Source organism: uncultured Kocuria sp. (assembly GCF_947500125.1).
GTDB lineage: Bacteria > Actinomycetota > Actinomycetes > Actinomycetales > Micrococcaceae > Kocuria.
This window is the reverse complement of sequence record NZ_CANMRA010000008.1, coordinates 56190-112332: the sequence shown is the minus strand read 5'-3', so window position 1 is coordinate 112332 and position 56143 is coordinate 56190. Positions and strand designations below refer to the sequence as shown.

General features: G+C 74.1%; 56 protein-coding genes (2 of these 56 only partly in view). 34 read left to right on the top strand and 22 right to left on the bottom strand.

The window, feature by feature from the left end; all coding sequences use genetic code 11:
• Nucleotides 1-69, top strand: the 3' portion of a protein-coding gene (locus Q0817_RS07720; RefSeq protein ID WP_298585575.1) for a dihydrolipoamide acetyltransferase family protein. The gene continues 1422 nt to the left of window position 1, outside the view; the window shows 69 of its 1491 coding nt (coding positions 1423-1491); its start codon lies off the left edge, out of view; the stop codon is at nt 67-69.
• Between the two features lie 188 nt (nt 70-257).
• Here the strand turns inward: Q0817_RS07720 and Q0817_RS07715 are convergent, their stop codons facing one another.
• The 3 genes from Q0817_RS07715 to Q0817_RS07705 form a co-directional block, all read right to left on the bottom strand.
• Nucleotides 258-1511, bottom strand: a complete 1254-nt coding sequence (locus Q0817_RS07715) for an alpha-hydroxy acid oxidase (protein WP_298585574.1) — start codon at nt 1509-1511, stop codon at nt 258-260.
• A gap of 84 nt (nt 1512-1595) precedes the next feature.
• Nucleotides 1596-1757: a hypothetical protein gene (locus tag Q0817_RS07710; RefSeq protein WP_298585573.1), complete on the bottom strand. Its 162-nt coding sequence runs from the start codon at nt 1755-1757 to the stop codon at nt 1596-1598.
• Between the two features lie 195 nt (nt 1758-1952).
• Nucleotides 1953-3146 (bottom strand): glycosyltransferase, encoded by a 1194-nt coding sequence (locus Q0817_RS07705; RefSeq protein WP_298585606.1) that lies wholly within the window; start codon nt 3144-3146, stop codon nt 1953-1955.
• Between the two features lie 177 nt (nt 3147-3323).
• On the opposite strand from Q0817_RS07705, the gene Q0817_RS07700 reads away from it, so the two are divergent.
• Both Q0817_RS07700 and Q0817_RS07695 read left to right on the top strand, forming a co-directional pair.
• Entirely contained in the window at nt 3324-4190 is an 867-nt protein-coding gene (locus Q0817_RS07700) for a UbiA family prenyltransferase (protein ID WP_298585572.1), read from the top strand.
• The gene (locus Q0817_RS07695; RefSeq protein WP_298585571.1) at nt 4187-5698 is read left to right on the top strand and encodes an NAD(P)/FAD-dependent oxidoreductase; all 1512 of its coding nucleotides are present in this window, start codon (nt 4187-4189) and stop codon (nt 5696-5698) included. The genes Q0817_RS07700 and Q0817_RS07695 overlap by 4 nt, the downstream gene beginning before the upstream one ends.
• Here the strand turns inward: Q0817_RS07695 and Q0817_RS07690 are convergent.
• From Q0817_RS07690 to Q0817_RS07665, 5 genes are read right to left on the bottom strand one after another with little or no spacing between them, the layout of a single operon-like run.
• A complete protein-coding gene (locus Q0817_RS07690; RefSeq protein ID WP_298585570.1) occupies nt 5688-6869 on the bottom strand; it encodes a prenyltransferase in 1182 nt (393 codons plus the stop codon). The genes Q0817_RS07695 and Q0817_RS07690 overlap by 11 nt on opposite strands.
• Entirely contained in the window at nt 6866-7222 is a 357-nt protein-coding gene (locus Q0817_RS07685; RefSeq protein ID WP_298585569.1) for a lycopene cyclase domain-containing protein, read from the bottom strand. The genes Q0817_RS07690 and Q0817_RS07685 overlap by 4 nt, the downstream gene beginning before the upstream one ends.
• Nucleotides 7219-9705, bottom strand: a complete 2487-nt coding sequence (gene crtI / locus Q0817_RS07680) for a phytoene desaturase family protein (RefSeq protein ID WP_366139863.1) — start codon at nt 9703-9705, stop codon at nt 7219-7221. Before crtI ends, Q0817_RS07685 begins: the two co-directional genes overlap by 4 nt.
• The gene (locus tag Q0817_RS07670) at nt 9702-10820 is read right to left on the bottom strand and encodes a polyprenyl synthetase family protein (RefSeq protein WP_298585568.1); all 1119 of its coding nucleotides are present in this window, start codon (nt 10818-10820) and stop codon (nt 9702-9704) included. Before Q0817_RS07670 ends, crtI begins: the two co-directional genes overlap by 4 nt.
• A 47-nt stretch (nt 10821-10867) precedes the next feature.
• Nucleotides 10868-11476: a MarR family winged helix-turn-helix transcriptional regulator gene (locus Q0817_RS07665; RefSeq protein WP_298585567.1), complete on the bottom strand. Its 609-nt coding sequence runs from the start codon at nt 11474-11476 to the stop codon at nt 10868-10870.
• Nucleotides 11477-11515: 39 nt separating this feature from the next.
• On the opposite strand from Q0817_RS07665, the gene Q0817_RS07660 reads away from it, so the two are divergent.
• The 3 genes from Q0817_RS07660 to Q0817_RS07650 are packed head-to-tail and all read left to right on the top strand — an operon-like array spanning nt 11516 to nt 13596.
• Nucleotides 11516-12316, top strand: coding sequence for a glycosyltransferase family A protein (locus Q0817_RS07660; RefSeq protein ID WP_298585566.1), 801 nt, complete (start codon nt 11516-11518; stop codon nt 12314-12316).
• Complete coding sequence (locus Q0817_RS07655) at nt 12313-13044, top strand: hypothetical protein (protein ID WP_298585565.1); 732 nt, start codon at nt 12313-12315, stop codon at nt 13042-13044. The genes Q0817_RS07660 and Q0817_RS07655 overlap by 4 nt, the downstream gene beginning before the upstream one ends.
• A gap of 3 nt (nt 13045-13047) precedes the next feature.
• A complete protein-coding gene (locus tag Q0817_RS07650) occupies nt 13048-13596 on the top strand; it encodes a TspO/MBR family protein (RefSeq protein ID WP_298585564.1) in 549 nt (182 codons plus the stop codon).
• A 33-nt stretch (nt 13597-13629) separates the two neighbouring features.
• Here Q0817_RS07650 and Q0817_RS07645 read toward each other — a convergent pair whose 3' ends face one another.
• The 3 genes from Q0817_RS07645 to Q0817_RS07635 all read right to left on the bottom strand — a co-directional run bounded on the left by Q0817_RS07645 (nt 13630) and on the right by Q0817_RS07635 (nt 18300).
• Complete coding sequence (locus Q0817_RS07645) at nt 13630-15780, bottom strand: S8 family serine peptidase (RefSeq protein ID WP_298585563.1); 2151 nt, start codon at nt 15778-15780, stop codon at nt 13630-13632.
• Nucleotides 15781-16016: 236 nt separating this feature from the next.
• Complete coding sequence (locus Q0817_RS07640) at nt 16017-17678, bottom strand: S8 family serine peptidase (protein ID WP_298585562.1); 1662 nt, start codon at nt 17676-17678, stop codon at nt 16017-16019.
• 199 nt (nt 17679-17877) lie between these two features.
• Nucleotides 17878-18300, bottom strand: a complete 423-nt coding sequence (locus Q0817_RS07635; RefSeq protein ID WP_366139862.1) for a hypothetical protein — start codon at nt 18298-18300, stop codon at nt 17878-17880.
• 125 nt (nt 18301-18425) lie between these two features.
• Between Q0817_RS07635 and Q0817_RS07630 the strand changes: the two genes are divergently transcribed.
• From Q0817_RS07630 to Q0817_RS07620, 3 genes are all read left to right on the top strand, one after another.
• The gene (locus tag Q0817_RS07630) at nt 18426-19037 is read left to right on the top strand and encodes a malonic semialdehyde reductase (RefSeq protein WP_298585561.1); all 612 of its coding nucleotides are present in this window, start codon (nt 18426-18428) and stop codon (nt 19035-19037) included.
• 90 nt (nt 19038-19127) lie between these two features.
• Nucleotides 19128-20300 (top strand): type III polyketide synthase, encoded by a 1173-nt coding sequence (locus tag Q0817_RS07625; protein WP_298585560.1) that lies wholly within the window; start codon nt 19128-19130, stop codon nt 20298-20300.
• 9 nt (nt 20301-20309) lie between these two features.
• The gene (locus Q0817_RS07620; RefSeq protein ID WP_298585559.1) at nt 20310-21536 is read left to right on the top strand and encodes an NAD(P)/FAD-dependent oxidoreductase; all 1227 of its coding nucleotides are present in this window, start codon (nt 20310-20312) and stop codon (nt 21534-21536) included.
• Nucleotides 21537-21619: 83 nt separating this feature from the next.
• Here the strand turns inward: Q0817_RS07620 and Q0817_RS07615 are convergent, their stop codons facing one another.
• From Q0817_RS07615 to Q0817_RS07595, 5 genes are all read right to left on the bottom strand, one after another.
• Nucleotides 21620-22696, bottom strand: coding sequence for a hypothetical protein (locus tag Q0817_RS07615; protein ID WP_298585558.1), 1077 nt, complete (start codon nt 22694-22696; stop codon nt 21620-21622).
• A 605-nt stretch (nt 22697-23301) separates the two neighbouring features.
• Nucleotides 23302-24069: an alpha/beta fold hydrolase gene (locus tag Q0817_RS07610; protein WP_298585557.1), complete on the bottom strand. Its 768-nt coding sequence runs from the start codon at nt 24067-24069 to the stop codon at nt 23302-23304.
• A complete protein-coding gene (locus tag Q0817_RS07605) occupies nt 24066-25430 on the bottom strand; it encodes a PLP-dependent aminotransferase family protein (RefSeq protein WP_298585556.1) in 1365 nt (454 codons plus the stop codon). Before Q0817_RS07605 ends, Q0817_RS07610 begins: the two co-directional genes overlap by 4 nt.
• Nucleotides 25427-26545: an agmatinase gene (gene speB / locus Q0817_RS07600; RefSeq protein WP_298585555.1), complete on the bottom strand. Its 1119-nt coding sequence runs from the start codon at nt 26543-26545 to the stop codon at nt 25427-25429. Before speB ends, Q0817_RS07605 begins: the two co-directional genes overlap by 4 nt.
• Nucleotides 26546-26615: 70 nt before the next feature.
• Entirely contained in the window at nt 26616-27182 is a 567-nt protein-coding gene (locus Q0817_RS07595) for a helix-turn-helix domain-containing protein (RefSeq protein WP_298585554.1), read from the bottom strand.
• Nucleotides 27183-27360: 178 nt separating this feature from the next.
• On the opposite strand from Q0817_RS07595, the gene Q0817_RS07590 reads away from it, so the two are divergent.
• From Q0817_RS07590 to Q0817_RS07505, 18 genes are all read left to right on the top strand, one after another.
• On the top strand, nt 27361-28830 hold the full coding sequence (locus Q0817_RS07590; RefSeq protein WP_298585553.1) for a sodium:solute symporter: 1470 nt from the start codon (nt 27361-27363) through the stop codon (nt 28828-28830).
• Nucleotides 28831-28901: 71 nt separating this feature from the next.
• Nucleotides 28902-29291 carry a nuclear transport factor 2 family protein gene (locus Q0817_RS07585; RefSeq protein WP_298585552.1) on the top strand — a complete coding sequence of 130 codons (390 nt, stop codon included), beginning with the start codon at nt 28902-28904 and terminating at the stop codon, nt 29289-29291.
• Nucleotides 29288-30814 carry a cytosine permease gene (locus Q0817_RS07580; RefSeq protein ID WP_298585551.1) on the top strand — a complete coding sequence of 509 codons (1527 nt, stop codon included), beginning with the start codon at nt 29288-29290 and terminating at the stop codon, nt 30812-30814. The genes Q0817_RS07585 and Q0817_RS07580 overlap by 4 nt, the downstream gene beginning before the upstream one ends.
• Nucleotides 30801-31457, top strand: a complete 657-nt coding sequence (locus Q0817_RS07575) for a cyclase family protein (RefSeq protein ID WP_298585550.1) — start codon at nt 30801-30803, stop codon at nt 31455-31457. Before Q0817_RS07580 ends, Q0817_RS07575 begins: the two co-directional genes overlap by 14 nt.
• Nucleotides 31458-31543: 86 nt before the next feature.
• The gene (locus Q0817_RS07570) at nt 31544-32947 is read left to right on the top strand and encodes an NAD-dependent succinate-semialdehyde dehydrogenase (RefSeq protein ID WP_298585549.1); all 1404 of its coding nucleotides are present in this window, start codon (nt 31544-31546) and stop codon (nt 32945-32947) included.
• Nucleotides 32948-33041: 94 nt separating this feature from the next.
• Nucleotides 33042-34625: a thiamine pyrophosphate-binding protein gene (locus Q0817_RS07565; RefSeq protein ID WP_298585548.1), complete on the top strand. Its 1584-nt coding sequence runs from the start codon at nt 33042-33044 to the stop codon at nt 34623-34625.
• 184 nt (nt 34626-34809) lie between these two features.
• A complete protein-coding gene (locus Q0817_RS07560; RefSeq protein WP_298585547.1) occupies nt 34810-35802 on the top strand; it encodes a 1-phosphofructokinase family hexose kinase in 993 nt (330 codons plus the stop codon).
• 153 nt (nt 35803-35955) lie between these two features.
• Nucleotides 35956-36258, top strand: coding sequence for an urease subunit gamma (locus Q0817_RS07555; RefSeq protein ID WP_298585546.1), 303 nt, complete (start codon nt 35956-35958; stop codon nt 36256-36258).
• Nucleotides 36259-36291: 33 nt separating this feature from the next.
• Entirely contained in the window at nt 36292-38394 is a 2103-nt protein-coding gene (gene ureC, locus Q0817_RS07550; protein ID WP_298585545.1) for an urease subunit alpha, read from the top strand.
• Between the two features lie 61 nt (nt 38395-38455).
• Nucleotides 38456-38944, top strand: a complete 489-nt coding sequence (gene ureE / locus Q0817_RS07545; RefSeq protein WP_298585544.1) for an urease accessory protein UreE — start codon at nt 38456-38458, stop codon at nt 38942-38944.
• Entirely contained in the window at nt 38925-39647 is a 723-nt protein-coding gene (locus Q0817_RS07540; RefSeq protein WP_298585543.1) for an urease accessory protein UreF, read from the top strand. The genes ureE and Q0817_RS07540 overlap by 20 nt, the downstream gene beginning before the upstream one ends.
• Nucleotides 39648-39718: 71 nt before the next feature.
• Nucleotides 39719-40372: an urease accessory protein UreG gene (gene ureG / locus Q0817_RS07535; protein ID WP_298585542.1), complete on the top strand. Its 654-nt coding sequence runs from the start codon at nt 39719-39721 to the stop codon at nt 40370-40372.
• Nucleotides 40369-41268 carry an urease accessory protein UreD gene (locus Q0817_RS07530; RefSeq protein ID WP_298585541.1) on the top strand — a complete coding sequence of 300 codons (900 nt, stop codon included), beginning with the start codon at nt 40369-40371 and terminating at the stop codon, nt 41266-41268. Before ureG ends, Q0817_RS07530 begins: the two co-directional genes overlap by 4 nt.
• 136 nt (nt 41269-41404) lie before the next feature.
• Nucleotides 41405-41626, top strand: a complete 222-nt coding sequence (locus Q0817_RS07525) for a hypothetical protein (RefSeq protein ID WP_298585540.1) — start codon at nt 41405-41407, stop codon at nt 41624-41626.
• Between the two features lie 234 nt (nt 41627-41860).
• On the top strand, nt 41861-43282 hold the full coding sequence (locus tag Q0817_RS07520; RefSeq protein WP_298585539.1) for a histidine kinase: 1422 nt from the start codon (nt 41861-41863) through the stop codon (nt 43280-43282).
• Nucleotides 43282-43986 (top strand): response regulator transcription factor, encoded by a 705-nt coding sequence (locus Q0817_RS07515; RefSeq protein WP_298585538.1) that lies wholly within the window; start codon nt 43282-43284, stop codon nt 43984-43986. Before Q0817_RS07520 ends, Q0817_RS07515 begins: the two co-directional genes overlap by 1 nt.
• Nucleotides 43983-44897: a hypothetical protein gene (locus Q0817_RS07510; protein ID WP_298585537.1), complete on the top strand. Its 915-nt coding sequence runs from the start codon at nt 43983-43985 to the stop codon at nt 44895-44897. The genes Q0817_RS07515 and Q0817_RS07510 overlap by 4 nt, the downstream gene beginning before the upstream one ends.
• Before the next feature lie 69 nt (nt 44898-44966).
• Nucleotides 44967-46307, top strand: a complete 1341-nt coding sequence (locus Q0817_RS07505) for an MFS transporter (protein WP_298585536.1) — start codon at nt 44967-44969, stop codon at nt 46305-46307.
• Here Q0817_RS07505 and Q0817_RS07500 read toward each other — a convergent pair.
• The 3 genes from Q0817_RS07500 to Q0817_RS07490 are packed head-to-tail and all read right to left on the bottom strand — an operon-like array spanning nt 46267 to nt 48245.
• Entirely contained in the window at nt 46267-46875 is a 609-nt protein-coding gene (locus Q0817_RS07500; protein ID WP_298585535.1) for a heme-binding protein, read from the bottom strand. The genes Q0817_RS07505 and Q0817_RS07500 overlap by 41 nt on opposite strands.
• Before the next feature lie 47 nt (nt 46876-46922).
• Nucleotides 46923-47954: an NAD-dependent epimerase/dehydratase family protein gene (locus tag Q0817_RS07495; protein WP_298585534.1), complete on the bottom strand. Its 1032-nt coding sequence runs from the start codon at nt 47952-47954 to the stop codon at nt 46923-46925.
• Between the two features lie 27 nt (nt 47955-47981).
• Nucleotides 47982-48245 (bottom strand): DUF3072 domain-containing protein, encoded by a 264-nt coding sequence (locus Q0817_RS07490; protein WP_298585533.1) that lies wholly within the window; start codon nt 48243-48245, stop codon nt 47982-47984.
• A gap of 238 nt (nt 48246-48483) precedes the next feature.
• On the opposite strand from Q0817_RS07490, the gene Q0817_RS07485 reads away from it, so the two are divergent.
• Nucleotides 48484-49020, top strand: a complete 537-nt coding sequence (locus Q0817_RS07485) for a hypothetical protein (protein WP_298585532.1) — start codon at nt 48484-48486, stop codon at nt 49018-49020.
• 4 nt (nt 49021-49024) lie between these two features.
• On the top strand, nt 49025-49855 hold the full coding sequence (locus tag Q0817_RS07480) for a RibD family protein (RefSeq protein ID WP_298585531.1): 831 nt from the start codon (nt 49025-49027) through the stop codon (nt 49853-49855).
• 157 nt (nt 49856-50012) lie between these two features.
• On the opposite strand, the gene bcp is transcribed toward Q0817_RS07480, so the two are convergent.
• The 3 genes from bcp to Q0817_RS07465 form a co-directional block, all read right to left on the bottom strand.
• Complete coding sequence (bcp, locus tag Q0817_RS07475; protein ID WP_298585530.1) at nt 50013-50480, bottom strand: thioredoxin-dependent thiol peroxidase; 468 nt, start codon at nt 50478-50480, stop codon at nt 50013-50015.
• Between the two features lie 72 nt (nt 50481-50552).
• Nucleotides 50553-50738, bottom strand: a complete 186-nt coding sequence (locus Q0817_RS07470; RefSeq protein WP_298585529.1) for a hypothetical protein — start codon at nt 50736-50738, stop codon at nt 50553-50555.
• A gap of 150 nt (nt 50739-50888) precedes the next feature.
• Nucleotides 50889-51671 carry an SDR family oxidoreductase gene (locus tag Q0817_RS07465; protein ID WP_298585528.1) on the bottom strand — a complete coding sequence of 261 codons (783 nt, stop codon included), beginning with the start codon at nt 51669-51671 and terminating at the stop codon, nt 50889-50891.
• 202 nt (nt 51672-51873) lie between these two features.
• On the opposite strand from Q0817_RS07465, the gene uraD reads away from it, so the two are divergent.
• From uraD to aceE, 5 genes are all read left to right on the top strand, one after another.
• Nucleotides 51874-52371, top strand: a complete 498-nt coding sequence (uraD, locus tag Q0817_RS07460; RefSeq protein ID WP_298585527.1) for a 2-oxo-4-hydroxy-4-carboxy-5-ureidoimidazoline decarboxylase — start codon at nt 51874-51876, stop codon at nt 52369-52371.
• On the top strand, nt 52368-52694 hold the full coding sequence (gene uraH, locus Q0817_RS07455; RefSeq protein ID WP_298585526.1) for a hydroxyisourate hydrolase: 327 nt from the start codon (nt 52368-52370) through the stop codon (nt 52692-52694). The genes uraD and uraH overlap by 4 nt, the downstream gene beginning before the upstream one ends.
• 73 nt (nt 52695-52767) lie before the next feature.
• On the top strand, nt 52768-53679 hold the full coding sequence (gene pucL, locus Q0817_RS07450; RefSeq protein ID WP_133411003.1) for a factor-independent urate hydroxylase: 912 nt from the start codon (nt 52768-52770) through the stop codon (nt 53677-53679).
• A 236-nt stretch (nt 53680-53915) separates the two neighbouring features.
• Entirely contained in the window at nt 53916-55475 is a 1560-nt protein-coding gene (locus tag Q0817_RS07445) for a nucleobase:cation symporter-2 family protein (protein ID WP_298585525.1), read from the top strand.
• A gap of 156 nt (nt 55476-55631) precedes the next feature.
• On the top strand, nt 55632-56143 hold the 5' end (the start) of the coding sequence (gene aceE, locus Q0817_RS07440) for a pyruvate dehydrogenase (acetyl-transferring), homodimeric type (RefSeq protein WP_298585603.1). The gene runs 2209 nt beyond the window's last position; only the first 512 of its 2721 coding nucleotides appear in the window; it begins with the start codon at nt 55632-55634; its stop codon lies beyond the right edge, outside the window.

The following is a 56143-nucleotide window of genomic DNA, read 5'->3' as shown; positions in this document are numbered from 1 at the left end:
GCCGGCGGCTTCCTGCGCATGGTGGCCGACGCCGTGGAGAACCCGGTGTCGGTGCTCGCGGACCTGTAGCGGCCCGCGGTTCCGCCACTGCCGAGGGGTCGCGTCCGGCGCCCCTCCCATCGCGAGGAGTCGCGTTCGGCCGGTATCGCGGCCACATATCGGCCGAACGCGACCCCTCGGCAGGGGCGGAGGCAGAACGCGACTCCTCGGCCAGCGGCGGAGGCAGAACGCGACCCCTCGGTGCCGAGGCCGGTGGCTCAGCGCCGGTCGGCCGGGGCGTCCCGACGGGAGAGGTCGGGGTGGTGGCGGGTGCCGAGCAGGTGCGGGCCCAGGTCGGCGACCGTCGCGGCCCCCATCAGCTGCATGCTGATCCGCACTTCCTCGGCCAGCAGCTCGATCGCCCGCTCCACGCCCTGCTGCCCGCCCGCCATCAGCCCGTAGAGGTAGGCCCGGCCGATGAGCACGAAGTCCGCGCCGGCGCACAGGGCGGTGATGACGTCGGCCCCGCTCATGACCCCGGAGTCCAGGATCAGCTCGACGCCCTCGCCCACCTCGTCCCGCACCTCGGGCAGCGCGTGCAGCGAGGCGGGGGCGCGGTCCAGCTGGCGGCCGCCGTGGTTGGAGACCACCAGCCCGTCGGCCCCGGCGGCCATGGACTGCCGGGCGTCGTCGCGGGTCAGCACGCCCTTCACGAAGAGCTTCCCCGGCCACACGGAGCGGATCCACTCGAGGTCCTCGTAGGACAGGGTCGGGTCGAACATCGAGTTCGTGATGGTGGGCAGGTCGGCGCTCGTGCTCGAGAGGGACGCGAACTTCAGGGAGTCCGTGGTCAGGAAGTCGAACCACCACTCGGGCCGGCGGGAGGCGTCGGCCACCGTCCGCAGCGACAGCTTCGGCGGGATGACCATGCCGTTGCGCACGTCCCGCAGCCGCTGGCCCGCCACCGGGGTGTCCACGGTGACGAGCAGGGTGCCGTAGCCGTGGGCCGCGGCGCGCTCCAGGAGGTTCCGGGACCGGGCCCGGTCCTTCCACAGGTACAGCTGGAACCAGCGGGTGGCGTCCGGACCCGCCGCGGCCACCTCCTCCAGGGACCGCGTGCCCATGGTGGACAGGGTGAAGGGGATGCCGGCCCGTGCCGCCGCACGGACTCCCCCGATCTCCCCCTCCGAGTGCATGAAGCGGGTGAAGCCGGTCGGGGCGATGCCGAACGGCAGCGCGGACCGGGTCCCGGCGATCGGCGCGGACAGGTCCGGGGCGGCGATGCCGTGCAGGATCCGGGGCAGCAGCTCGACCGCGTCGAACGCCTCCCGCGAGCGCCGGCGGGTCAGCTCGCGCTGGGCGGCGCCGTCCGTGTAGTCGAACGCCGGGCGCGGGGTGCGGCGGCGGGCGATCCGGCGCAGGTCCCAGAGGTCCGCGGCCTTGGCCAGCCGGGCCGCGCGACGGTCGAGGACGGGGGTCTCGAACTGCAGGAGCGGGCGCAGCTCGGACCACTGGGGCAGACGCCGCTCCATGGCGGACCTCCTGACGGTCGGGGTGCTCCCGACCACACTACGACGGAGGGGCTCCGGCCGAGCGCCCGGCAGGCGGTGCGCCGTTCAGTCGGTCTCGGGCCCCGCGCAGTACGGGCAGTTCTGCTCGACGTCGGCCCATCCGTGCTGTCCGCCCCGGGGACTCGGGGCCGGCGTCGCGGCGTCCGCGACCTCGTCCGGGAGCGAGGCGGTCCGGGTGGAGCGGGGCGGGAGCAGGTCGACGGTCATGGTGCGGTCCTCCTGGAAGGGTGCTGCCGGGCGGGGCGTCGTCCGGTCCTTCCAGTATCGAGGGCACCACCCGTGCGGAACAGCGATGATTTCCGACGCCGATCCGTCAGTGGAACCGATGGGTCCGCCGCGGGCGCCGGGCCGGTGCGCGGCGCGGGCGCCTGGCCGGCAGGGCGCCGCGGACCCGCACCGGGCTCAGAGCGCGCCGAGGACGTCGAGGGCGGCCCGCAGCCCCTGCTCCTCCCGCACCGCGCGCCCCACGTGCTGGGCCCGCTCCCGGCGGGCGAGGGCGTCGCCCACCGCGGGGACCAGGGTCTCCGCCGTCAGCGACCGGTGCGGGATCGGAGCCGCGGCGACGCCGAGCCGGTGCAGCTGCCGCCCCCAGAAGGGCTGGTCGACGAGGAAGGGCACCACCACGGACGGAACACCCGCGCGGGCCACGGTGTGCACGGTCCCCGCCCCGCCGTGGTGGACCGCCAGGGCGGCGTCCGGGAGCACGGCGTCCAGCGGTGCGGCCGGGACGACGAGCACGTCGTCGCCGCGGCTGCCCTCCGGCAGGGCCAGCCCGCCCCAGCCCGTGACCAGGAGGGTCCGCAGTCCGTGGGCACGCGCGCTGTCCACGACCGCCCTCCCCCGCACGGACGGGTCGCCGGCCGCCATGGAGCCGAAGGTCGCCACCAGGCACGGCCCGCCCCGGACGAACTCGGCCACCTCGGGGTCCGGGGCGGGGACGCCCGCGCCGGCGTGCCAGGAACCGGTCAGGTGCACCGTGGCCGGCCAGTCGGCGGGTCTGGGCAGCAGCTGCGGGCTGATCCCCATCAGGGTGGCGCGGGACGCCGATGCGGGTGCGGGCGCCCGGCCGCCGGGCAGCTGCCGGCACGCGCGCTCGACGTCCCGGCGGAACAGCCGTGCGCCGCTGCGGGGGACCGCGTAGGTCGTCCGGTTGAACCGGCCGAGGTCCCTGGAGACCGTGGGCCCGCCCGGGGCGGAGAACTCCCGCGTGGGCGTCGCCACGGGCACGAACTCGGCCAGCACGCGCGGGACGCCGAGGGCGTCCGCCACGGCCGGCGCCGTGAGGACCAGCGGGTGGTGCAGGACCAGGTCGGGGTCGAACGCGAGGGTCTCCCGCACCGCCGCGGAGAACATCCTCCCCATCCCCGGGCCGACCTCGGAGCGGAAGTGGCGCACCGCCGCCCACGGCGCGAGCCCGGAGATCCGCACCAGCCGGTGGAAGTCCACGTCCAGGCTCACGGTGTCGAGCCCGGAGAGGTCCACCCCGGAGTTCTCCGGGACCCCCAGCCGGACGCGATGCCCCTGTGCCGTGGCGTACCGGGCCAGGGCCGCGAACGGCTCCACGTCGCCGCGGGTTCCGGAGGTCAGCAGCATCATGCGCACCCCCACAGTCTGCCCCGCGGCCGGGCGGAGCACGAGCGGGCCCTCGGCCGCGCCTGCCCGGGCGCGGCCGGATCCGCCGGGTCCGTTCCGCCCCACCTGGGCGGGAATCCCCGTAGTGTGGGGTGCACCGGGGGCTCCCCGGTCACCTGTCGTCCGAGGAGAGCCAACGCCGTGACCCAGGCAGGACCCGCCCCCGCGGTGCAGCGGATCGTCCACATCGCCCGGCCGGTGCTCTGGGTCAACACCCTGGGTCCCGGGGTGGTGGGCATGTGGCTCGCCGGGTCGCTCTGGCAGTGGGAGGCGCTGCCGCTCCTGCTGTGGCTCACCCTCCCGTTCAACCTGCTGATCTACGGCGTCAACGACGTCTTCGACCAGGACACCGACGCCCTCAACCCGCGCAAGGGCTCGCTCGAGGGGGCGCTGATCGAGTCCTCCGAGGTGCGCACGATCTGGACCGCGGTGCTCGTCACCAACGTGCCGTTCCTCGTCTGGTTCGCCGTCGTCCTGCCCCCGGCCGCGCTGGCCTGGATCGCGCTGTACGTCCTGGTCTTCGTGTTCTACTCGGCCCCGCCCCTGCGCTTCAAGGCCCGGCCCTATCTCGACTCCCTGAGCAACGCCGCCTACGCGCTCCCCCTGGTCTTCCTCGCCCACGCGCTCGGAACCACCCCCGTGTGGCCCGCCGCGCTGGGCCTGATGGCCTGGAGCGTCGCCAAGCACGCGTTCGACGCCGTCCAGGACATCGAGGAGGACCGCGCGGTGGCCATCACGACGACGGCCGTCCGGCTGGGCCCGCGCGGGGCGGGCCTGTGGAGCGGTGGCTGGTGGGCCGTGTCCACGCTGTGCTTCGCGCTGGTCAGCATCCCGGTGGCCGCGGTCAACGCCCTCATCGCCGGGTGGCTCGTGGTCTCCCTCCTGCGGGACCCGAGGCCGGAGACCGGGCACCGGCTGTACCGGCACTCCATCGCCTTCCCCTACGTCGCCGGCGCCGTGGCCGGCGTGCAGCTGACGGTGGCGCTGTACCTGGGGCTGTACCCGTGAGCCGCGTCGTCGTCGTCGGCGGTGGGATCGGCGGGCTGACGTCGGCCGCCCTGCTCGGTCACGCCGGTCACGAGGTCACCCTGCTCGAGGCCGCCGACCGGCTCGGCGGCAAGAGCCGCCGCATCGAGGCCGCGGGCCAGCGCATGGACACCGGGCCGTCCCTGTTCACGTTCCCGGGCGTGTGGGAGGAGCTCCTCCGCCGCCTGGACCGCCTGCGGGCGGCCGCCACCGCGCCGCCGCAGGCGCCCGCCCCGGGGGCGCCCGCCCCGGGGGCCGAGGAGACCGCCGCGCTCGAGCTGGAACGCCTCACCGAGGTCGGCACGTACCACTACCGCGGCACCCGGTGCGAGCTGCCCGTTCCGCCGGGGCACCCCTGGCACGCGGCGTGGGCCCGCTTCGAGGCCGAGCACGGGGGGCTCGGCCCGGACATCACCCGGCTGCTGACCACGGACGTGCTGGACCGGGCGGCCCATCCCGCGCTGGCCCGGCTGGGGAGGCTGTACGGGCGGAGGCTCACGACCCGCAGCTACCTCGACAGCCTCACCTGGATGCCCGAGGGCCTGCGCGAGGTCATCGCCATCCACACCCTCAACGCCGGCGTCGGCCCGGCCCGCACCCCGGCCCTGTACGCGAGCATGCCGGCCGTCATGGCACGCGACGGGGTCTGGATCCCCCGGGGCGGTGTCTACGAGCTCGTCGAGGCCCTGCAGCGACTGGCGGTGGGCTCCGGGGTGGAGATCCGCACCGGCGAACCGGTGACCTCCGTGGCACGCCGCCTCGTCCGCACGGACCGGGGCGCGTATCCGGCCGACGCCGTGGTGAGCGGGCTCGACGCCCACCAGCTGGACGGACTGCTCGCCGGACGCGCTCCCCGGGTCCCCCGCCGGCTCAGCTGCTCGGCGATCGGGATCTACGCCGTGCTCGACCCCGAGCTGCCCGAGGGGACGCCCCGGCACGGCGTCATCCTGCCCGACCGTCCGGCCGATCTCTACGCCGACCTGGAGGCCGGGTCCGAGCCCGAGCAGACCATGGCCTTCGCGAACTACTATCCGGCGCACGGGGTCTACCCCAACAGCGCGGCCACGCTCGCCCTGCTGCTGACCGCGCCGGCCAACGGGAAGTCGTACACCCTCGAGGACCCGTTCGTCGTGCGGGAGCTCGAGCGCGCGGCGCGGGTGCTCGGTCTGCCCGGACCGCTCACCGACCGCTTCCGGAGCACGGAGATCCTGGATCCCGCGTACTTCGCCGAGCACGGGTCGGAGGGCGGCGCGCTGTACGGCGCGGTGCGCCCGACCTGGCGCAGCGGCCCGCTGCACACCCCGGCCCGCACGAGCCCCCTGCGGCCGTGGCTGTGGCGGGTGGGGGCCTCCGTCCACCCGGGCGGCGGACTGCCGGCGGTGCTCGGCGGGGCCATGGTCTCGACCGACAAGCTGCTGCGGCGCCTCGACCGGGGCGGGGCCTCCGGGCGCTGCCCCCGGCCGGGGCGGCGGGAGCCGGTCAGCGGGTGAGCTCCCACGCCCGGATCAGCAGCAGCGTCACGAGGAACCCGGTGACGTAGTTGAGCGACAGGAACCGTCGCCAGCCCCGGTTGGCCCGTTCGCAGCCGGCGTCCGTGATGTTCAGGAACGGCACCAGGTTGGCGAGGTAGGGCAGCACCAGGAGGGACGCCACCGGACCGGGCCAGGGGGTGAGCAGCAGGAGCACCCCGGCCGCGAGGTAGAACGCCGCGGCGGCCCGCACCGTGGGGCGGGCGCCCAGGACCGTGGCGATCGAGCGCAGACCGCCCTCCCGGTCCGCCTGGACGTCCTGGACGGCCCCGAACGCCTGCGAGGCCATCGACCACAGGAAGAACCCGGCGCACAGGGCCACGAGGCCCGGTGACCAGTCCGCCCCGGCGAGCACGAGGCCGTGGACGGCCGGGGACACGAAGTGGGTGGCGGAGGTCGCCGAGTCCAGGAACGGGACCTCCTTGAAGCGCAGCCCCTTGAGGCTGTAGGCCACCACCGCGAAGAGGCTGACCAGCAACACCCACGCCGCGGCGGCGCCGCCCGCCAGGAACAGGTACGCCAGGAAGGGCAGGGCCACCAGCACCGAGCCCACGAGGATCATCCGGTGCTCGGACGGGTCCACGAGCGCGCCCTCGACACCGCCCTTGCGGGGGTTGAGGAGGTCGGACTCGTGGTCGAAGACGTCGTTGATCCCGTACATCAGGAGGTTGTACGGGAAGAGGAAGAACAGCGTCCCCACCACGAGGGGCAGGTCCACCCGCCCGGTCGTCACGACGTAGGCCGCCGCGAAGGGGTAGGCGGTGTTGACCCACGACACCGGCCGGGAGGTGGCCACGAGGGTGCGCACGGTGGCGGTGAGCCGACCGCGCTCGGCCAGCCCCCACCACAGCGAGGGCAGCAGCAGCAGCGCGGCGAGCGGGTACGCGAAGTCCTCGACCGGCACGAGACCGATCCGCAGCTCCGTGATGTGCCCGGCCCCGTAGTCGAAGAACCCGGCAGCGATCATGAGGTTGTCGAACACCACCGTCAGCACCGCGAGCACCACGAAGGAGATCCCGAGCACGGCCAGGGCCCGGCGCCGGGGAGGGGCCGGGGAGGGCCTGCGGACCAGCAGGGTGGCCGGGGTCAGGGCGAGCGCGAGGAAGACGGGGATGACGAGGGCGTAGGTCACGGGGCCTCCGCCTCTCCGCGGGCCGCGTCGGCCGCGGCGGACCGGCGCGCCAGCACCTTCTCCGTGAGCCGGACCAGGTTCATGGTCAGGTAGCAGAGGAACACGAGGAACACGACCTCCTCGACGGGGATCTGCGGGGCGACCATCCAGCCGGTCGCCCACGCGCTCCGGCTGTGCAGGAAGATCCCGAGGCTGATCCCGGCCACGTCCCAGGCGAGGAAGAACACCAGGCCCACGAGCAGCACGAGGGCCGCCCGGCGGGCGTCCTGGGCGAAGAAAAGCCTCTCCCGCACGTCGAGGAGCACCATCCCCGCCAGGCTGAGCAGCAGGAACCCGAGGTACACGAAGCTCATCCGCGCGGCACCAGGGGTTCTGCCAGCGGTCCGGTGGAGGTGTCCCCGCGCAGGTCCTTGAGCAGGATCTCCGCGCTGATCAGACACATCGGAAGGCCGATGCCGGGGACGGTCGAGGCCCCGCAGTAGTGCAGGCCCGCGACCTTCCGGCTGCGGTTGGCGCCCCGGAAGAACGCGGACTGCTTGAGCACGTGGGCGGGGCCCAGCACGTTGCCCCGCCAGGAGTTGAAGTCCCGCCGGAAGTCCTCGGGGCCCACGGTGTGGCGCACCACGATGCGCTCCCGCAGGTCCGGCACGCCGGCCCACTCCGCGATCTGGTCGATCACCCGGTCCGCGGCGGCCTCGACCTGCGCGGCGCCGGTGCCGTCCGGTCCGCCCGCGCCCAGGGCGGGGTCGGCGGGGACCGGGATCAGCACGAAGAGGTTCTCGTGCCCGGCCGGGGCCACGCCGGGGTCGGTCGCCGAGGGCTTGCAGACGTAGACGGACGCGGGGTCCGGAACGCTCGTGGGCTCCTCGAAGATCGCCCGGAAGTTCGTGTCCCAGTCCTCGCTGAAGAAGAGGCTGTGGTGCGGGAGCTCGGGCAGCGCCCCGCGGACCCCGAGCATCACGAGCACCGCGCCGGGTCCGGTCTGGCGCCTGTCCCAGTACCGCTGCGGGTAGGTCTGCAGCTCGCGCGGGAGCAGCGCGGTCTCGGTGTGGTGCAGGTCCGCGGCCGAGACGACGACGTCCGCCGCGAGCTCGTGCTCCGTGCCCTCCGCGTCCCGCCACACGACGCCGGTGGCCCGGACCGGGCCGTCCGCGGCCGAGGCGGTGCTGATCCGCACCACGTCCGCCCCCGTGCGGACCTGCGCCCCGTGGGCGTGGGCGAGCCGCTCGACCGCCTCGATGACCCGGCGGAACCCGCCCTGCGGGTACTGCACGGAGTCGGTGAGGTCCATGTGGCTCATGAGGTGGTACAGCGACGGCGTCATCCGGGGCGCACTGGCCAGGAAGACGGCCGGGTAGCCGAGCACCTGACGCAGCCGCGTGTCCTGCACGGTCCCGGCGGCGAAGTCGTGCAGGGACCCGGTGAGGTGGCGGGCGAGCTCCGGCAGGCCCCGCACCACCGGCCGGGTGAGCAGCGGCGTGAACGAGGCGTAGGAGGTGTACAGGAAGTGGTCGACAGCGAGGTCGTAGGTCCGCTTCGCCGAGGCCAGGTACGCACGGACCCGCCCGCCCGCCCCGGGCTCCACCGACTCGAACAGCGCCACCGTGTCCTCGAGGTCCGAGCGGATGTCGATCGGCTGCTCGTAGCGCTCGCCCCAGACCCGGTACGCGGGGTCCAGGCGGACGAGCTCGAGCTGCTCGGCGGCGCTGGAGCCCATGAGCCGGAAGAAGTGGTCGAAGACCTCCGGCATGAGGTACCAGGAGGGCCCGGTGTCGAAGCGGAAGCCGTCCCGCTCGAGCAGCCCGGCGCGCCCGCCCGTCGTCGTCCCGCGCTCCAGGACGGTCACATCCCAGCCGTCCTTCGCGAGCAGGCCCGCGGCGGCGAGGCCGGCGATCCCCGCCCCCACCACCACGGCGCGGCGTCCCCGGGGCGCGGGGGCGCGACGGCGGGTGCGCGCTTTGACCACGGCGGCCGCGGCGAGCCTGGCCTTGCGGGGGTTCGGCACGCGGATGCGGGAGCTCAGCAGCTCCCGGGCAGGGGTGGCGCGGATCCGCACGGACAGCTCCCGGAACAGGTCGTGGGCGGCGAGGACGGCGGCGCGGGAGGACCCGGGGAGGTCGTCGACGACCGCGCGGGCGGCCGCCAGGTCGGCGTCGATGTCGTCGAGGAGGCGGGTCTTCTCGGTCTCGGAGAACTCCCCGGGCTCCACGCCGGGGAAGTAGACGCGGCCGAGCTCCCCGTAGTCCTCGGCCAGGTCGCGCAGGAAGTTGACCTTCTGGAACGCCGCCCCCAGCCGGCGGGCCCCCGCCACGAGCTGCGCCCGGCGCTGCTCGGGCACGGGACGGCCGGCCAGGAACACCTGCAGACACATCAGCCCCACGACCTCGGCCGAGCCGTACACGTACTCGTCGAGGGAGTCGGCGCTGTGCCGGTCCTCGCTGAGGTCGGCGCGCATCGACGCGAAGAACGGGCGCACGAGGTCGGGGCCGATCCCCGCGTGGCGGGCCGTGCGGGCGAAGGCGTGCACCACGAGGTTGCTGCTGAAGCCGCGCTCGATCGCGGCGTACGTCTCCTCCTCGAGGGCGTCCAGCAGCTCCCTCGACCCCCGGGGCGGGACGCCGGCGCCGGCGCTGGCGCCGTCGACGATCTCGTCGGCGATCCGCACCAGGGCGTAGACGGCGTAGACGTGCGGGCGGATCTCCGGGCCCAGCAGCCGGCAGGCGAGCCCGAAGGACGTGGAGTAGCGGCGGATGACGGTCGCGGCGGCCTGCCGGGCGGTGTCGTCGTAGCGGGCGGCGGCCTCGGCCGGTGACCCGGTGTGCTGGGCGGCGGTCACCGGATGCGCTCCGTGGCCCCGGCCACGATGCGGCGCAGGTCCTGCTCGAGGGACGCGGGCAGCCCGGCGGCGTCGAGCAGGGCCCGGGCCTCGTCCGCGCACTCGGCGACCATGTCCTCGACCTCCCGCCGGGCCCCGCACTCCTCGAGCAGGTCGCGGGCCCGCAGGGCCTGCTCGCCGCTGATCTCGTGGCGGCCCAGGATCGCCTCGAGCTCCTCGCCGGCGGGCGTGCACAGCGCCGCGGCGACGAGCATGGTCCGCTTGCCCTCGCGCAGGTCGCTGACCGCGGACTTGCCGGTGGCCTCCGGGTCCCCGAAGACGCCGAGCAGGTCGTCCACGAGCTGGTAGGCGGTGCCCACGGTCCGCCCCAGGCGCCCGAGCACCTCCACGTCCTCGTCGGGGGCCCCGCCGAGCACTCCCCCGGCCTGCAGGGGGGTCTCGAAGGAGTAGACCGCGGTCTTCAGGCACGTGGCCGCGAGGACCTGCTCGCGGCCCGGACGGGCCCCGGGCAGCGTGTGGTCGACGTCGAGCAGCTCGCCCGCCGCCGAGGAGAACAGGGCGGCGTCGAGCAGGTCGAGCAGGCGGGGCAGCCGCTGGGGGGAGAGCCCCGAGCGGGCCACGAGCCGGTACGCGCCGGCCAGGGCGAGGTCCCCGGCGATGACGCCCACGCTCGCGCCGTACTGGCGCGCCTGGTCCGGTCCCGAGCCCGACGCGAACGCGCGGTGGGCCGCTGCGGCGTTGATGGTGGGCTGGTGCCGGCGCTGCTCGTCCTGGTCGATGACGTCGTCGTGGACGATGAGGGCGGTGTGCAGCAGCTCGAACGCCGCGCCGACGGCCTCGACCACGGGCTCCGGTTCGGGCGCCGGATAGGCGCCGGCCACGAGACGGACCAGGTGGGGTCGGATCCGCTTGCCCCCGGAGCTGAGCCGGGCGACCTCGCCCCACAGCCGGGCGAACCCGGGGTCCACGGCCTCCGCCCGGCCGGTGGCCTCGGCGAGGAACTCCTCCAGGACGGGAACCGGGTCAGGTTCCCGGCCACCCCCGTTCCCGGTCCGTGTCCCGGTGCCCGGTCGGGCGCTCGAGAAGGCCGATTCGCGCGAGAAGACCGTCACCATTCCCCCATTCCACCACAGTCCTTCGAAAATCGAATCAATCATCCGTGTCACGCCGTGCGCGGAGCCGCCCCGGGCTCGGCCGGCGTGGCCGCACCCTCCTCGGCCGCCCCGTCCGCGGCCCGGTCCTCCCCCGCCCGGCGGCCGGCGCGGCGCACCGCGTCGGTGAGCTGGGGCAGGCGCCGCCGCAGGACCTCGATCTCCTCGTCGGTGCAGTCGTCGAGCACCGTCAGGACCTCCTCGCCCATGGCCGAGAACATCCGGCGGCCGGAGCGGTAGGCGTGCTCGGTGGCCTGCAGGCTGATCTCCCGCCGGTCGCGGGGATCCACCGCCCGCACCAGGTGGCCCGCGGCGACCAGGCGCTTGATGACCGTCGTGGTCGCGGAGCCGCTCAGCACGAGCCGGCGGGCGATGTCCCCGGCACGGATCGGGCGGCCGGCACGGTTGGCCTGCATGACCTCGTTGAGGGCGTGGACGTCCTTGTGCGCCAGACCGAAGCGGCGGCGGACCTGGTCCGCGTAGCGCTCGGCCTCGGTGCTGAACTGTTGCAGCAGGAAGAGCACGTCGAACCCCCGCCGCCCCTGGTGCGGGCTGCCGCCCGGCGTCCGGCCCGGCGCCGTGGCGCCGGACGTGCTGATCGTGCCCTCGTCGGACTGCATGTGCCGATTCTAGGGCGCGGACACGGGAGAATGGGGCGCATGACCGACAGCAGAGACCAGACCGGACCGGACCGCCCGCCGCAGGCACCCGGCGGCCCGGCGGTGTCCGTGGTCGTTCCGGCCCGGAACGACGCCGCGCACCTCGCGCGGTGCCTGCGGCTGCTCGCGGCGCAGACCCGGCCGCCGGACGAGATCGTGGTGGTGGACAACGCCTCGAGCGACGGCACCGCCGAGGTCGCCCGCGCCGCCGGCGCCCGCGTGGTGTTCGAGCCCGTGCGGGGCATCCCGCCCGCCGCCGCCGCCGGCTACGACGCCGCCCGGGGCGACGTGGTGGTGCGCTGCGACGCGGACAGCCTCCCCGGCCCGGAGTGGATCGCCGGGATGCTCGCCGCGCTCGCGTCCCGCCCGGACGTGGTCGCCGTGGCCGGCCCGGGCCGCTTCCACGGTCTTCCGCCCGGCGTGGACCGGCTGCTGTCCGCGCTCTACATCGGCCTGTACGTGCTCACCACGGCCGCCGCGCTGGCCCACCCTCCCTTGTTCGGCACCAACATGGCGATGCGCCGGTCCTGGTGGCTCGAGGTCCGGGACGGCGTCCACCGGCACGACCCGGAGCTGCACGACGACTTCGACCTGAGCTTCCGGCTGGATCCGGCGCACCGGATCCTGTTCCGGCCCGGCCTGTCCGTGGGCATGTCCCCCCGGGCGCTGCGGGGCGGGCGCCCCGCTGTCCGGCGGCTGGGGCGCGCCTTCCGGACGATCCGGCTCAACTGGGCCGACGAGCGCCCGTGGGAGCGGTGGCGGGCGCGCCTGGAGCACCGGCTGCGCAGGAGCGGGGCATGAGCCGGCTCGCCCTCGCGGTGCGGTGGCTGGGACCCCTCTCCGTGCTGCTCACCGCCCTGTTCTTCGACGCCGTGGGCGCCTCCGTCATGATGCTCGTCTGCCTGGGCATCACCGTCACGTGGCGGGCCCGGCTGCCCGCGGCCCTGGAGATCGTCACGGACCTGACGCTGCTGCTGGCGGCCTGGAGCTCCGTGTTCCTGCTCTACGAGAAGTACGCGTACTGGGACCTGGTCATCCACTTCGCGGCCACCGCCGTGCTGGCCGAGCTGGTGCTCCGCGCCCTCGAGCGCTGGTCCCGGCTCTCGCCCCCGGGGCCGGTGTCCCACGTGGTCGTGGTGAGCTCCCTGGGCGCCGCGCTGGCCCTCGTGTGGGAGTACCTCGAGTTCGTCGGCTACTACCTCGTGGACCCCCAGGTGAACGTGGGCTACCTGGACACCATGGGGGATCTCGCCGCCGGCCACGCCGGGGCCGTGGTCGCCGGGATCCTCGGCACCTGGGCGCGGCAGGGACCGGTCCCGCCCGGCGGCCCCCGGGCGGCCGGGGACGCCGCCGCAGTCCCGCGCACCGCCGGCGGTGCGAACACCGCCGGGAACCCGCGCACCACGGCGGACCAGGACACCGTCGAGGACCCGCGCGCCATGGACAACCCACGTGCCATCGAGGACCCCCGCACCTTCGAGAACCCCCGCTCCACGGACGACCCGGACACCACCGAGACGAAGGACTGACCCATGTTCTGGACGAACCTGCTCAAGACCACCGTGCAGACCGGGGCCGCCGCCGCGGCCGGCACCGCGGCCTCCGCCGGGGTGGACAGCCCCTGGTACCGGCACCTGCGCAAGCCGGAGCTGCAGCCTCCGGCCGCCGTGTTCCCGGTGGTGTGGACCGCGCTCTACGCGGACCTCGCGATCACCTCTGCCGCCGTGCTCACCGAGCTGCAGCGGCAGAGCGCCCCGGGGCTGCACCACCGGGGCGCGCGGGTGCGGACGATCCGGCGGCCGGGGCGCACCCCTTCCGAGGCGGCACGGCACGAGCGGGGCTACCGCCGGGCGCTCGCGCTGAACCTCGCCCTCAACGCGGGGTGGAGCTGGGTCTTCTTCACGAAGCACGACACCGCCCTGGCCACGGCGACGGCCGCGGCGCTGACCGCCAGCACCGCCGATCTCGCGCGCCGGGCGGCGCAGACGCGCCCGCTCCACGGCGCCGCGCTGCTCCCCTACGTCGGCTGGTGCGGCTTCGCCACCGTCCTGAGCGCCCGCATCCACCAGCTGAACGCCTGAGCCGGGCCGTCCCACGGCGCGGGCCGGCCCCGGTCAGCGGTAGGCGACCGTGATGCCACCGTGGCGGTAGCCGATCGATCCGCCCTGGAAGCGCTGGACGACCGAGTCCCCGGAGCGGTACTCCGGGGTCACGGGGTAGCCCAGGCGGCCCTGCACGCCCCGGAGACCGGCGTAGGCCCGTCCGATCGCCCCGTGCACGGGCTGCGCGCCGGTGGCCGGTGACCACAGGATCCTCCCCCGTTCGAAGTCCTGGTGCGCCCCGCCGCCGACCAGGCCGCCGCGCTCGCCGCCCAGCGGGTACCCCAGCAGGCCCGTCTCCCCGCCCAGGGCCGCCCAGCGCGCGCCGATGGCCCCGCGCACGGCGGCCGCGCCGGTCCCGGCGCTCCAGACGACCGTGCCCTGCTGGAAGAGCTGGTGGACGCCGCCGGCGCCGTTGCTCCGCTCCCCGGTCCGCGGGTAGCCGAGGAAGCCGTTGACGCCACCGGCCCGGTTCCAGGCGCTCCGCACGCCGCCGTGCACCCACCGGGCACCCGAGTCCGCGCTCCAGTAGATGGCTCCGCGCTCGAACTCCTGGTAGCAGCCGTCCTGGGCGAGGCCGCACCGTTCGTGCGAGCGCGGCGCCCCGGTGGACGAGCCGATCCGGGCGTGCAGCTGGCCGATGGCGCCCTGCACGGTGTAGCCCTCCTGGAGCGTGGCCCGGGCGACGGCGGCCCTGGGGTTCACGAGGCCGGCGCCGCAGCCGCCCGAGCAGTGCCCGGGCAGGGGCCGGGCCGTGGCGACCAGGACGTCCTTGACCTGGGCCGGTGAGAGGGACGGATCGGTCTCGCGGACCAGGGCCACGACCCCGGCGACCGTGGGACTGGCCATCGAGGTGCCGTACTTGTAGGAGTAGGAGCCGCTGCCGGGCCGGGCGCTCCCGGTGTTGGCGGTGGACAGGATCTGCCGTGCCGGGTCCCCGCCCGGGGCGGCCAGCGTGACCTTGCCCCAGTTCGAGTACGCGGCGCGGGTGCCGTGGACGGTGGTGGAGGCCACGGTGATCACGCCCCGGCAGTTGGCCGGGGACTCCGTCCCTGCGTCGCGGTCGTTGTTGCCGGCCGCCACGACCACGCTCGTCCCGCGGGCGAGGGCCCGGTCGATCCCGTCCTGCAGGACGGCCGGGCACGTGCTGGACCGGAAGCCGAGGCTGAGGTTCACCACGGTCGCGGGGTGGGGGTTCGCCGGGACGGCGTCGACGTCGTCGCCGGCGGCCCAGGCGATCGCCACGGCGATGTCGGACACGTACCCGTCCCCGCAGGCCCCGAGCGCGCGCACCGGCAGGAGCTTCGCGTCGTAGGCGACACCGGCCACGCCGGTCGCGTTGTCGCCCCGCGCCGCCGCGGTGCCGGCCGTGTGCGTGCCGTGCCAGGAGGAGCTCCTGGCCGCGGATCCGGACCAGCACTCGTCCAGGCCTGCGTAGTCCCCCTCGTCCTGGGGGTCCGGGTCCCACCCGTCGCCGTCGCGGGAGTGGCCCGGCTGCACGCCGCCGGCGTGCAGGGAGACGAAGTCGTGGCCCGGCAGGACGTTGGCGTCCAGGTCGGGGTGGGACGTGATGCCGGTGTCCACGACCGCGATGGTCTGTCCGGCACCGGTGGCCCGGTCCCACGCGCTGGGCAGGTCGAGGCCCGCCGCCGTGGGCTGGAGGTTCCACTGCGACGTCGCGTAGTAGGGGTCGTCGGGCGTCGCCGCGATGCTCGCGAGGTGGTCCGGCTCGGCGTATTCGACCGCCGGGTCCTCCTCGAGAGCGGCCGTCAGGATCTCGAGCTCCTGCGCGTCGAGCAGGCCGTCCGCCGCCACGACCTTGGCCGAGTCCACGGTCTCGCTGACCTCGTCCAGCCGGGGCGCCGCCTCCCCGGGCTCGCCCGCCGCCGCCGCGCCCCGTGGCACCACCTGCTCCGCGGCCTCCGCGTAGACGCGCTCCCGGGTCCGCGGGGCGGGCTGCGCACCGTCCTTGAACTTCACGACCACCCGGTCGGTCGCACCGGCGCCCCGCGGCCCGTCCGTCCCGGGCGCGTCCGTCCCGGGGGCGTGCGCGACCCGGACCGGGACGGCGGCCTCCGCCGGGGGCCGGGCGGCGGCGGGGGCGGCGGCACCGGCGAGGATCAGGACCAGGGCGGCCGCCAGGGCGCGGCCGTGGAAGGACGTCATGGATGCTCCAGCCGGTGGGGGGTGCAGCGCGCAGCGGGGGCCTGCGGCGCAGCGACCACGGGAGGCGGGGAGCCGGCGTCGCTGCGCTCAGCGTACGGAGCGGTTGCTTTTGTTACCGAATGGGAAGATCCATGCTTTTCATTGGACCGGCAGGGGCGGCGCGGGAGTCCTCCCCGTGGACGACGACGGCGCCGCCCACCGGGGAGGTGGACGGCGCCGCCGGGCGGGCCGGGGGATCAGCGGGCGGAGGTGGTCTCCCACCAGCGGAGCGGCAGAACCTGGTGCCAGCGGGCGCCGAGACCGGTGTTCCAGATGATCCACCCGTTGGCGAACTCCTGGAAGCACGGCGTGCCGCCCAGGGCGCACAGCTCCCGGGAGCGGGCCTCGCCGGTGGTCGTGCCGATCTTCCGGTGCAGCGCACCGATGCCGCCCCGGGTGGTGAAGGGCTCGCCGCCCTGCACCGCGACCAGCGCGGAGACCGGGTCCATGATCCCGGCGCCGCACCCGGGCGCGCACCCGCCGGGAGCCTGCCGGGCCGTGGAGGTCAGCGCGTCCCGCAGGCCCGCCACGCCCAGTCCCGGCGAGAGCTCGCGGAGCAGCGCCACGGCGCCGGAGACCGCCGGCGCCGCCATGGACGTGCCGTTGCGCTCGGTGTACGTGGGCGCCCCGAGGCCCTGGGCCCCGGCGTTGCCGGTCGAGAGGATCTGCGCGTAGGGATCGCCGCCCGGGGCCGCGAGCGTGACCGAGCCGAAGTTGGAGTACGGAGCCAGGGCGCCGGCGACGTCCGTCGCGGCGACCGAGATCACGCCCGCACAGTTGGCTGGGGCGGACTGCGCGGCGTCCATGCTCTGGTTGCCCGCAGCCGCGACCACGGGGATCCCGCGGCCCAAGGCCTCGCTGATCGCGGACTGCAGCACCGCCGGGCACTCCCCCGGGACGCCGAGGCTGAGGTTGATGACCGTCGCGGGGTTCGGGTTGGCGGCGGCACCCGCCACCGGGGCGCCACTGGCCCACAGGATGCCCGCGGCGACGTCGGTGATGTACCCCTGGCTGCAGGCGCCCACGGCGCGCACCGGGAGGATCTTCGCGTCCGGGGCCACGCCCGAGATGCCCAGTCCGTTGTTCGCGTCGGCCGCGGCGACGCCGGCCGTGTGGGTGCCGTGCCAGGTGGAGGTCGGGGGCATGGGGCTGTTGGGGCACAGCACGGCGTCTGGGTGGTCGCCCATGTCGGTCGCGTCCGCGTCCCACCCGTCGCCGTCCCGGCCGTTCTGGGCCGTGGAGACGAAGTCGTAGCCGGGCAGGACGTTGGCGTCCAGGTCCGGGTGGGAGGTGATGCCGGTGTCCACGACGGCGATGGTCTGCCCGGCACCGGTGGCCCGGTCCCAGGCGAGAGGCATGCCCAGCCCGGCCGGGTCGTCCCACAGGCTCCACTGCAGCGTCGCGTAGGACGGGTCGTTCGGCACCGCGGCGGTGGTCGCCAGGAGGTCCGGCTCCGCGTACTCCACGGCGGGGTCCTGCTCCAGGGCGGTGGTCAGCGCCTCGAGCTCGGCGCCGGCCAGCATCTCGCCGGTGCGCACCACCTGGGCGCCGTCCGCGGTGGCCGCGGTCTCCTCGAGCCCGGCGTCCCCGGAGCGGCCGGCGGCCTGCGCGTAGACGACGTCGCGGGAGTCCTCGGGGACGGCGCCGTCCCGGAACTTCACGACGACACGGTCCGTGGCCCCCACCGGCCCCGCCCCGGATGCCGCGCCGGGAGCGGCCCCGGCGGCCTGGGGAACCGGCTGGGGGACCTGGGCCGCGGGCGGGGCGGCCGCGGACTCCGCCGCGGCGGAGCCCAGCGGGACCAGGGCGAGGGCGGCCGCGAGCGCGAGAGAAACGGTGGTGCTGCGGGTGGTGGTCAAGGATTCCTCCGGCCGTCGGGACGGGAGGCGGCACGGTGCGCAGAGCCCACCCCCCGATGGACTGGAGCGAGAGAGATCCCCTGCGGAACCGGAGCCCCCCGCTCCTGTGCTCTGCCCAGCGTAGGGAGCGTGTGCGTGTGTGACCGAATGCGTACCCCGCGCTCCGGCCGCCGGTGGGGGTCCGCGGGATGGCGAGCGCTCAGCCCGTCCGGGCGATGCGCAGCGCTGCGGCGATCATCGGGACCTGCAGCGGGAGCCGCACGAGGGCCACGGCCCGCCGCGCCGGGGAGCCCCGGCGGGCACGCCAGGCCATGGTGACGTTGCCCGGCCACACGCCCACGAGGAGGGCCGCCGCGGCCCACCCTCCGGCGCGGCGGGTGCGGGGGTGGAGCAGCAGCGCCCCGACGCCGAGCTCTGCCACCCCGGAGCCCAGCGTCCAGGTGCGGGGCGATCCCGGCAGCGAGCGGGGGATCAGCCCGTCGAAGAGTGCCGGCCGGACGAGGTGGAGCGCGCCCGTCCCGCACAGGGCGGCGCCCATCCGCCGGGCGCGGGAGGTCACGGCGCCGGAACGCACACCGCGGGGGGCCGCGCCGGGCAGGAGCTGCGGGGGACGAGGGGACATGGGGCCAGGGTACCCACTGTGACGCGCCGTGACGTGACGGAGGGCACAGTCCCCCTCGGCATAGACCGGCACCCGTTTTTGTTGACGTGTACATCACAGCTCGCCCGGACCCGGAAGGACTCCTCATGACCCCCGACGCCCCCCAGGACCAGCTCGCCCTCGACGCGCTCGCCGCCGACCTGCTCTTCCGCGAGGCCCGCACGGCCTCGGAGTTCCTCGACGAGCCCGTGGCCGACGAGCAGCTCCGGGCGGCCTTCGAGCTCGCCAAGATGGGCCCCACCGCCATGAACATCCAGCCGCTGCGCGTGACGTGGATCCGTTCCGCGCAGGCCCGGGAGCGCCTGCTCCCCCACATGGCCGAGGGCAACCGGGCGAAGACCGCCGCCGCGCCCGTCGTCGCGGTGCTCAGCTACGACGTCGACTGGCACGAGCACCTGCCCGTCGTCTTCCCGCCCGCCGCCGGCAAGCAGGAGATGTTCGCCGGCAACGAGGAGCTGCGCACCCGGATGGGCCGGGACAACGCCCACCTGCAGGCCGGGTACTTCGTGCTGGCCGTGCGCGCCGTGGGCCTCGCCGCGGGCCCCATGGGCGGGTTCGACCCCGCCGGCGTGGACGCCGAGTTCCACGCCGGGACCACCCGCCGCTCCCTGATGGTCGTGAACATCGGCGCTCCTGCCGCCCCGCGCCACGACCGGCTGCCGCGGCTGGACTTCGACGCCGCGACCACCACCGTCTGAGGCCGTTCCGGGCGGACCCTCCGGGGGGTCCGCCCGGCCCCCGCGCGCCCTCCGTGGTCTCTGTCGGCCCGAGGACGGATACTGGAGGGGATGACGCCCGCACTCCTGTCCCTCGGCACGGCCCTCCCGCCGCACGTGCTCGAGCAGACCGACGCCCAGGACCTCTACCAGGCCCAGCCCGGTACCGACCGGCTCAACGCCCGGCTGCTGCGCACGGTGTTCGGCGCCTCCGGGGTCGATCGCCGGCACACGGTGCTGTCGGAGCTGGTCGAGCACGACGCCCGCGACGGATCCCCCTACATCACCCCGGACGGCCGGTTCCTGGGGCCCCTGACCGGTGTCCGCAACCGCACCTACGTGGAGCGGGCCCCCGCCCTCTTCGCCGAGGCCGCACGGGACGCCCTCGCGCGCTGCCCCGGGCTCGACCCGGCGTCCGTCACCGACGTGGTGACCGTCTCCTGCACCGGGTTCTTCGCCCCCGGCCCCGACTACCGCCTGGTCCGGGATCTCGGCCTCGACCCGGCCGTCCGCCGCGCGCACATCGGCTTCATGGGCTGCCACGGCGGGCTCATCGGTCTGCGCCAGGCCGCGTCCATCGCCACGGCGGACCCGGACGCCGTCGTCCTGCTCGTCGCCGTGGAGCTGTGCACGCTGCACCTGCGCCCGGCCCGGGACGCGGACGCCATCCGGGGGGCCGCCCTGTTCGCCGACGGCGCGGCGGCGGCCGTGGTCAGCGCGAGGATCCCCGAGGGAGTCACCCCCCTGCTCGAGCTCGACCGCTTCCGCACCCTCGTGATCCCCGACGGCGAGGAGGCCATGGCCTGGACCATCGGCGACGCCGGATTCGAGATGATCCTCGGCGCCGCCGTGCCCCAGGTCCTCGAGGACAACATCCACACCGCGCTGGAGGCCCTGCTCGACGGTCCCGGGGGTGCCGTGGACCGGGACAGCATCACCGACTGGGCCCTGCATCCGGGCGGCCGGGGCATCCTCGACAAGCTCGAGCACACCCTGGGGCTGCCGCCCGAGGCGCTGCGGGAGTCCCGGGACGTCCTCGCGACACGGGGCAACATGAGCAGCGTGACCGTGCTGCACGTCCTGCGCCAGGTGATCGACGAGGCCCCCGCGGACGAGACCCGCACCGTCTGCGCCCTGGCGTTCGGGCCGGGCCTGACCGTAGAGTCGGCGCTGTTCACGATCCCCGCCCGGGCCGCGGCACCGGCCGCGGAGCTCGATCCCGCCGCGGCCGTCCCCATCCGCTAGGAGGTTCCCGTGGACCACGATGTCGTCGTCGTCGGCGCCGGACTCGCCGGCCTGCAGTGCGCCCACCTGCTCGAGCGGCACGGGCTGGACGTCGTGGTCCTGGAGGCCTCCGACGGGGTCGGGGGCAGGATCCGCACCGACACGGTCGACGGCTTCCGGTGCGACCGCGGCTTCCAGGTGCTCAACCCCGCCTACACCGAGCTGCGGCGCAGCGTGGAGGTCACCGCGCTGGGAATCCAGAAGTTCGACGCCGCGGCCGGCGTCCGCCGCGGCGACGGCATCGACGTCCTCGCCGATCCCCGGCGGGTCCCGTCCCGGCTCACGGGAACGCTGCGCAGCCCGCTCGTGGAGCTGCGCCGGCTGCCCGCCCTGGCGGCCTGGCTCGCCCCGGGACTGGACCCCCGCGCGCGGCGGCAGCAGGAGCGGGACCGCCCCTGGCACGAGTCGCTCGACGCGGCCGGGGTGCAGGGACCGCTGCGGGACCTGGTGCTCGAGCCGTTCCTGGCCGGCGTGATCCTCGAGGACGAGGGCCGCACCTCGGCCGCCTTCGTGCGCGAGCTCGTCGGCTGGTTCCTGCTCGGCACGCCCGGCCTGCCGGCCGGCGGCATGGAGGCGCTGCCGGCCTGGATCCACGACGGGCTCCGGGCCCCGGCCGTCCTCGGCACCCGCGTGGACTCGCTGGAGCGCACCGGCAACGGGTGGACCGTGGGCGCCGGCGACGCCGTCTGGCGGGCGCCGTCCGTGGTCGTGGCCACCGAGGGCCCGGCGGCCGCCCAGCTCCTGGACCTGCCGGACGCCCCTATGAAGGGCGAGGCGACCTGGTGGTTCGCGGCGGAGTCCGCGCCCTCGGAGCTCCGGTGCCTGGTCCTGCCGGGCGAGTCCGTCGGCCCGCTGATCGACACGGCCGTGGTCAGCAACGCCGCCCCCAGCTACGCCCCGGACGGCCGGGCGCTGATCCAGGCGACCGCCCTCCTGCCGCGAGGCGCCGCGCTCCCGGCCGAGGCCGACGTCCGCCGGCAGCTGGGCACGATCTGGTCCGCCGACGCCGCCGCCTGGGACCTGCTGACCGTGCACGAGGTGCGCCGGGCGCTGCCGGAGCAGCCGCCCGGGCTCGTGGCGGACCGGCCCGCCGCCCTCGGCGACGGCCTGTACGTGTGCGGCGACCACCGCACCAACGGCTCGACCCAGGGCGCCCTGCGCTCCGGGCGCCGCGCCGCCGAGGCCCTGCTGGCCTGAGTCAGGGTCCCAGGACGGCGCCACGGCACGGACGGACACGGCGGCTGCAGGGCTGAACCGGCCGGCCGCCGGCGGCACCGCCCTCAGTCGTCGTAGCTGTCGGCGAGCTGGCGCCGCTGGTGCTCCCGCCGGCTGTAGGTGGCCTCGCGGATGGCCTCGTCGCTGTCGAAGTTCGAGCCCAGGGCGCCGGCCAGGGTGCCCAGGGACGCGGCCAGCCAGGAGAGGTCCAGGTAGTCGAGCAGGGTCACGGGGTGGCCCAGCTGGGACTCGAGGTAGCCGGCCTCGATCACCGCGAGCCCCACGAGGAAGAGCATCGTCCACAGGAGCACGTACATCAAGGCCACGCTCAGCCACACGGTGATGACGGTGGAGGCGTTGTCCGAGCCGGCCCGCCAGGGCTCGTCGTCCTGCGGGGAGCGGTTCCACAGGCCGTTGTGGAAGATCAGCCACCCGCTGAGCGCCCCGGTGACCACCACGCTGATCATGGCCAGCCGGGCCGGGGACAGGGCGTCGGACATGCTCCAGATGGAGGCGTAGAAGATGCCGAAGGCGCCGGTGGCCGCAGCGGCGGCCACGCAGCTGGCCAGGGCCGGCAGCAGGCGCCCGGGGCGGTTGCTCAGCACCATGCCGGTCAGCAGGCGCACCTGGTTCATCCGTCCGGGCAGCACGAGGTAGGAGACGTCCCCGTCCCCCGCCGGGGACACCCGGCGGACCGCTCTCCGCCCCAGGGCCTCGTGCACCGCGGCCGTGGATATGTGGCCCTCGACGCCGTCCCGGAGCGCGCCGACCAGTGCGACGAGCAGTCCGCAGGCCTTGCGCGAGAAGTGGTCGGCGCCCAGGGCCGGCAGCGAGACCAGTGCGGCGGCGGCCGCAGCACCGACCTCGCACAGCAGCGGGTCCCCCTGGTGGGCCCGCGGCAGGTCCGTCAGGTACACCACGTAGTCCCATCCGTGCTCGGCGCGCAGCCCGCCGGCCTTGTCCAGCAGCGGGATGTCCCCGTCGGCCGTCAGGGGCAGGGTCTCGCGGCTGACCTCCACCGCCCAGGACACGTCCGGTCCGGTGTGCTCCGACAGTGCTCGCGGCAGGTTCTCGGCCACTCTGCGGGCCACCTTCTCCGGCAGGCCGGGATCGGCCAGCACTCCTACGATGAGCTTCTGCACACCGCCTCCTCCCACGGGGGCGCCGGGTCTCCTGGCGACGGGGACCGCTCCGGGGAGCGGTTCGACGTCGTCCCCCGAGCATAGTCATCCGGCGATCGGCGACCTGACCGAGGGGCCCGGCCAGGTCGCCGATCTCACCGCCGGGGAATCGGCCGCGGGCACGGCGAACCGGGGGGCTCAGACTCCGCCCAGCGCGCTGTGCCGTCCGTGGCGGGGCGCGCGGGGCCGCGCCGTTCGGCGCGGGCTGCGGCGGTGGTGCTGCGCACGACGACGCGGGTGGGCAGTTTCTGGCCGGGTCGGGAGTCTCCCCGCGCAGCAGGGCCAGGAGCAGGTGCGCGGCCTGGACCCCGCCCCAGGCGGTAGTGACGACCAGCTCCTCGTCGACCGGGACGGCTCCGACCTCCGAGAAGTGCACGGTCGGGATCCGCCCCGAGGACCTCCACCCGGCCCCGAGGGCACCGGGTTGCCGATCGAGGCCGACGTAGTCGAGGAACTCGGCGCCGACGCCTTCGTCCACGGCCATCTCGCCCCGGTCACCACCGGCAACCGCCTCCCCGGCTGACCACGGCGGCGCCCGACGACGGCACCGCTGGACGACGGCACCGTCAGCTTCCCGGGCGGCGCCGTCTCGGGGCGAGCGTGGCCGGCTTGTCGGCGGCGTGGAAGTCCGTGATCAACCGCGCGCACAGCTGCGGCTTCTCGACGAGCACGCCGTGGGAGGCGTGCGGGACCACGGCCAGCTCCCCGTGCGGCAGGGCGCGGTACAGGGCCACGGCGTGCTCGAGCCGGACCTCGTCGTCGTCCCCGACGAGCACGAGCACGGGGAGGTCGAGGCCTGCCAGATCCGCGTCCGTGCAGGCCGGTTCCGCCGCGTGCAGCTGCCGCAGCTTCGCCACGACCTGACCGTAGTGCTCGCGCCCGTCGGGCGAGACCTCCGCGTAGGCGTCGGCCATGAAGTCCGGCGCCTCGGCCTCGTCCTGCAGGACTCCGGGCTCCCAGCCGTCGTGGTGGTACACCCCTGCCGCGACCACCAGGTCCCGGACCAGATCGGGTCGTCGCAGCGCCACGGTGAGGGCGATGACGGCCCCGTCGCTGTAGCCCAGCAGGTGCACCGGAGTCTCGGCCTCGGCGCCGAGGAAGGCGATCGTGTCCTCGGCCATCGCCGTGTAGGAGAGCGGGCCTTCCCGGTCGGGGGTGCGGCCGTGCCCGCGCTGATCCGGCGTGATCACCCGGTACCGGTCGGTCAGTTCCGCCACCACTGGGTCCAGGGCCCGGGAGTCCGTGCCGCCGGGGTGCAGCAGGACGAAGTGCGGCCCGTTCCCGCGGGCGCTGGACCGCAGGCCCCCGGCCCGGCCTGCCCTCTCCTCGCTCATGTGGTCAGTATCGCCCCTGGCGAGGGCACCGCAACAGCGGCGGAACGGTGCACCCCAGGGGGTGGGAGAGAGGCACCCTCCGGGGACGGGCCGCCCCGGAGGCGGCACCGCGGCTCGGCCGCTCGGCCGTTCCGCCGCTCAGCCCCGCAGCATCTCCCCCACCCGCCGGACCCCCTCGGTGATGTCCTCCTCCGAGGCCGCGGAGTAGGCCAGGCGCAGGCTCGTGGAGGCGCGCCCGTCCGCGTAGCAGGCACCGCCGGGCACGAGCACCACGCCGTGCCCGATGGCCCGGCCCAGGAGGTCCCCGTGGTCGAGGGCCGGGTCGAGGTCCAGCCACGTGAAGAAGCCGCCGGCCGGTCGCGTCCAGCGCACCCCCCCGGCATGAACTCCTCGAGGGCGGCCATCATGGCGGCGCAGCGGGAGCGGTAGAGATCCACCGCCCGGTCGAGGGCGGGCCGCCAGTGCTCGCTGGCCACGTACTCGGCGGCGAGCTCCTGGCCGAGCACGGACGGGTGGATGGTCACAGCCTCGGCCGCGATCTGCAGCCGCGCCCGCACCGCCGGCACCGCGGCGATCCATCCCACCCGCAGCCCCGGCGAGAAGATCTTGGAGAAGCTGCCCAGGTGGATCACGGTGCCGGGGTCCAGCGAGTACAGGGACGGGAGCCGGTGGGCGCGGTCGAAGCCGAGCAGCGCGTACGGGTCGTCCTCGAGGATGAGCACGCCGCGCTCGGCGCAGACCTCCACGAGCCGGCGGCGCCGTTCCTCGGTGAGGGTCACCCCGGTGGGGTTGTGGAAGTTCGGGATGGTGTAGACGAACTTCACCCGCCGGCCGGCGGCCCGCAGCCCGTCGATCCGCTCGGCGACCGCATCGGGGTCCAGCCCGTCGTCGTCGACGTCCACGTGCGCGACCTCGACCTCGTAGCTGCCGAACACGCCGAGGGCCCCCACGTAGGTGGGTCCTTCCGCCACGACCACGTCGCCCGGGTCGCAGAACAGCTTGGTCACGAGGTCGAGACCCGCCTGGGAGCCGGCGGTGATCTGGATCGTGTCGGGCGTGGTCTCCGCGCCCTGCAGGCGCATGAGCTCGACGACCAGGCCGGGCAGGCGCTCGATGCCGGCCCCGGAGCCGTACTGCAGCACCTCGGGCCCGCGCTCGGTCAGGATCCGCGCCGTCATCGCGGCCACGACGTCGTGCGGGAGCACGCTCATGTCCGGGTTGCCGCCGGCCAGGGAGATGATCCCGGGGCGCATCGCGATCTCGAACACGGCGCGGACCGGGGAGGGCCGGAACTCCTCGGAGCGGTGGGCGAACAGCGAGGTGTGATCGGGCCGGGGGGTCACGGCCGCGCCCCCGGTCACCGCTCCTCCCCCGAGCTGGCCGAGGGGTCCTGCGCCGGGTCCTGCGCCGGGTCCTGTGCCGGGTCCTGGGCCGGTTCCGGGACGGCGTCCCCGTAGACGTGCCCGGCGAGACCGTAGGCGGGGCCGTCCGGCGCCGCGCCGGGGCCCAGCGCGAGGAGGCTGATGAGCTCGTAGGCCACGTGCGCGGCGGCCACCCCGGTGATCTCGGCGTGGTCGTAGGCCGGGGCGACCTCGACCACGTCGCAGCCGACCACGGCCGTCCCCCGCAGCCCGCGCAGGATCTCGAGCACCTCACGGCTGGTCATGCCGCCGGCCTCCGGGGTCCCGGTGCCGGGGGCGTGGGCCGGGTCCAGGACGTCGATGTCCAGGGACACGTAGAGCGGGCGGTCGCCGACGCGCTCCCGCAGGTGCGCGACGACGGCGTCCACCCCCAGCCGCATGACGTCGGCGGAGGAGACGATGCCGAAGCCGAAGCGGGCGTCGTCGTCGAGGTCCTCGGTGCCGTAGAGCGGCCCGCGGGTGCCGACGTGGCACACGGCGTCCGTGTCGAGCAGACCCTCCTCGAACGCGCGGCGGAAGGGGGTGCCGTGGGTGTACTCGGCGCCGAAGTAGGTGTCCCAGGTGTCCAGGTGGGCGTCGAAGTGCAGCAGGGCGACCTTGCCGTGGCGCGCGTGCGCGGCGCGCAGCAGCGGCAGGGCGATGGTGTGGTCGCCGCCGATCGCCACGAGCCGGGTGTCCTCGCCCATGAGCTCCTTGGCCTGGGCCTCGATGGAGGCGATCGCCTCGGGGATGTCGAAGGGATTGGCCACGATGTCCCCGGCGTCGGCGACCTGCACCCCGGCGAACGGGGAGACGTTCTGCGCGGGGTTGTAGGGGCGCAGCAGGCGCGAGGACTCCCGGACGTGGTTGGCCCCGAACCGGGCGCCGGGCCGGTAGGAGACACCGGAGTCGAACGGCACGCCCACCACGGCGATGTCCGTGTGCTCGACCTCGTCCGTGCGCGGCAGGCGGGCGAACGTGCCCAGCCCGGCCCAGCGCGGGGTCAGGGCGGCGTTGACGGGTCCGAGGACGGGGGTGCCGTCCGGGGTGGAGCCGGTGATGCGCTCGGGGTTCATGGCGTGCGGTCCTCTCGTTGGGTGCTGCAGGGGGTGCTGACGGGGGTGGTGGACGGGACGGGCGGGGAGCTCAGGAGCCGAGGATCCACAGCAGCACGGCCTCCTCGGTGCCGGGGTTCTCCCAGGTGTGCGGCTCGGAGCCGGGGAACGTGACGGTGTCCCCCGCCTCCAGGTCATAGGTGCGGTCCGGGACGTGGAGCCGGAACCGGCCGCTGATCAGGTGCAGCACCTCGGTCTCGCAGTCCATGCTGTACATCGCGTCCTCGCCCCGGCCGCCGGCGGCCACGCGGGCCCGGATGACCTGGACCGCGCGCTGGGCCGTCGGCGTGACGAGCTGCTCCTCGATCCCCTTGCCGCCGAGATCCACGTGCGGGGCGTCCTCGAGCCGGACCAGCTCCACGTCGGTGGGTCCGGCGAAGAGCTCGCCCACGTCGATCCGCAGCACCTGGCACATCCGCACCAGGGAGTCCACGGACGGGGAGGTGATGTCCCGTTCGACCCGGCTGACGAAGCCCTTGGTGAGACCCGCCGCGGAGGCGAGCTGGTCGATGGTCATGTGGCTGCGCCGCCGGTGGTTGCGCAGCCGCGAGCCCACGGCGGCGGATTGACCGGAGCTCTCGATGGGCAGTGCTTTCACGACGACGCCTCCTTCTCCGGGACGGTTTACCCGACCGTCACGACCCGGACCCGTTCCCAAAACATGATCTGCATCATACTATGTGGGACAACTTTTGTTTCTTGTCGGGCAACCTGCGGCGAGGAACTCCCCCGATCGACCCCGTGGGCGCCCGCGCCCCGAGGAAGCAGTGACATCCATGAACGTGCTGATCATCGTGCTGTACCTGGTCGCCATGGTGGCGGTCGGGCTCTGGGCCAGCCGCCGGGCGCACAACGCCGAGGACTACCGGGTGGCCGGCCGCCGCCTGGGCCCGGGCTTCTACACCGGGACGATGGCCGCCGTGGTCCTCGGCGGCGCCTCCACCGTGGGCGGGGTGGGCCTCGGCTACACCTACGGCATCTCCGGGATGTGGCTGGTCGTGGCGATCGCCACGGGCCTGGCCGCGCTGAGCCTGTTCTTCGCGGGCCGGATCCAGTCCCTCAAGGTGTTCACCGTCTCCCAGATGCTGCAGCTGCGCTACGGCGAGCGCGGCGGGGCCAAGGCGTCCTCGTTCGTGATGCTGGCCTACACCGTGATGCTCTCCGTGACGTCCACGTCCGCGTACGCCGCCATCTTCGCCGTCCTGTTCCCGCTCGACCGCGCCTGGGCGATCCTGCTCGGCGGCGTGGTGGTCGTGGCCTACTCCGTGCTCGGCGGGATGTGGTCGATCACGCTCACCGACATGATGCAGTTCGTGTTCATGACCATCGGGCTGTTCCTGATCCTGCTGCCGTTCTCCCTCTCCGCCGCGGGCGGCTGGAGCGGGCTCGAGGACCGGCTGGACGCCACGTTCTTCACCTGGGACGGCATGGGCACGCAGGCGATCATCACCCAGTTCGTGGTCTACGGGTTCGGCATGCTGATCGGCCAGGACATCTGGCAGCGCGTCTTCACCGCGCGCTCCCCGCAGGTCGCCCGCTGGGGCGGGCTCGCCTCCGCGGCCTACGTGGCGCTCTACGGCGTGGCCGGGGCGGTCATCGGGATGACGGCCGCCGCCGTGGCCCCGGAGCTCTCCTCCCCGGACGACGCGTTCGCCACGATGGCCCAGCAGTACGTCCCGGCCGGGCTCGGCGGGGTGGTGCTCGCCGCCGGCGTCGCCGCCATGATGTCCACGGCCTCGGGCGCGCTCATCGCCTCGGCCACGGTGGCTAGGGTCGACGTCGTGCCGACCCTGAGGTCGCTCTTCTCCCGGCACGCGGCCGCCGCCCCCGAGGGCACCGCCGAGGCGCTGCGCGGGGACCGGGTCTACGTGCTCGTCTTCGGCGTGGTGATCACCGTGATCTCGATCTTCGTCTCGGACACCGTCACCGCCCTGACCATCGCCTACGACATCCTCGTGGGCGGTCTGCTCGTCGCGATCCTGGGCGGACTCGTGTGGCGGCGGGGCACGAGCCTCGGCGCGGCCCTGTCCATGCTCGTCGGCTCCGTGGTGACCGTGGCGTCCATGGCGGTCTTCGGCGTGCTGGCCAACGCCCCCATCTACCTGGGCCTGGCCAGCTCCGTCCTGGTCTACGTGGTCGTCTCGCTGCTGTCCCGCCCCACGCACGCCGGGGTGCTGCGGCAGTGGAACGAGCGCCTCGCGGGCTCGCACCCGGCCGGCGCCGACCGCACCGAGGCCCGCCCGTGAGCGGGGCGACCGGCACCTGCGGAGCGGACGCCGCACCGCAGGGGACATCCGCGCCCCTGAGTCGCGAGGAGGTGGAACGGGCAGCCGCCGCTCTGGTCGCAGCGTTCGCCGCCACCGACACGCAGGCCTATTTCGATGCCTTCTCCCCGGACGCCGACTTCGTCTTCCACAGCGAGCCGGACCGCCTGGCGGACCGGGACAGCTACGAGCGGCTCTGGCGGGGATGGCTCGCGGAGGGCTGGCGCGTGCTCTCCTGCGTGAGCACCGACGCCGTCGTACACCTGTGCGGGGACGCCGCGGTGTTCGTCCACGACGTCCGCACCACCACGGAGACCGACGACGTGGCAGAGACCACGACCGAGCGCGAGACCATCGTCTTCCACCGGACCGCTGACGGTTCCGTCACCGCCGTCCACGAACACCTTTCTCCCGTCCCGCCGAGCATGGAGGCAAGCACATGAGCACACCACACCCCACCACCGACGGGCACAGGTCCCTCTGGTCCCGGCTCTCGGACCACCTGGACGAGAACTCCGAGGGCTACGGCCCGCTGCGGGGCACCCTGGGGGCCGGCCGGATCGGGATGATCTGGCTCGCGGCGAACCTCGTGGTGACCACCCTGCTGACGGGGACGCTGTTCGTGCCCGGGGTGTCCTGGCCCACCGCCCTGGGCATGATCGTCCTGGGCACGCTGATCGGCGGGACGGTGCTGGTGCTCGTGGGGAACATGGGCACGCGCACCGGCCTCCCCACCATGTCCCTGACCAAGGGCTCCTTCGGGCTGCGCGGCTCCTTCCTCCCGGTGGCCGCGAACGTGGTCATCCTCATGGGCTGGAGCTGGGTGCAGGCCATGCTCGCCGGTGTCACCGTGAACTTCCTGGTGGAGCAGGCGACCGGCTACTCCAACCCGGTGCTGTTCTCCGTGCTCTGCCAGACGCTGGTCGTGACCCTGGCCGTCTTCGGCCACGAGGGCATCGCCCGGGTCGAGCCGTGGCTGGCGGTGGTGATCCTGGGGATCATGGCCTGGGTCTTCACCGTGGCCTTCACCTCCTACCCGCCGGCCGACTTCGCCGCCCTGCCCGTGGACGCCGGGGCGGGCTGGTCCTCCATCACGGTCCTCGACGTCGTCATCGCCACGGCCATCTCCTGGACGGTGCTCTCCGCCGAGTTCAACCGCCTCGCCCGGAGCCAGTCCGCGGGCATGATCGGCTCCGGCACAGGCTACGTCCTGTCCACGGTCGCCGCCATGAGCCTCGGGGCGACCGCGATCGCCTACGTGGTGCTCGACGGCGGGGAGGCGGTCGGATTCGATCCGACGGTGCTCGTCGCCGCCTTCGGCGCGCCCCTGGCAGTGGTCATCTTCCTGTCGGTCATGGCCACCAACACCATGGTCGTCTACGGCATGGTCTCCTCGGTGGTGAACCTCGCGCCCTCGCGCCGGGTGCGGTTCCTGCCCACGGCGCTCGTGCTGGGAGCCGTCTCGATCCTCGGGTCCACCTGGCTGGGCCTGCTGGACCAGTTCACCGGCTTCCTGGTCCTGATCGGCTCGCTGTTCATCCCCGTCTTCGCGATCATGCTGGTGGACTACTACGTGGTCCAGCGCGGCGCCTACGCAGCCGACATCCTGCGCGGACGCGGTGGCCGGTACTGGTACCGCGGCGGGGTCAATCCCGCCGCCGTGGTGGTCTGGGTCGTCGGCGCGGCCACTTCCCTCGTGCTCACCTACGTGCTGCCGAGCCCGGTGGGTGCCACGATCCCCACGTTCGTCGTCTCCGCCGCCCTCTACCTGGTCTGGGCCCTCGTGGCCGGGAGCATCGTGGCAGGCCGCCCGGTGCAGCGCCACCTCTCCGGCGCGGTGGACGAGTCCGGTGCGGCGCCCGCGCCCGGTGCCGCGGAGGGGACCGCCGCACCGGACGGGAGCCTCGGGGCCGGCACGGTGGGCGGGACCTGCCGTCCGGAGGAGACCGCCGATGCTCCTCGTTGACCTGAGCCATCCCGTGGAGACCGGCATGCAGGTCTTCCCGGGGGACCCGCCCGTGGCCTCCCGGCTCGCGGCGTCCGTCCCGCGGGACGGCTTCCAGGTGGCCGAGCTGCACCTGGGCACGCACAGCGGGACGCACGTGGACGCGCCCCTGCACACCGTGGACGGGGGCTCGCCCGTGGACGAGCTCGACCTCTCCCGGCTCGTGGGCCCGGGCCGCGTGGTGCACGTGCCGGATCTCCGGGAGCACGACGTGATCCGCTGGGACGACGTCCGCGCTCAGCTGGAGGACGTCCCCGCCGGCACGATCGTGCTGTTCCGCACCGACTGGTCCCGGCACTTCGGCACGCCGCGCTACCTGGAGCACCCGGTGCTGGACGTGGAGATCGCCGAGCGCCTGCTGTCCGCGGGCGTGCGCGTGCTCGGCACGGACACCCTCAACCCCGACCGCACCCCGGACGCCTCCTCGGCCGGCCCGCTCGAGCTGCCCGTGCACGCGACGGTCCTGGGAGCGGGCGGAGCGATCATCGAGAACCTGACGAACCTGCGCGCCGTCACCTGGCCGGACCCGGTGCTGAGCGCACTGCCGCTGCGCCTGCGCGGCCTGGACGGCTCCCCCGTCCGGGCGGTGGCGATGCAGCTGTGAACCCCGCCCCGGGCGCCACGACGCCACCCGCACCGCCCACACCACCCACCCCGACGACTTCCGATCCCCGACGAGGAGACCCCGCCATGACCCCTGATTCCCGCACCAGCACCCCGTCCTCCTACCGGTCCGTCGACCCGGCCACGGGCCGGGTCCTGGCCGAGCACCCGACCGCCACCGACGCCGAGGTCCAGGAGGCCCTCGCCGGCGCCGACGCCGCCTTCCGCGAGTGGCGGTCCCGGCCGATCGCGGAGCGGGCGGCCGTCGCCGCCCGCGTCGGGGCGCTGTTCGCCGAACGGGTCGAGGAGCTGGCCGCGATCATCACCGAGGAGATGGGCAAGCCGCTCGCCGAGGCCCGGGAGGAGGTCGAGTTCTGCGCCGAGATCTTCGGCTACTTCGCCGACCAGGGCCCGGCACTGGCCGCCGACCAGCCCATCACGGCCTCCGGCGGAGGCCGGGCGGTGATCCAGAAGCGCCCCGTGGGGGTGCTGCTGGGGATCATGCCGTGGAACTACCCCTACTACCAGGTGGCCCGCTTCGTCGCCCCCAACCTGGTGCTCGGCAACACGATCGTGCTCAAGCACGCCGAGAGCTGCCCCCGGGCGGCCCTGGCCCTCCAGCAGCTCATGGCCGACGCCGGGGTGCCGGCCGGCGGATACGTCAATCTCTTCGCGAGCCACGACCAGGTCGCGGACATCATCGCCGACCCGCGGGTCCAGGGAGTGTCCCTGACCGGGTCCGAGCGGGCCGGGGCGAAGGTCGCCGAGATCGCCGGGCGCAACCTCAAGAAGGTCGTCCTGGAGCTCGGCGGCTCCGACCCCTACGTGGTGCTGGACACCGCCGACGTGGGCGAGTCCGCCCGTGCGGCCTTCGCCACCCGCATGGGCAACACCGGCCAGGCGTGCAACTCCAACAAGCGGATGATCGTCATGGACGACATCTACGACGAGTTCGTGGCCGAGCTGACCCGCCAGGCCGAGTCCCTGACCCCGGGCGACCCGGCCGCCGGCGCCCCCGGGACCTTCGCCCCGCTGTCCTCCCGGGCCGCGGCCGAGGGGCTGGCCCGCCAGATCCAGGAGGCCGTGGACGCCGGGGCGACCCTGCACGCCGGCGGACGCCTGCTCGAGGGCCCGGGCGCGTACCTGGCCCCGGCCGTGCTCACCGGGATCACCCCGGCCATGGCCGCCCACCGGGAGGAGCTCTTCGGCCCCGTCGCCGTGGTCTACCGGGTGGCCGACGACGCGGAGGCCCTCGCCCTGGCCAACGACACGCCCTACGGCCTGGGCGGGGCCGTCTTCAGCACGGACCCCGACCGGGCCCGCCGGGTCGCCGAGGGCTTGGACGCGGGCATGGCCGCCGTCAACGCCGCCGAGGCCGAGGGCGCCGAGATGCCCTTCGGCGGGGTCAAGCGCTCCGGCTACGGCCGGGAGCTCGGACCGCTGGGCATGGACGAGTTCGTCAATAAGCGCCTGCTCTACGTCCAGGGCTGATCCGCCGCACCGCCCGGCCTGCTCCGCCCGCCCCGCTCCACGCACTGCCCCGCTCGACCCGACCCGCTCACCCCGCCCCCTTGGAGGACCGCTCATGACCGCCCGCAGGACCACCGCCCGTGCCGTGCTCGAGACGCTCCGGGGCTACGGCGTCGACACCGTCTTCGGCATTCCCGGGACCCACTCGCTCGAGTTCTACCGGCCGCTGCGGGAGCTGGGCATCCGTGCCGTGACCACGCGCCACGAGCAGGGCGCCGCGTACGGCGCCGACGGGTGGAGCCAGGTCTCCGGGCTGCCGGGGGTCGTCATCACCACGTCCGGGCCGGGCCTGCTCAACTCGCTGTCCGGGGCGGCCACGGCCTACGCCGAGTCCCGGCCCATGATCCTGCTCTCCCCGGGCCGCCCGGTGGGCCACGACTTCCGGGACATCGGCTCGCTGCACGAGACGAAGAACCCGTCCGCCGCCGTGGACGCGATCGTCGGCCGCAGCCGGCGGGTGACCAGCGGGGCCGAGGCCGTGACCATGGTCCACGACGCCTTCCGGGACTTCGCCCACTCCCGTCCGCGCCCGGTGCACATCGAGATCCCGCTGGACGTGCTGGAGGCGGAGCTCGACTACACCGACCGCCAGGTGGCGCCGCGCCCGCTCGGCGCCCCGCAGCCGGCCCCGGTCGACGACGTGCGCCGCGCCGCCGAGGTGCTGCGCGCCGCCGAGCGCCCCGTCATCCTGGCCGGCGGGGGCTCGCTGGCCGCCGGCGGACGGCTGCTCGAGCTCGCCGAGCTGCTCGAGGCGCCGGTCATCACCACGACCAACGGCAAGGGCGCGATCCCCGAGCGGCACCGGCTCTCCCTGGGCGCCGACCTGCGGCTGTCCACCGCGCACGAGTTCCTGCGCTCCGCCGACGCCCTGCTGGTGATCGGCTCGAAGGTGGGCGAGGCCGAGCTGTGGGGCGGGGACATCACGCCCCGGGGCCCGGTCCTGCGCGTGGACATCATGCGCGACCAGATGCTGTGCAACCTCGACCCGGACATCGAGCTCCCCGGCCACTCCGCGGCCGTGGTCCCGCAGCTCCTCGAGGCGATCGGCCCCCTGGATCCGCGTCCCCCGCGCGACCTCACCGAGGTCTTCGCCCGGCTCGACGACGAGGGGCGCCGCACCGCGCCGGAGCTCGCGGCACTCAACGAGACGATCATGTCCGTGGTGCCGGAGGACACGATCATCGGCGGCGACTCCTCCCAGGTCACCTATCTGGGCTCCACCACGTTCTTCCGCGCCCAGCTCCCGCACTCCCTGCTCTACATGGGGACCTACGCGACCCTCGGCTATGGTCTGCCCGCCTCGATCGGGGCGAAGCTCGCCGCTCCGCACCGTCCCGTGCTGTGCCTCGTGGGCGACGGCGCCCTGATGTTCTCGATCCAGGAGCTGATGACCGCCGTGGAGCTCGGCGTGGACCTCCCGATCGTGTGCGTGGACAACGGCGGCTACGGCGAGATCAGGCAGAACATGACCGACCGGGACATCGACCCGCTCGCCGTGGACCTGCGGCAGCCGGACTGGCCGGCGCTCGCGGAGGCCTTCGGGGCGGTCGGGCTCGAGGCCACCCGGGAGGACCTCGCCGAGAAGGTCGTCGAGGCGCTCGCCGTGCAGGGACCGAGCCTGGTGCACCTCAAGATCTGACTCCCCGGCGAGAGATCCGCCGCCGGGGAGCCGCCTCAGCGACGGCCCCGGTCCTCCGGCAGCTTTGCCACGAGGGCCGGAACCACCGCCTCGATCTTCCGGTCCGGCGTCGTGCAGGGTCACGATCCCGTCCCTGTCCCGTTCGTATCCCGGCAGGGACCGGTCGGGCGCCTACCCTGGGCTCATGGAAGGGTCCCAGCCTCCGCGAACGACGCCCGTCCTCACGCTCACCGTGAACCCCGCCCTGGACCTGAGCACCTGGACCGAACGGGTCCTCAGCGGTCACAAGCTGCGGTGCGGCCCGAGCCGCACCGATCCGGGCGGCGGAGGCGTGAACGTGGCCAGGGTGGTGCACCGCCTCGGAGGCCGGGTGCTCGCCGTCCACACCGCCGGCGGCCCCGTCGGCGAGGCCTACCGCCGGCTGATCGACGCCGAAGGGGTGCCCACCCGGGTGGTCCCCGTCCGGGGGAGCACCCGCGAGGACTTCACCGTCGACGAGCGGGCGACCGGCCGGCAGTTCCGCTTCGTGCTCCAGGGCCCCGAGCTCGGGGAGGACGAGTGGCAGGCCTGCCTGGACGCCGTCGACGAGTCGCTGCCGCCGGGTGGGTACGTGGTGGCCAGCGGGAGCCTGGCCCCCGGGGTCCCGGAGGACTTCTACGCGCGGGTGGCCCGGCTGGCACGCTCCCGGGGGGCGCGCTGCATCGTCGACGCGTCCGGTCCGGCGCTCGCCGCGGCCCTCGCCCAGGGCGTGTTCCTCGTCAAGCCGAGCCGGCGGGAGCTGGGCGCCCACGTCGGCGCCGAGCTCGAGACCGAGCAGGAGCAGGTCGACGCGGCCTCGGCGCTGGTCGCGGACGGGTCGGCGGAACTCGTCGCCCTGACGCTCGGCGCGGAGGGGGCCGTGCTCGCCTCCGCGGAGGGCGTCCGGCGCCTGGCGGTGCCCTCGGTGAAGGTGAGCAGCACCGTCGGGGCCGGTGACAGCTTCCTCGGCGCGTTCGTCCTGCGGCTCGCGCAGGGCCGGCCCGTGGCGGACGCTTTCCGCTCCGCCGTCGCCGCCGGGACCGCGACCGTGCTGCGCCGGGGAACCGAGCTGTGCCGCCCCGGCGACGTCGAGCGGCTGGAGACGGAGCTGCCCGCCGTGGTCCTCCGGCGACCGGGGGACCCGTCCTCCCGGACGTGAGACGGCGGGCCGCACCCCGGGGGAAGCAGGACGGCATCACGGTCCCCGGCCCCCGCGCCCGGCACCCGCCCGAAACACCCGGTGCACCTCGCCGAAACACGGGGCCCCTACGGTGACGACAGTCCCTGAGCACCCGCAGCCCCGAGGAGAGCCGTGCACCTGACACCCCGTGAACAGGAGAAGCTGCTGATCGTCGTGGCCGGCGACCTCGCGCGCCGCCGCCGCGACCGGGGGCTGCGGCTCAACCGCCCCGAGGCCGTCGCCCTGATCACCGCCGAGCTGCTGGAGGGCGCCCGGGACGGCCGGACCGTGGCCGACCTCATGTCCTGGGGCTCCACGATCCTGGCCCGCGAGGACGTCATGGCGGGCGTGCCGGAGATGGTCCGCTCCGTCCAGGTCGAGGCGACGTTCCCGGACGGCACCAAGCTCGTCACCGTCCACGACCCCATCCGCTGACCCGCCCCTCCCCCCGGAACCGAAGGAGCACCCGTGATCCCCGGAGAGTACGTCCTGCGGCCCGAGCCCGTCGTGATCAACGCCGGCCGGCCCACCACGGAGGTGGACGTGTTCAACCGCGGCGACCGCCCCGTGCAGGTGGGCTCGCACTTCCACTTCGCCGAGGCCAACCCCGGGCTCGAGTTCGACCGGGCGGCGGCCCGGGGCTTCCGGCTGGACGTCCCCGCCGGCACGGCGGTGCGCTTCGAGCCCGGCGACCGCAAGCGGGTCCGGCTCGTGGCCCTGGCGGGGCGCCGCGAGGTCCACGGCCTGCGCCGCCTGGTCGACGGCCCCCTCGACGCCCCCTCCGGCACCCGCGCCGGTGGCACCGACGCCCCCGGCACCGACGCCCCCCGGCACCGACGTCACGGGGAAGGTGCAGGCATGAGCCACGAGATGTCCCGCGCCCAGTACACGAGCCTCTACGGTCCCACCACCGGTGACCTGGTGCGCCTGGCGGACACCGAGCTGTTCCTCGAGGTGGAGCACGACCGCACGGTCCCCGGGGACGAGGTGGTCTTCGGCGGGGGCAAGGTGATCCGGGACGGCATGGGCCACAACGGACGGCTGACCCGGGACGAGGGCGTGGTGGACACCGTGGTCACCAACGCCGTGGTCCTCGACGCCTCCGGGATCTACAAGGCGGACGTCGGCATCCGGGACGGGCACATCAGCGGGATCGGCAAGGCCGGCAACCCGGACGTCATGGACGGCGTCGACATCCTCATCGGCGCCTCCACCGAGGTGATCGCCGGGGAGGGCCGGATCCTCACCGCGGGCGGGATCGACGCCCACATCCACTTCATCGGCGCCGACCAGATCGGCACGGCCCTGTCCTCCGGGATCACCACGATGTTCGGCGGCGGCACCGGTCCCGCCGAGGGCTCCAACGCCACCACGATCACCCCCGGCGCGTGGCACCTCGCCCGGATGTTCCGCGCCCTCGACGGCTGTCCGATGAACTTCGGGCTGCTCGGCAAGGGCCACGCCTCCGCCCGCGAACCCCTCGCGGAGCAGATCCGCGCCGGCGCCGTGGGGCTCAAGATCCACGAGGACTGGGGCGCCACCACGGCCGCCATCGACACGGCCCTGACCGTGGCCGACGAGTTCGACGTGCAGGTGGCCATCCACACCGACACCCTCAACGAGTGCGGGTTCCTCGAGGACACGGTGGCCGCGATCGCCGGACGGGTCATCCACACGTTCCACACCGAGGGCGCCGGCGGCGGCCACGCCCCGGACATCATCCGCATCGCGGCCCTGCCCCACGTGCTGCCCTCCTCGACGAACCCCACCCTGCCCTTCACCCGGAACACGGCGGAGGAGCACCTGGACATGCTCATGGTCTGCCACCACCTCAACCCGGACATCCCGGAGGACGTGGCGTTCGCGGACTCCCGGATCCGGCCCGAGACGATCGCCGCCGAGGACGTCCTGCACGACCTGGGCGTGTTCTCCATGACCTCCTCCGACTCCCAGGCCATGGGCCGCGTGGGCGAGGTGGTGCTGCGCACCTGGCAGCTGGCCGACCAGATGAAGCGGCGCACCGGCCCCCTGCCCGAGGAGACGGGCCGCGGGGACAACGCCCGGCTGAAGCGCTACGTGGCCAAGTACACGATCAACCCGGCGCTCGCGCACGGGATCTCGGACGTGGTGGGCTCGGTCGAGCCCGGCAAGTTCGCGGACCTCGTGCTGTGGGACCCCGTGTTCTTCGGGGTCAAGCCCCACGCCGTGCTCAAGGGCGGGCAGATCGTGCACTCGCTCATGGGCGACCCCAACGCCTCGATCCCCACCCCGCAGCCGCAGCTGATGCGGGACGCGTTCGGCGCGAAGGGCACCGCCCCGCACGCCAACTCCATCACCTTCATGTCCCGCGCCGCCGTCGAGGCGGGCGTCGGGGAGCGCCTGGGCCTGCGCAAGCGGGTGTTGCCCGTGGGCGGGATCCGCGGGCTGACCAAGAAGGACATGCGGCACAACGACGCGACGCCGCGGATCGAGGTGGACCCGCAGACCTACGAGGTCCGCGTGGACGGCGAGATCGCCACGTGCGAGCCCGCCGAGGAGCTGGCCATGGCCCAGCGCTACTTCCTGTTCTGACCGTGCCACCGGTCCCGCAGGACCCCGAGAGCCCCTGAAGCACCCCGAGAGGACCCGCCCCGTGATCGTCGAATCCGTCCTCGGCAACCTGGCCGAGCTCACCGAGCAGGAGCGCGCCGGCCTGCACCTGGAGCGGGTCGCGCTCTCCGGGCCCGAGCTGCGCAAGCGCGTCCAGCGGGTCGTGACCGACCACGGGACCGAGGTGGGCATCCGCCTGGCCGCGCGGCGGGAGCTCAAGGACGGCGACATCCTGCACCGGGAGGGCCACGACGTCGTGGTCGTCTCGACCCTGCCCACCGACGTCCTGGTCGTCGCGCCCGCCACGATCGAGCAGATGGGCTTCGTGGCACACTCCCTGGGCAACCGGCACCTGCCCGCCCAGTTCCTCGGCCCCGCGGCCGAGGTCGCGGAGCTGCCCGGTCACGACGGGGTCATGGTGCTCCAGTACGACCACACCGCCGAGGCCTTCCTGCGGGACGCCGGGGTGCGCTTCGCGCGCGTCGAGCGGCAGATGGAGGTCCCCTTCCGCCATGCCGAGCACACCCACTGAGCACTCCCCCGCGGGCGCCGCCGGGACGCTCGCCGGGATGCTGGCCGTGCTGCAGCTGGCCGACTCCGCGCTGCCCACCGGCGCGTTCGCCCACTCCCTGGGGCTCGAGACCTACGTGGACGACGGCACGGTCCGCGACGAGGCGAGCTTCCTGGCGTGGGCCCGGCACTGTCTGCACCACCAGGTGGTGCCCGCGGAGGGCTGGGCGGTGCGCGCGGTCGCCACGGCGGCCGACGACGACGCCGTGTGGCGCGCCGACGACCTGCTGGCCGCCCAGGCGCTGCCCGTCCAGGTGCGGGACGCCGCGACCGCGATGGGCCGGCGGATGACCGGCATCGGCGCCGAGAACTTCCCCTCGCCCCGGCTGCTGGCCTACGCGCAGCGCCAGCGCGCCGGGACGAGCCGCGGCAACCCCGCCGTGGCCTTCGCGCTCGTGGGCGCCGGTCTCGGCGTGGCCTGGGAGCAGCTCGCCGCCGCCTACCTCTTCTCGACCGTGACCTCCCTGACCCAGAACGCCGTGCGCGGCATCCCCATCGGCCAGAACGCGGGTCAGCGCGTGCTGCGCGCCCTGCACGAGGACGTCTCCCGCGGCGTCGAGCGGATCGGGCGGATGACCGACGACGAGGCCGGGGCGACCAGCCCCGGCCTGGAGATCGCCCAGATGCGCCACGCCTGGCAGCGGGCCCGCATGTTCATGTCCTGACCCGCCCGCCGGACCGACCGCCCAGACCGACCAGACCCACCAGACCCACCGCACCGACCCAGGAGCTCCCCATGACCACCGCCTCCCCCGTCCCCTCCACGCCGACCGGCCGCGGCCCCGTGCGCATCGGCGTGGGCGGGCCCGTGGGCGCCGGCAAGACCCAGCTCGTGGAGCGGGTCACCCGGGCGCTGATCCACGAGGTCTCGATGGCCGCGATCACCAACGACATCTACACGATCGAGGACGCCAGGATCCTGGCCCGCAACGGCGTGCTGCCGCTGGAGCGGATCGTGGGCATCGAGACCGGTGGCTGCCCGCACACCGCCATCCGCGAGGACACCTCGATGAACGAGGCCGCGATCGAGAAGCTGTGCGCCGAGCACCCGGACCTGCAGATCGTGTTCGTCGAGTCCGGCGGGGACAACCTCTCCGCCACGTTCAGCCCGGAGCTGGTCGACTTCTCGATCTACGTCATCGACGTGGCCCAGGGCGAGAAGATCCCGCGCAAGGCCGGGCAGGGCATGATCAAGTCCGACCTGTTCGTCATCAACAAGATCGACCTCGCCCCGCACGTCGGCGCCGACCTCGACGTCATGGCCGCGGACTCCGCCGTGTTCCGCAAGGACCGGCCGTTCTGCTTCACCAACCTCCGGACCGACGAGGGCCTCGAGCGGATCCTCGCGTGGATCCGGCACGACGTGCTGATGCTGGACATGGTCCCGTGACCGCTGCCGCTCCCGTGGCCGCTCCCCCCGCCGTGGCCCCCGCCGGACCGGCCGCGCGGCCGGTCACCGCCCCGACCGGGCGGCTCGAGCTGGTCCTGGCACCCCGCGGGGAGCGGACCGTGGCCGTCCACCAGTTCCACGCCGGTGCCCTGCGCGTGCTGCGCCCGCACCACCTGGACGGGTCGGGGCAGCCGTGCTTCGTCGTCGTCAATCCGGGCGGCGGGTACCTCGGCGGGGACCGCTACGAGCTGGACGTCACGGTCGAGCCCGGCGGCACCGTCCTGGTCACCACCCAGTCCGCGACCAAGGTCTACCGCACCCCGACCGCTCCGGCCCGGCAGCACGTGCGGTTCGAGCTCGGGCCCGGCGCGGTCCTCGAGTACCTGCCGGACCAGCTGATCGCCTACGAGGACGCCGACTACGTGCAGTCCACGACCGTGTCGATGGACCCCACGGCCTGCCTCGTGGCGGGCGAGGTGGTCACCCCCGGGTGGGCCCCGGACGGGACCGTCTTCCGCTACCGCGGCGTGGTGCTGCGCACCGAGGTGCTGATGGGCGGGCGCACGGTGGTCCTCGACAACCTCCGCCTGCGCCCCGGGGAGGACGCCGTGGCCGGGCTCGGCTTCCTGGAGGGCCGCACGCACCTCGGCTCCCTGCTGGTCGTGGACCCCCGGGCGGACCGGGAGCTGGTGGAGCAGGTCCACGACCTGCTCGCCGCGGCGGAGTCCCAGGTGCCGGGACTGCGGTGCGGGGTCTCGGAGCTGCCGGTGCCCGGGCTCGTGGTCCGTGCCCTGGGTCCCGGCTCCGCGGAGCTCACGGACCTGCTCCTCGACGTCTCGGCGCTGCTGCGCGAGCGGTGGACGGGCCAGCCGCGCGTGGCGCTGCGGAAGTACTGAGCCTCCCCGGTCCGCGCTCCCGGGCACGGGCCCGCGTCGATGAGAGGACATGGGAACTCAATCCCCCGGAAACGCCGCGGCCACATGCCCGGAGGAGGATGGACGTACTGGTCGCACGGCACGGAAGGGGCTCCCCATGACCACGAGCAACCGATGGATCCTGGGCCTGGCCCGGGTGCGGCCGGGTGACCGGATCGAGGCCTGGGAGCACCGGCAGCCGCGCTTCACCGGCACGGTCAGCGAGGTGGTTCCGCAGCTGGGGATCGCCTGGGTCCTCGAGGACGGCACCGGGCTGCGGCGGCTGGTGTCGATCCGGGACCACCGTCTGCGCCGTTCCGCGCGAGTCACCGCGGCCTGACCGCCCGGGCCCGGAGCGCGTGGGGGCAGCGTCCCGCTGATCCGCGGCCGCACCCGCCGTCGCGCCCGCCGGCGATCGCCGTCGGCACGCCCGCGGCCACGGGCGTGGGCCCGCTGGACGGCCGCTGAGCCTCGTCCCCGCCGAAAGCACCGGGCCGGGCTGCGGAAAACCGCAGGAGTAACAGGTGGAGAACGTCGCAGTGCGGACGGCCCGCGCGACCGTAGCGTGAAGGGCATGAGCACACCGCACGACACCCGGCCCCTGCCCCCCGCACCGTGGAGCGGCCCCGGCCACGAGCCCCCGCACGATCCCGGCACCGGCGCCGGGACCCCCGACGACGCCTACCTCCCCGCAGGCGGTTCCCGTGCCGCCGGTCCCGCCCCCGGGTTCCGGGAGTGGGGACCGTGGTCCCCCAGGACCCTCTTCTTCGGCACCACCGACCTCGTGGTGGACGCCGCGCTCGGCACGCTGTGGCTGACCGCCCTCGTGTCCCTGGTCTCCGCCGGCTTCGCCTCGCTCGCCGCCCTGGTGGGCGTGGTCCTGCTCGTGGCGGCGATCTACGCGGTCCGCGGGATCGAGTGGGTCGAGCGCCGCCGCACGCAGGCGGCGTTCGGGCTGCACCTGCCCGCCCCGCGCCGGCGCCGCTCGCCCCGCACCGACGGCTGGCGGATCGTCCACCAGTGGTGGCTGGACGTCTCCGACGCCGCGTTCTGGACGGGCCTGCTGCACCTGCTCCTCACCACCGTCCTGGGCTGGGTCGCCGTGGCCGCCCTGGCCGGCACCGGCGCCGCCGTGGCCCTGGCCTTCGCTCCGCTGTACGCGGCGCAGAACAACCCGCTGTGGCCCTCCGACGTGGTCGGGACGTGGCCGGACTGGGCCGTGGTCCTGGCCGGGATCACCCTGGCCCTCCTCGGGCTGCTCGTCGTGGTCCTCGCCGCGGCCGCGCACCGGGGCCTGTCCCGGCTGCTGCTGCGGGTGGACGAGGCGGCGGAGCTGCGCCGCCGGGCCGCCGAGGCCGCGGCCGCCCGCGAGACCGCCGTCCGCGGCGCCCGCACCGAGCGGTCCCGGATCGAGCGGGACCTGCACGACGGCGTGCAGCCGCAGCTCGTGTCCGTGGCCATGAACCTGTCGATGGCCCAGCGGCGGATCGACCACGACCCCGCCGGGGCCAAGGACCTCATCGGGGAGGCGCACGCCACCACGAAGGCCGCGATCGCCGAGCTGCGCCGCCTGGCCCGGGGCTTCCACCCGGCGGTCCTGGAGGACCGGGGCCTCGACGCCGCCCTCTCCGCCGTGGCCGCTCAGTCCCCCGTCCCGGTCGCCGTGGACGTGCGGGTGCCGCGGCTGGCGCCGGAGACGGAGGCCGCCGTGTACTTCGCGGTCTCGGAGGGCATCGCCAACATCGTCAAGCACGCCCGGGCCGGCGCCGCGTCGGTGCGGGTCGGTCTCGAGGCCGAGCCCGCGGGAGGCACCCGCGTGGTCGCCCGGATCGCCGACGACGGCCGCGGCGGCGCCGTGCTGGTCCCCGGCGGCGGCCTGTCCGGGATCGCCGACCGGATCCGCTCCGCGGGCGGGCACTTCTTCCTCGACTCGCCCGCCGGCGGGCCGACCGAGCTGACCGTCGAGCTGCCGGTCGCCCGGGGGGCGGGATCCTGATGCGCATCGTCATCGCGGAGGACGCCGTCCTCCTGCGCGCCGGCCTCGTCCGCCTGCTCACCGAGGCAGGCCACGACGTGGTCGCCGACGTCGACACCGCGGAGGACCTGCTGAAGGCCGTCGAGCAGCACGAGCCGGACTTCGCCCTCGTGGACGTACGGCTGCCGCCGACGTTCACGGACGAGGGCATCCGCGCCGCCGTCCTGGTGCGCTCCCAGCACCCCCGGATCGCGGTGCTCGTGCTCTCGCAGTACGTCGAGGAGCGCTACGCCTCGGAGCTCATCGCGTCCCGCCGGGACGGGCTGGGGTACCTGCTCAAGGACCGGGTCGCGGACGTCGACCAGTTCCTCGAGTCCGTGGAGACCGTGGGCGCGGGCGGCACCGTCCTGGACCCGGAGGTCGTCTCCCAGCTGCTCGTGCGCTCCCGGCACCGGCAGGACCTGGACCTCCTCTCCCCGCGGGAGCACGAGGTGCTCGGTCTCATGGCCCAGGGGCTCTCGAACGCCTCGATCGCCGCGAACCTGTTCCTCACCGAGTCCTCGGTGGAGAAGCACATCCGTTCCGTGTTCACCAAGCTGGGCCTCGCCCACGAGGACGGCGGCAACCGCCGCGTCCGCGCGGTCCTGCGCTACCTCGGCTACCCGGACCCCGGGCCCGGCCACCCCTCCCCAGCCCACCAGTCGAACCAGGAGTTCCGGCCATGAGCACCCACCCCGAGCACCCCGCCGCCCACGACTCCTCCAACGACTCCTCCCAGGACGCCGTCAGCGAGAACGAGCGCACCGCCTGGCTCGTCCCCACCGCCGTGCTCGGCGGCATCGGCGCCCTCCTCCTGCTGGGCGCCGGCGGCGCGGCCGCGGCCGCGTCCCTGTCCGTCCAGGAGCACCGGGTGGACACCACGGTGACCGAGTCCGTGGACACGGTCGTGGTCGACGGACGGTCGGCCGTCATCGAGGTCGTGACGGCCGACGTCCCGGATTTGCAGGTGGAGTCCGTGTACGCCGGCTTCCGGCTCGAGAGCGCCCCCGAGCCCCGGGTGGAGGACGGTCGGCTGAGCATCGACGCCCTCCCCTCCGCGCCCTGGCCGGGCGCCGGCAGCGGGATGCACGTGCGGATCACCGTCCCGGCCGAGGACGAGCCGGTGGACCTGCGGCTCTCCGGGGACGCCGGCGCCCTGAGCGTCGAGGGCGACTTCGGCGACGTCCGGCTCGACACCGAGGCCGGCGTGATCGAGGTGAGCGGCAGCGCCCGCACCCTGTGGGCCGCCTCGGAGGTCGGCGCCGTGGACCTCGACGGGGTCAGGGTCCGCGAGGAGCTGGACGCGCACACCGAGGTCGGCGCCACCGAGCTGCGGCTCCTCGGCGAGGCCCCGCGGCGGGTGTCCGTCACGACCCGGGCCGGGGCCATCGAGGCCGCGGTGCAGGACGCCGACTGGTGGACGCCCGTGGTCGCCGGCGCGGACGAGCGCGAGCCGGAGGCCCTGACGGCGGCCACGGTCTGCGCCGCCGCCCCCGCGGACCGCCCCTGCCTGTACGTCTCCTCGGCCGTGGGTGCGGCGGAGATCACCTACGGCGGCCGTTCCTCCACCCCGGGCAGCGGGGCGGGCGAGCGGTAGACTGGGCCCTGTTGTCCGGGTCGGGCGCACCGGGAGGGGGGACGGTGCGCACATCCTCCGAGGACCCCTGTGAACCCTCCCACCACCTCCGTCACCGCTGACCGCGCTGCCCGGCTCCCCGCTGCTCCGGCCCCTGCCGCGGAGCACCGCTCGGCCGCCGCGCACGACACCGGCCGCCGGACGGCGCCCCCATCCGGCGGCCGGTACGCCCGGCTCGTGCAGCTCGCCGGACGCGACTTCCTGCCGATCGCCTTCGTGGCCCGCCTGCCCCTGGCCATGCTCACCGTCGGGGCGCTCACCCTCGCCACCGCCGTCAGCGGCTCCTACGTCGTCGGAGGCCTGGCCGCCGGCGGCGTCGGGGTCGGCTCGGCACTGGGCGGGCCCCTGATGGGCCACCTCGCCGACCGGCTGGGCCAGCGGATCGTGCTGCTGGTCTCCGCCCTCGCCCACGCCGTGGCCATCGTTCTGCTGCTGGTCACCGCCTACGCCCCCGCAGGACCGGTCGCACCGGCCGTGCCGCTGCTCGTCGGCGCGTCCCTCCTCGTGGGCGCCACGTGCCCCCAGGTGGGCCCGCTGGCCCGGGTGCGGTGGCGGGGGCTGGTCCGCGGGAACCGGCGCGAGCTGGACACCGCACTGTCCTACGAGTCCACCGCCGACGAGCTGACCTTCGTGCTCGGCCCGGCCCTGGTGGGTCTCCTGGCCTCCCTGGTCGCCCCGTGGTCCCCCTTCGTCCTCGCGGCCGTCCTGACCCTCACGATGGTCACGACCTTCGCCGTGCACCCCACGCGCCTGGCGGTCCCGGCCGTCTCGCGCGAGGACCGGCGGCTGGCGGCGGACCGCCCCGTCACCGGCCGCGAGCGGCTCCTCGTCCTGCTCCCCGTGCTGGGCATGGTGGCCATGGGCGCGTTCTTCGGCGCCGTGCAGAACGGCCTCAACGCCTTCGGCGGCGAGTTCGGCATCCAGAGCGCGACCGGGCTGCTCTACGCCGTGCTCGGCATCAGCTCGGCGGCCGCGGCCCTGTCCGTGGCGTGGTGGCCGCAGCGATTCCGGCCCGCGTCCCGCTGGGTGGTCAGCTCCGGCGCCATGGCCGCCCTGAGCCTGCTGTTCCTCCTGCCGAGCGGGATCGGGCCGATGCTCGTGGTCCTGCTGCTCGCCGGTCTGCCCCTGGGGCCCGCCATGGTCACGATCTACACCATCGGCGGGGACGTCGCCCGGCCGGAGCGGCTGGGCACGGTCATGACGATGCTCGCGAGCGGTGTGGTCCTCGGCTCCGCCGTGGGCGCGGCGCTGGCCGGGCTCATGGCCGAGACCGCCGGGCACCGGGGCGCGTTCGCCGCCGCGGTCGGCGCGGCCTGCGTCATGGTCCTGGTCAGCGCGGTGCTGGCCCTGCTCCAGCGCCGGGACCGCTGACGGGCAGGACCACCTCGTTGCGGCGCAGGAACGCCGGGGTGAACGGCGGGTCGAACCGCGCGAAGCGGGCCGCCGCCACCGGCACGAGCCCCGCCGCCCGGACCGCCTCCTCCAGCTGTTCGCGGTGCTTCGCGTAGGACCTCCGCGTCCACCGGCCGCGGTAGCGCAGCACGGCGGCGAGAGCCGGGGGCTCCACCCGGATCCGCACCGCGGGGTCGGACGGAACGGGGGCCGTCGCGGCGGTGACGGAGGAGGGGAGGACGAAGGCGACCACGTGCGCGTCCGCGGTGTCCGGTGCCGCCCCGGACCGGGACCGTTGCCACACGGGTGCGGTCATCGCGATCTTCTCGGCCCCGGCGCCGCTCCGGAGCACCGGAGCGGTCATGGGGATCTCCTGCTGCCCCTGGTTGTCGCCGCTGATGTAGCGGAACAGAGCGTTGAAGGCGGCGTTGCCCGCCTGCTCGAAGGACCCGCCGACCTCGACCTCCGCGAGCACGTGCTCCGGATAGTGGCGCAGCTCGAAGTCGGGGTAGTGACGCACCGTCGAGTACGGCTGCTGCTCGGTCATGACGGCACCGTACGCCGTGACGCGGCCCGCCGGAAGGTCCGGGGTGGCTACACCAGCGGCGACCGGGGCCGGTGCTCCCGGTTGCCGAGGCCCTCCCGGCCGTCGAGGTGGTCCACGATCTGGCGGAGCGCCTCGAGCGAGCTGACGGTCTCCGACCAGCCCGTGACCTCGCGGATCCGTGTGGTGTCCATGATCGGCACGGCGTCGGCGAGGTCGATCCAGCCGGGGTCGGTGGGCTGCAGCCGCAGCCGGTAGGTGATCGCCACGAGGGCCCGGACCAGGGCCGGCGGCACCGGCAGGATGCGCTTGGCGCCGAGCACCTGCGCCACGCCGTCGGCGCCGAGCACCGGCTCGGCCGCGACGTTGAACGCCCCGCCGGCCCGGTGCTGGATGACCCGCCAGAACGCGTCCGCGACGTCGTCGGTGTGCAGCGTCTGGAAGCGGAACCTCTCGGGGAACGGCAGCACGGGCAGGCGCAGCCGGGCGAGCAGTCCTCTGGGCACGAGGGCGCCGAAGAAGTAGTCCGCGATCTCGGGGGCTGCGCCGGCCTGGAACAGGAAGCCGGGCCGCAGCCTGGTCACCACGATCCCGGGGTGGGCCTCCTCGAACCGGTTGAGCACCGCCTCCGTCTCCGCCTTCTGCACGTTGTAGTGCGAGGTCTCGACCCCGCCCACGGGCCAGGACTCGTCCACGGCCCGGTCCTTGGGGCCGGGGCTGTAGGCCCCGAGCGAGGAGGGGTAGACGACCTGGGGCACGCCGGCGAGCACCACGGCGTCGAGCACGTGGACGAGGCCGTCCACGTTCGTCTCGTGCATCAGGGCGAGGTCCCGGTTCGGGCGGATGAGCCACACGAGGTGGATCACGGCGTCCGCGCCGCTCAGGATCTCCGCCAGCGCCGCGGTGGACTCCTTCGCGGCGACGTCGACGGTGTGCCACTCCACGCCGTCGTAGGGCTCTCCGTCCCGCTCGGGCCCTTCGCGGGAGACCCCGACGATCTGCGTGACCTCCGGCGCGGCGTGCAGCCGGCGGAGCACCGCGGTGCCCACGTTGCCCGTGGCTCCCAGGACGACGATCTTCACGGTGCTCCCCCTCCGCCGGTGCCGGACCTACTGGTCCTGGACCCGGCCGCTCTCGCCCTGCAGCCGGTCGATGTGCTTGGACGCCTCGGCCTTCGTGAGGTCCGCCGGCAGCTCCTCACCGGCCTCGCGGGCCAGGGTGTCGAGATAGCTGCGCTGCGCGCCGGTCATGGGCTCCTCGCCCGTGGCCCACTCGTCCGGGTCACGGTCGATCCCGCTGCCCGGTTCGGGGCTGGTGGCCCCCAGGGTCTCCTGCTCGTCGGGGCCGGGGGATCCGCTCGCGTTCTCAGTCATGCGCCCATGATAGTCACACCCCTTATGGTTCTCGCCCCCGCACCGTTCCCGCTGCACCGTCTCCTGCCGCACGTCTCCTGCCGCACGTCCCCTGCAGCCGGGGCGGAGTCAGTAGGCTGGGAGACCGAGGAGATCCGCGGGACGTCACCGGCAGGCCCTGGCGGGCGACCCCGGCGACGTTCCCCCGGGCCTTCCTACAGGCCTTCCCGCAGAACTTCCCACGAGCGAGGAGAAGCAGATGAGCGAGCAGCCGCACACCGGTCCGGACGGCGCCGCGGGCGCGGAGGTCCGCTCCGACGAGCTCGAGGCCTACATGCTCGGGCACTACATGGGCGCCCTCTCCGGGGTGCGCCTCTTCGACGAGGCGGCCACCACGTGGGCCGGCACTCCGTACGAGGCGCGGTTCGCCGCGTTCGTCAGCGAGATCAAGAACGACATCGGCCACCTCGAGGCGATGCTCGACCGGCTGGGCTCCGGCCGGCGCGGGCTGGCCAAGGGGCTCGGGACCGTCACCGGCGTCGCCTCCCGGCTCAATCCGCTGAGCCGGATCCGGGAGCGGGCCGGCATCGCCGCCCACGGGGAGCTCGAGATGCTGCAGTCCCTCGTGGTCGCCAAGCGCAGCATGTGGGTCACCCTCCTGCAGCTCGCCCCCGCCGAGCCGCGCCTGGACGCCGGGGAGCTGACGAAGCTCGAGGCCGACGCCGCCGACCAGTACGACCGTCTGCGGGCCATCGCCGAGGAGACGGCACGGGACCGGTTCTTCGCCCGGAGCTGACGCCGTGACCGACAGCACCGCGCCCCGTGCCCCCGGCGGTTCTCCACCGCCCGCGGACGACGCCGCCCCCGCTCCGCCCGCGGGCGGCGACACCGCCTCCGATGCCGCCTGGGAGGCCCTGCTGGCCGGCCGGGTCCGTCCCGTGCCGCCCCCGGGGGCGGAGCTCGTCGAGCGCTACGGGCCGCTCGTGGCGCACCGCGGGCCCCTCGTGCTCGCCCAGCTGGGACAGAGCCTGGACGGGTTCATCGCCTCCCGCACCGGGCACGCCGAGTTCGTGACCGGCCCCCAGGACCGGGAGCACCTGCACCGGCTGCGCGCGCTCGTGGACGCCGTGGTCGTGGGGGTCGGCACGGTCGTCGCCGACGACTGCCGGCTGACCGTCCGCGCCGTGCCCGGCCCCCACCCCACCCGGGTGGTCCTGGACCCCTCGGCGCGGGCCCCGCTGACCGCGGCGGTGCTCACGGACGGCGCCGCGCCCACCGTGTGGGTCGTCGGGGAGCACGCGGACGTGCCCGCGCCCCCGGGCCCGCACGTCGCGGTGCTGCCCGTGCCCGTGGACGAGCACGGGCTGGCGCCCCGGGCCGTGCTCGAGGCCCTGGCCGGGCGAGGCCTGCACCGGGTGCTGGTCGAGGGCGGCGGACGCACCGTCTCGAGGTTCCTCGCGGCCGGGACGCTGGACCGGCTCTACCTCACCACCGCACCCCTGCTGATCGGGGACGGCGTGCCGGGCATCCGGTTCCGCGGCGCGGACCACCTGTCCGGGGCCCTGCGCGCCCCGGTGCGCCGCTTCGTGCTCGGCGACGACCTCTGCACCGAGCTGACCTTCCGGGCCTGAGCTCCGATCCGCCGGGGCCCACCCCCGGACCCCACCCACGCCCGGGGCGTCGTCGGAGGCGTCGCGGGCGAAGGACAGGGCGATGACGTCGATTCCCCGGCGCAGTACCCAGCTCGGCGCGCTCGTCGTCGCAAAGCTCCTTCCGGGCGGGTGCGGCTCAGGCGCCCAGCCGGTCCCGCAGACTCTTGACGTGGCCCTCGGCCTGGACGTTGTACTCCGCGGAGCTCACGGTGCCGTCCTGCTCGATGACGAAGGTCGAGCGGAGCGGGCCGGTCCGGGTCTCCCCGTTGACCGTCTTCTCCCCCCAGGCGCCCCATGCCCGGGCGGCCTGCCCGTCGGGGTCGGAGAGCAGCCGGTAGGGAAGGTGGTACTCCTCGGCGAATCGGGACAGGGTCTCGGGGTCGTCGCCGGAGACCCCGAGCACGGTGTAGCCCAGGTGCTGGAGCGAGGCGAGGTTGTCCCGGAAGTCGCACGCCTCGGAGGTGCAGCCTGGCGTGAAGGCCTTGGGATAGAAGTAGACGATCACCTTGTGGTCGCGCAGCTCGGAGAGCCGAACCTGCTGCCCTTCGTGGTCGGTCAGCGCGAGGTCGGGGGCCTGCCGGCCGGTCCGGATCTGCTGGGTCATGGGTTCTCCTCAAGGGGTGGGTCGGTGAAGCGAGCCGGCGCGCTGGTCTGCTCCGGCTCCTGGAGGACGTGGTTACGGGAGGCGTCGAGCGGCCACGCGGCCCACCATCGCGCCCACGCAGGCCGAGGACACCGCGAGCGCCCACAGCGGTGCGGTCCGCCGGTGGCGGTGCAGCGGGCGGCTGAGGTCCGGGTCGCAGTCGATGGCGGTGTAGTCGAAGAAGATCGCTGGTACGGGCGACGGCGCGGTGTGGTTCACGGGTTCCTCCAGGATTCATACTATGGAATTAAGTTTCCACAATATGAAATTAGTCCCTCCTCGGACGCTCGTCAAGAGGGGTCGCGAGAACGGATGCCCCTCGGAGGCAGCGTCACAGCGGCCCCCGGCGCGGAGTGCGGCGCCGATCCGTCAGCCGCGGCCGGCGAACGGCATCCCCGAGGCGGTCAGCACGAGCGAGTTCACCGTGGCGGAGGCGGGCAGCTCGGCCATCATCAGCACCGCCCGCCCCACCTCCTCGACGGGGAAGCTCGGCTCCGGTCGCAGCGTGCCGTCGGCCTGCAGGGCGCCACCGTCCGTGCCCAGGCCCGCCAGCAGCTCCGTAGCCGCGTTGCCGATGTCGATCTGCCCGCAGGTGATGCCGTAGGGGCGCCCGTCCAGGTCCAGGGACCGGGTGAGGCCGGTGACGGCGTGCTTGCTCGCGGTGTAGGCCGCGGACAGGGGCCGGGGCGCGTGCGCGGAGATCGAGCCGTTGTTGATGATCCGCCCACCCCGGGGCTGCTGCCGCTTCATGATCCGGACGGCCTGTGCCGAGCACAGGAACGTCCCGGTCAGGTTGACCTGCAGGGTGCGCTGCCACTCGTCGGGATCGATCTCGTCCGCCCCGCCGCGGGGCCCGAAGGTGCCCGCGTTGTTGAACAGCACGTCGATCCGCCCGGTCAGCCCCTCGATCTCCCGGAAGGCCGAGGCCACGCTCTCGGCGTCGGCAACATCCACCGGGACTATCCGGGCACCAGCTGCGCCCTCGGCGGTCTCCTCCAGGGCTGCACGCCGCCGGCCGGCCAGCACCACCACCCACCCGGCCGCCAGGAAGGCGCGCGCCACCGCGCGGCCGATCCCCGAACCGGCGCCCGTCACCACGAGCACCTTCTCCTCCGCCCCCGGACCGCCGTGCCGATCACCTGCTCCATCCATGACATTCCTTCCATGTTCCCTCGGCATGGCCGCAATCCTCCTGCCCCGCAGTGAAACTGACGTTTCAGGCGCGGCACCTCTCTGCAAAAAATCAGTAACACGAGGATGAAACCATTGACTTTCGGCTTGTGAGCCAGTTCACTATACATAGTGAAAGTTTTCTTCCACATTACGGAATACAGAGAGGTGACAGGCACACTCCATGAAGCTCACCGCGTTCAACTCCCTCAGCAGGACCCAGGCGGCCGAGGTCGTCCGGCCGGCGCTCGACATCCCGCGCTGGGTGGAGGCCGTGGTCGACGCCCGGCCCTATGCCCACCATGATGCCCTGCTCAGCACGGCCCGGACGGCCGCGAAACCGTTCAGCGCCGAGGAGATCGAAAGAGCCCTGTCCCACCACCCTCGCATCGGCGAGCGGGCCGAGGGCGACCACGCGGAGGCCGGGCTGTCGCGAGCGGAGCAGTCCGCGGTCGACCCCACGGACACCGACGTCCAGCAGCGCCTGCGCGAGGGCAACCTCGCCTACGAGGAGCGGTTCGGCCAGGTCTTCCTCATCCGCGCCGCGGGGCGCACCCCCGAGGAGATCCTCGAGCAGCTCTCCGCCCGCATGGACAACGACCCCGGGACGGAACGGGCCGTGGTCGCCGACCAGCTGCGCCAGATCGCCCTCCTCCGACTCGAAGGACTCGTCACCCCATGAGCTATGTCACCGCCCACGTCCTCGACTCCGTCACCGGCACCCCCGCCCAGGGGATCGCCGTGACCCTCGAGTCCGCCGACGGCACCTCCATCGCGACCGCCGAGACCAACGCCGACGGACGCGTGCCCGAACTGGGCCCAGAGACCCTGGAATCCGGCGACTACCGGATCACCTTCGCCACGGGACAGTACTTCGCCGGCAGGGACCAGCCGACGTTCTATCCCTTCGTGACGGTGAACTTCACGGTGCAGGCCACGGAGAGGCACTACCACGTGCCGCTCCTGCTGAGCCCGTTCGCCTTTTCCACCTACCGGGGCAGTTGACCCAGGAGTCGACGGGTCAGCCCGTCTTCGACCGCCCCGATCAGCAGAAACCTCGAGTGCAAGGAGAAACGTCATGACCGACGTCATCACCGAGAAGACCACGGACACCGTCGTCCTGGGCAAGAACCAGTACGGCAAGGCCGAGAACCACGTGGTGCGCATCAACCGCGACACCGACCGCCACGAGATCCGCGACCTCGTGGTCACCTCGCAGCTGCGCGGCGACCTGGAGGAGGTGCACACCCTCGGCGACAACGCCCACTGCGTGCCCACGGACACGCAGAAGCAGACCGTGTTCGCCTTCGCCCAGCAGTACGGGATCGAGTCCCCCGAGCAGTTCCTGCTCAAGCTCGCCGACCACTTCACCGGCGAGTTCGATTGGATCACCGGTGGTCGCTGGGCGGCCCAGGAGTACGCGTGGAACCGCATCAACGACCACGACCACTGCTTCGTGCAGCACAAGGACGAGGTGCGCACCGCGGTGGTCGTCGCCGACGGCGAGGAGCGGACGGTGATCTCCGGGTTCAAGGACCTCACCGTCCTGAAGTCCACGCAGTCCGGCTTCACGGGCTACCCGAAGGACAAGTACACGGTCCTGCCCGAGACCGAGGACCGGATCATGTCCACGGACGTGGCGACCCGGTGGCGCTACAACACCACCGACGTGGACTACGACGCCGTCTACGAGAACGTCAAGAAGATCATCCTGGCCAAGTTCACCGACCACTACTCCAAGGCCCTGCAGGAGACCCTCTACCTGATGGGCAAGGCCGTCATCGAGGCCCACCCGGAGATCGACGAGATCAAGTTCTCGTGCCCGAACAAGCACCACTTCGTCTACGACCTCGGCTTCTGCGGCCTCGAGAACGACAAGGAGACCCACTGGGCGGCCGACCGCCCCTACGGGCTCATCGAGGCCACGATCCAGCGCAAGGGGGCCGCGGAGAACGAGTCCGCCTGGATGGGCATCGCCGGCTTCTGCTGAGCACCGCACTCCCCGGTGCCGCCCACGGCGGCACCGGCCGGGCTCCGCCGTCGTCCGTGCGCGACGACGGCGGACCCCCGCACCCTCCTGCGGGCGGCGCCCACGCCGCCGGCTCGCCCGGCGCCCCGCGGCGCCCACCGCGCATCGCGCACCTCTCCACCTCCTCGCTCCGCCCCGGTTCCGTCCCGACGCCGGCACCGGGTCTCTCCCGTCACCAGGATCCCTAGGAGAACACCATGGCCAGGTCACGCACCGCCGAGCCGCCCACCACCACCCGCACCCGCCCGGAGGACGAGTATCTCGGCGCGGGCGCCAGCCTCGGCTACGGCCTGCAGCACGTGCTCACCATGTACGGCGGCATCATCGCGCCGCCCCTCATCATCGGCGGCGTCGCCGGCATGACGCCCCAGGAGCAGGGCCTGCTCATCGCGGCCTCCCTCTTCGTGGGCGGCCTCGCCACGATCCTGCAGTCCTGGGGCCTCAAGTTCTTCGGCTCGCAGCTGCCGCTCGTGCAGGGCACGTCCTTCGCCGGCGTGGCCACCATGACCGCCATCGTCCAGGGCGGCGGCGGCATCCAGGCCGTGTTCGGCGCCGTCATCGTCGCCTCCGTCATCGGCTTCCTCATCACCCCGTTCTTCGTGAGCATCATCCGCTTCTTCCCGCCGGTCGTCACCGGCGTGGTGATCACCGCCATCGGCCTCACGCTGTTCCCGGTGGCCGCCCGCTGGGCCATGGGCGGCAACGCGCAGTCCCCCGACTACGGCTCGGTCGGCAACCTCGGGCTGGCCGGTCTGACCCTGCTGATCATCATGCTGCTCTCCAAGCTGGGCAGCGCCGCCATCTCCCGGCTCTCCATCCTCATCGGCCTGGTGCTCGGCACGGCCGCTGCCGCGGCGCTGGGGATGGCGGACTTCAGCCAGGTGCTCACCGGTGACTTCTTCGCCGTTCCCCAGCCGCTGGCCTTCGGCCCTCCCGTGTTCGAGGTGGCGGCCATCCTCTCGATGTTCATCGTCATCCTCGTGACGCTCACCGAGACCACCGCCGACATCATCGCGGTCGGCGAGATCGTCGACACGAAGGTCGGCAAGAAGCGCATCGCCGATGGCCTCCGCGCGGACATGGCCTCCTCCGCCCTGGCGCCCCTCTTCAACGGCTTCACCCAGAGCGCCTTCGCCCAGAACGTGGGGCTCGTGGCCATCACCGGAGTCAAGAGCCGCTACGTGGTCACCGCCGGCGGCTTCATCCTCGTGACCCTGGGCCTGCTGCCGGTCCTCGGCCGGGTCGTCGCGGCGGTCCCGCCGCCCGTGCTCGGCGGGGCCGGCATCGTGCTCTTCGGCAGCGTGGCCGCCTCCGGCATCCGCACCCTGGCGAAGGTGGACTTCGGCAACGGCGCCAACCTGATCATCGTGGCCACCTCCCTCGGGTTCGGCATGCTGCCGATCGCCGTTCCCGAGGTCTACGCCAACTTCCCGGCCTGGTTCGAGACGATCTTCCACTCCGGCATCAGCTCGGCGGCCGTGATGGCGATCCTGCTGAACATCCTGTTCAACGAGTTCCGCGCCGGCAACCCGCCGAGGGGCACGGGCTCCGTCTTCGCCAACGCCCCGGTGCGCGCCGTGCGCTACGAGAGCCTCGAGCACCTGCAGAACCACCTGCAGGAGGGCGACACCGTCCGGAACGGCAAGCTCGTGGACTGCGACGGCAACGAGGTTCCCGTCATCACCGCCGCCGGCGAGATCATCGACACCAGGGTCTGCAAGCCCCAGGACGGCTCCGGCGGCTCGTCCGCGCACTGATCCGCCGGCGAACCTCCACCGGTCTTCCGCGGCGCCGGAGATCCCGGCGCCGCGGGAGGCCGGTCGGACGTGCCTCTCCCGCACCCCTGACTTTCTCCACCCATGACTTTCTCCACCCATGACCACTGAGAAAGAGTTGACGTGACCCCTGAGCACATGGTTGAACACCGCGACCGGCCGACTCCCGACGCCCCGGACAGCACATCGGCCGCAGCCGCGCAGTGGCTGGGTTCGTTCGAGGACCTCGTCGAGAAGCAGGTGCGGGAGCGGACGCAGTACCTCCTGCGGTCGTCGGCACCACGGCCCGGGTCCGCGGGCCCGGCCGCGCCGATGGTCACCACGGACTACGTGAACACGATTCCCGTGGACCAGGAGCCGGAGTTCCCCGGTGACGAGGAGATCGAGCGCACCTACCGCCGCTGGCTGCGCTGGAACGCCGCCGTGATGGTGCACCGGGCCCAGCGCCCCGAGATCGGCGTGGGCGGGCACATCTCCACCTACGCCGGCGCGGCCACCCTCTACGAGGTCGGCTTCAACCACTTCTTCCGCGGCCCCGACCATCCCGGCGGCGGGGACCAGGTCTTCTTCCAGGGCCACGCCTCCCCGGGCATGTACGCCCGGGCGTTCCTGGAGGGACGGCTCACCGAGGATCAGCTCAACGGGTTCCG

What these genes read in the sequence shown, in the direction of transcription:
- Q0817_RS07715 (WP_298585574.1), bottom strand. Translation starts at nt 1,511, where the DNA reads ATGGAGCGGCGTCTGCCCCAGTGGTCCGAGCTGCGCCCGCTCCTGCAG.
- Q0817_RS07710 (WP_298585573.1), bottom strand. Translation starts at nt 1,757, where the DNA reads ATGACCGTCGACCTGCTCCCGCCCCGCTCCACCCGGACCGCCTCGCTC.
- Q0817_RS07705 (WP_298585606.1), bottom strand. Translation starts at nt 3,146, where the DNA reads ATGATGCTGCTGACCTCCGGAACCCGCGGCGACGTGGAGCCGTTCGCG.
- Q0817_RS07685 (WP_298585569.1), bottom strand. Translation starts at nt 7,222, where the DNA reads ATGAGCTTCGTGTACCTCGGGTTCCTGCTGCTCAGCCTGGCGGGGATG.
- Q0817_RS07670 (WP_298585568.1), bottom strand. Translation starts at nt 10,820, where the DNA reads ATGGTGACGGTCTTCTCGCGCGAATCGGCCTTCTCGAGCGCCCGACCG.
- Q0817_RS07665 (WP_298585567.1), bottom strand. Translation starts at nt 11,476, where the DNA reads ATGCAGTCCGACGAGGGCACGATCAGCACGTCCGGCGCCACGGCGCCG.
- Q0817_RS07660 (WP_298585566.1), top strand. Translation starts at nt 11,516, where the DNA reads ATGACCGACAGCAGAGACCAGACCGGACCGGACCGCCCGCCGCAGGCA.
- Q0817_RS07655 (WP_298585565.1), top strand. Translation starts at nt 12,313, where the DNA reads ATGAGCCGGCTCGCCCTCGCGGTGCGGTGGCTGGGACCCCTCTCCGTG.
- Q0817_RS07650 (WP_298585564.1), top strand. Translation starts at nt 13,048, where the DNA reads ATGTTCTGGACGAACCTGCTCAAGACCACCGTGCAGACCGGGGCCGCC.
- Q0817_RS07645 (WP_298585563.1), bottom strand. Translation starts at nt 15,780, where the DNA reads ATGACGTCCTTCCACGGCCGCGCCCTGGCGGCCGCCCTGGTCCTGATC.
- Q0817_RS07635 (WP_366139862.1), bottom strand. Translation starts at nt 18,300, where the DNA reads ATGTCCCCTCGTCCCCCGCAGCTCCTGCCCGGCGCGGCCCCCCGCGGT.
- Q0817_RS07630 (WP_298585561.1), top strand. Translation starts at nt 18,426, where the DNA reads ATGACCCCCGACGCCCCCCAGGACCAGCTCGCCCTCGACGCGCTCGCC.
- Q0817_RS07625 (WP_298585560.1), top strand. Translation starts at nt 19,128, where the DNA reads ATGACGCCCGCACTCCTGTCCCTCGGCACGGCCCTCCCGCCGCACGTG.
- Q0817_RS07610 (WP_298585557.1), bottom strand. Translation starts at nt 24,069, where the DNA reads ATGAGCGAGGAGAGGGCAGGCCGGGCCGGGGGCCTGCGGTCCAGCGCC.
- speB (WP_298585555.1), bottom strand. Translation starts at nt 26,545, where the DNA reads ATGAACCCCGAGCGCATCACCGGCTCCACCCCGGACGGCACCCCCGTC.
- Q0817_RS07590 (WP_298585553.1), top strand. Translation starts at nt 27,361, where the DNA reads ATGAACGTGCTGATCATCGTGCTGTACCTGGTCGCCATGGTGGCGGTC.
- Q0817_RS07580 (WP_298585551.1), top strand. Translation starts at nt 29,288, where the DNA reads ATGAGCACACCACACCCCACCACCGACGGGCACAGGTCCCTCTGGTCC.
- Q0817_RS07575 (WP_298585550.1), top strand. Translation starts at nt 30,801, where the DNA reads ATGCTCCTCGTTGACCTGAGCCATCCCGTGGAGACCGGCATGCAGGTC.
- Q0817_RS07570 (WP_298585549.1), top strand. Translation starts at nt 31,544, where the DNA reads ATGACCCCTGATTCCCGCACCAGCACCCCGTCCTCCTACCGGTCCGTC.
- Q0817_RS07565 (WP_298585548.1), top strand. Translation starts at nt 33,042, where the DNA reads ATGACCGCCCGCAGGACCACCGCCCGTGCCGTGCTCGAGACGCTCCGG.
- Q0817_RS07560 (WP_298585547.1), top strand. Translation starts at nt 34,810, where the DNA reads ATGGAAGGGTCCCAGCCTCCGCGAACGACGCCCGTCCTCACGCTCACC.
- Q0817_RS07540 (WP_298585543.1), top strand. Translation starts at nt 38,925, where the DNA reads ATGCCGAGCACACCCACTGAGCACTCCCCCGCGGGCGCCGCCGGGACG.
- ureG (WP_298585542.1), top strand. Translation starts at nt 39,719, where the DNA reads ATGACCACCGCCTCCCCCGTCCCCTCCACGCCGACCGGCCGCGGCCCC.
- Q0817_RS07525 (WP_298585540.1), top strand. Translation starts at nt 41,405, where the DNA reads ATGACCACGAGCAACCGATGGATCCTGGGCCTGGCCCGGGTGCGGCCG.
- Q0817_RS07520 (WP_298585539.1), top strand. Translation starts at nt 41,861, where the DNA reads ATGAGCACACCGCACGACACCCGGCCCCTGCCCCCCGCACCGTGGAGC.
- Q0817_RS07515 (WP_298585538.1), top strand. Translation starts at nt 43,282, where the DNA reads ATGCGCATCGTCATCGCGGAGGACGCCGTCCTCCTGCGCGCCGGCCTC.
- Q0817_RS07510 (WP_298585537.1), top strand. Translation starts at nt 43,983, where the DNA reads ATGAGCACCCACCCCGAGCACCCCGCCGCCCACGACTCCTCCAACGAC.
- Q0817_RS07500 (WP_298585535.1), bottom strand. Translation starts at nt 46,875, where the DNA reads ATGACCGAGCAGCAGCCGTACTCGACGGTGCGTCACTACCCCGACTTC.
- Q0817_RS07490 (WP_298585533.1), bottom strand. Translation starts at nt 48,245, where the DNA reads ATGACTGAGAACGCGAGCGGATCCCCCGGCCCCGACGAGCAGGAGACC.
- Q0817_RS07485 (WP_298585532.1), top strand. Translation starts at nt 48,484, where the DNA reads ATGAGCGAGCAGCCGCACACCGGTCCGGACGGCGCCGCGGGCGCGGAG.
- bcp (WP_298585530.1), bottom strand. Translation starts at nt 50,480, where the DNA reads ATGACCCAGCAGATCCGGACCGGCCGGCAGGCCCCCGACCTCGCGCTG.
- Q0817_RS07465 (WP_298585528.1), bottom strand. Translation starts at nt 51,671, where the DNA reads ATGGATGGAGCAGGTGATCGGCACGGCGGTCCGGGGGCGGAGGAGAAG.
- uraD (WP_298585527.1), top strand. Translation starts at nt 51,874, where the DNA reads ATGAAGCTCACCGCGTTCAACTCCCTCAGCAGGACCCAGGCGGCCGAG.
- uraH (WP_298585526.1), top strand. Translation starts at nt 52,368, where the DNA reads ATGAGCTATGTCACCGCCCACGTCCTCGACTCCGTCACCGGCACCCCC.
- pucL (WP_133411003.1), top strand. Translation starts at nt 52,768, where the DNA reads ATGACCGACGTCATCACCGAGAAGACCACGGACACCGTCGTCCTGGGC.
- Q0817_RS07445 (WP_298585525.1), top strand. Translation starts at nt 53,916, where the DNA reads ATGGCCAGGTCACGCACCGCCGAGCCGCCCACCACCACCCGCACCCGC.